The sequence below is a fragment of the Streptomyces sp. MS06 genome, from assembly GCF_047200655.1.
Lineage (GTDB): Bacteria > Actinomycetota > Actinomycetes > Streptomycetales > Streptomycetaceae > Streptomyces.
Genome location: NZ_JBJZOJ010000019.1, coordinates 1 through 57671, shown reverse-complemented (window position 1 = coordinate 57671; position 57671 = coordinate 1). Strand labels below are relative to the sequence as shown.

The window sequence follows — 57671 nt, the reverse complement described above, 5'->3', positions numbered from 1 at the left end:
CGCGCCGCGGCCCGGATCGAGGGCTCCGTCCACATCCCGATCCACACCCTGCGCCGCCGGCTCGGCGAGGTTCCCGGCGGGCAGGTGTGGGTGTACTGCGCGACCGGCATGCGTGCCGCCGTCGCCGCCTCCCTGCTGGACGCCGCGGGCCGGGGCGTCGTCGCCGTCGACGACACCTTCGACGCCGCCGGGAGGGCGGGCCTGGACGTGCGCGCCGCCTGAGGGCGACCGCGGTCGGAGCGGACCTCCGTCGCACCCCGTCCGGGCAGGGCGCCCGGTCCGGTGCCGGCACGGGAACCGGCACCGGACCGGCACCGGAACCGGCACCGGAGCCGGGAACGGTCCGGCGCGGGACCTCGAGGCGCCCGGAGGGGGCCCTCGGCCCTGGTGAGCGGAACGGCGGGCGATCTGTGATGGTGAGGGGGTGGCAACCTGGCCCCGTAACCAGCAGGGCGGTGAGCGCCGTGGCAGCGTACGACGGAACCCCCCGCCGCCGTTCCGGCCCGTCCGTCGACCCCCTGGGCGACCCGTTCCTGCGGACCCGGTTCGCCCCGCCCGCGCGGCCCGCCACGTTCCTGCGGCGCGACCGGCTGCTCGCGGACCTCGACCGATCGGCGCGGACACCGCTGACCATGGTCAACGGCGGCGCCGGCGCGGGCAAGACCCTGCTGGTCGCCGACTGGGCCGCGGGACTGGACCGCCCGGTCGCCTGGCTCACCCTCGACCCGGTGCTCCGCAGGCCCGGCATGTTCTGGGCCCACCTGATCCAGGCGCTGCGCGAGCGCGGTGTGCCGGGCACCGGGGCGATCGACCTTCCCGGTGACGCGAACCGCGTGGGCCGGACGCTGACCACCCGGCTCGCCGCGGTGCTCGGCGACAGCGAGGAACCCGTGACGGTGGTGCTCGACGAGTACGAGCGGATGACCGCGCCCGAGGTCTCCGAACAACTGGCGTTCGTCCTGCAGCACGCGGGACCCGGCCTGCACCTGGTCCTCGTCACCCGCAGCGAGCCCCTGCTGCCGCTGCACCGCTACCGCGCGGCCGGCGCCCTGACCGAGATCCGGGCCGCGGACCTGGCCTTCACCCCCGTGGAGGCGGTCGCCCTGCTGGAACTGCACGGGCTGCACCTCACCGTCCCGGCCGCGACCGCTCTGGTCGACCGGACCCGGGGCTGGGCGGCGGGCCTGCGGCTGTGCGCCCTGGCCGCGCGGGAACGACCGGAGCCGGACGTGTACCTGAAGGAGTTCGAGGCCGGGCACAGCGCGGTCGCCGACTTCCTGCTGGCAGAGGTCCTCGAGCGGCAGCCGCTCCCGGTCCAGGACCTGCTGCTGCGCGTCAGCGTCCTGGACCGCTTCTGCGGCGGACTCGCCGACGCCCTGACCGGACGGGCCGACGCCGAACGGATCCTCGCCGGACTGCACCGCGAGAACGCCTTCGTGGAGGACCTGGGGCACGCCTGGTACCGCCTGCATCCGCTGTTCCGCGAGATACTCCACGCCCACCTGCGGGAACGCAGTCCGGCGCTGGAACCGGAACTGCACCTGAGGGCCGCACGCTGGCTGCGCCGATCCGGCGCCCTCCCGGACATGCTGGCCCACACTGCCGCCGCGGGGGACTGGGACCTCACCGCCCGCGCCCTCGTCGAGGACCTGGCCATCGGGCAGCTCTTCAGCGGACTGCACACCGGCGGCCTCGCCGAACTGTTCACGGGTATGGGCCCAGATCCGGCGAGTGCCGCGACCGACCTGGTCCGCGCGGCACGCGAGCTGTCCCACCACGACCTCGAGCACGGCCTGGCCCACCTCCGGCGGGCCGAGCGGCAGCTCGCCGCCGACCGGCCCGCCGCCGACCGGCCCGCCGCCGACGGGCCCGCCGCCCCGGCCCGGCTGAGCTGCGCCCTGCTGGAGGCGGTGGCGGCCCGGCTGACCGGCTCCCCCGACCGTGCTGAGCGGGCCGCGCGGTCGGCGCGTGCCCTGCAGCGGGAAGTACCCGCCGAGCTGCTGGACAGGCACCCCGAAGTGCCCGCCCTGCTGATGACCCACCTGGGTTCGGCAGAGCTGTGGGCGGGCCGCTTCGAGGAGGCCCGGGCCGCCCTGACCACCGTGGCCGCCGCCACCGGCGCCGCCACGGCGCTCTGGCGCGAGGAGTCCCTGGAGCACCTGGCCCTCCTCGACTACCTCGACGGCCGGCCCACCAGAGCCGAGCGCCGGGCCCACGCGGCACTGGCCGAGGCGGAACGGCACGGCCGGGCCGAGCAGCCCGGCGGAGGCGCGCTCGCCAGGCTGGTCCTGGCCGCCGTCGCCGTCGACCGCAACGAACTCGCCGAGGCCGGCACACTGCTCGACCGGGCTCCGCCGGAGGCGGTGCACGATCCGGTGACGGCCGCGGGGCGCTCCCTCGCGGCGGCCCACCTGCTGCTCGCCCGCGGCAGGGTGCGGGCCGCGCTGAGGGCGGCGGCACCGGTCGTCGGTGCCGAGGCGGACTCCCCCTGGGCCCGCAGCCAGGCCGCGCTGGTCGCCTCGGCCGCCCACCTGGCCGAGGGGCGCCCCCGGGCGGCGGCGGAGCTGCTGGAGCCGGCGGCCTCCGGGCAGCCGGGTCTCGCGCTGGCCGCGGCGCGCGCCCGGCTGGCCGCCGGGGATCCGGGCGCCGCCCTGGAACTGCTGGATGCCGCCGGAATCGACGGCACCAGGGGGCCGGCGGTGCTGGTGCACGCCGCGCTGCTGCGGGCACAGGCCGCCGACGCGGCCGGAGACGTCCCGAGCACCCGCCGGCTGCTCGCCCGGTCGCTCGCCGAGGCCCGGCGGGAGATGCTCCGGCGTCCCTTCGTGGAGGCGGGGGCGTGGCTCGCGCCCCACTTGGCCCGGCCGCCGCTGAGGCAACTGGCCGAGGGCTGGCTGCTGCCGGCGGCGGCCGCGTCCCCCGAGCCCCCGCCGCTGCTGGTGGAGCCGTTGAGCGGCCGGGAGCGCGATGTGCTGCGCCGGCTCGCCCAGACGATGTCCACCGAGGACATCGCCGCCGACCTGTACCTGTCGGTCAACACGGTGAAGACCCACCTGAAGAGCGTCTACCGGAAGCTGGCGGTCAACCGGCGGCACGACGCCGTGCGGCGGGCCCGCGAGTTGGACCTGCTCTGAACGCCCGCGGGCGGGGGTGCCGCCCGGCCAGGGGCGGCAGGGGGTGCGCCGGGACGGGCGCGGGGTCACCTGTGCAGGGTGAGGCGGGGCCCCTGCCGAGGGGGGCACGATGGTGGGCGACCCCAGCAGGTGTGCCATCGGCCGTCGGCGGGAGCACAGCACATGCGGTACGAGATCCGCGTCGAGGGACATGTGTCGGAAACGCTGGCCAAGGTGTTCCCGGAACTGGAACACGTGGTGATGTCCGGCCAGACGGTGCTGTACGGTCCCGTCGTCGACGAGGCGCACCTGTACGGACTGCTGGCCCGCTGCCAGTCGCTGGGGCTGCGCGTGGTGGAGATGCGGCAGCTGCCCGACTGACCCGCCTGCTGCCCCCGCCGCTGTCCGGACCGGCCCGCCGAAGCCCAGCGTCCGGACCGGCCCGCCGGAGCCGCTCATGGTCCGGACCGGTCCCGCGGGTGCCGCTTTCTCACCGTCCGGGCCGGTTCGCCGGCGCCTTCCTCACAGTCCGGTCGCCACCCGTATCCGGCCCGAGCGGGCGGCCGCGCCCAGCGCCTCGAAGTCCCGCTCGTTGCGGTCGGCGTACACCTGGGCGAACTCGACCAGCGCCCGGTCGAAGCCGTCGCCGCCGCCGAGGTAGGCCGCGATGGCGATCGGGTCGCCGGACCGGGCGTGCGCCCGCGCCAGACCCGCCCCGCAGAGCTGCCCGAACAGGCGCAGCAGGTCCGGGTCCATGGTGTCCGGCCGCACGACGCCCTTCCAGTCCCACAACTGGCGCACGTAGAAGTCCCGTTCGTGTCCGTCGAGGCCCAGCACGTGCGTCCAGCCCAGGAAGATGTCGCTGCTGGTCTGGATCAGCCGCTGCCCGGTCACCACCCGCCGCCCCTGGTTCCCGTGGCGCTCGCCGCCCAGATGCGCGGCCAGCACCGACTCCTGGGCCTCCTTGGCCTGGAGCAGCAGGGGATCGTCGTCGTCCCTGCCGAGCAGCAGCATGATCCAGCAGCGGGTACCGACGCTGCCGACGCCCACGACCTTGCGCGCCATGTCCACCAGGCGGTAGTGGCGCAGCAGGTGCCGCCGCTCGGACGACAGGGTCCTGGCGTACCCCTCCAGGAGGGCGCCCAGTTCCTTCGCCTGCTCCTCGGCGGACAGGTCCTGGGCGAGGTCCCGCAGCGGGGTGACCAGCGGCGGGTCCGGAGTGATCCGCCGGCCGTCCGCGGTGACCCGGGTCAGCTTGGCGAAGGCCCGCATCTGGGTGCGGGTCCGCGCGCGGGCCGTCGCCTCCCCGGCGCGGCGCCTGGCCTTCCGGCTCATCGACGAGGCCAGTACCTCGCGCATCCGGTCGACATCGTCCTGCGCGTACCAGACGTCCAGGGTGCGCATGCCCGCCAACTCCCGCATCCGCTTCCGGTACGCCCGCACACAGGCCCGTACCGCGTCGCTCTGCTCGCCGGTGGAGAACCCGCTCGCCCGGCCCGTGATCGCGAAGCTGGCCGCCAGCCGCTTGACGTCCCACTCGAACGGTCCGGCCAGCGTCTCGTCGAAGTCGTTGATGTCGAAGACCAGGTGACGTTCCGGGGAGGCCAGCAGCCGGAAGTTCATCAGATGCGCGTCTCCGCACAGCTGCACCGTCAGCCCGGTGTTCGGCAGTTCCCCGAGGTCGGCCGCCATAACGGCCGCCGCGCCGCGGTAGAAGCGGAACGGGGACTCCAGCATGCGGCCGTAGCGGATCGGGACCAGTTCCGGCAGCCGGGTCGCCGACTGGCGTTCGACCACCTCCACCGCGTCGGGCCGTCCCGCCCCGGTCTCGAACCAGCCGTGACCGGAACGCGGCAGGCGCCTTCGGGCCCGCCGGCCGTATGCCGCCCGCTCGGCCGGCGTGAGCGCCGCCGTGAAATCACCGGGTGCCGTCATGGCCCGCCCTCCGTCTCCGCCTCCGGTGTCCGCCTCCCGGTCTGCGCCCCCGGGTCTCCGTTCCGGCGTCGCCGGACGGCCGGGTCTCCTGCCGGTGCAGGCCCGCCTGCACCGCCCCGGCGAGGATCCGCGCCGCGAGGCCGAACACCGCCAGCCCGCCGGCCATCTGCAGCATGACCACCACGCGGGCCGTCTCCGATCGGGCCACGATGTCGCCGTACCCGACGGTGGTGAACGTCGTCATCGTGAAGTACAGGGCGTCCGTCCTGGTCAGGGGCTCGTTGAAGGCCTCCGGAGCGGACTGCTCCAACTGGTGGTAGGTCGTCGCGAACAGCACCAGGAACAGGGCCAGCGTGGTCAGCAGCGCCTCGACCGCCCTGAGACGGGGGTGGGGCGAGCGCACGATGGTCCGCACCTCCCAGGCGAAGACCGCGGCCACCACCAGCAGCCCGCCGAACAGCACCGCCGTCGTCCAGTCCGCGCCGGGCGGCCGGTCCAGCGGCAGCAGGTAGTAGGCGGCGACGAGCCCGCCCGACATCGCCAGCGCCCGCCCCAGCGCCACCAGCGCGCCCCGCCGGTCCGGACGCGCGGGCCACGATGCGGCGTCCTGCGACCTGCCGGACTCCGCCCCGGGAGCGACGGGATCAGTCATCTGGCTCCTCCGTGAACGCTCCGCCCCGCACGGCACCGCCCCTGACGGCCCCGGTCCGCCAGGCCCCGGTCCGCCATGATCCGGTTCTCCGGATTCCGGTCCTCCAGGTCCGGTCCTCCAGGTCCGGTCCTCAGGACGGTGGGGCTCCTCGAAGAGGTGCACCGCCCGCCCACTCGTGACGGCGCACCGTGCACGGTCCGCTCCGCCGTCCCGGCGAGCCGCACGGACCGGCCGGCCGTCGCCTCGCCGACAGGTCCACCCCACCCCCGCCGGGCCGCCGGCGGATCACCCGCCAGGGGTGACCCCGCCGGCACCCGCCCCGTCCGCGGCCCGGCAGTGGGGCGGGCGCCGGCCGCACCCGCCTCGCGGCTCCCGGGCACGCCCCGCGCGCCGCCGCCATGCCCTGCGGCGGACAGCTCCGGGGCGGCGCCGTCCCGGGTGCCGTGGACTTCACCCGCGCCGGGTGAGGCCGTCCGCGGTGGCCGTGCACACGCTGAAGGCAGCGGGCACGGCAGGCGAGCCCCCCGCCCGAGACGGAGGAATGCGATGAGCGCTCACGTGTACCTTGCCTACGACTATCCGCTGCTGAGCATGTTCTGGACGCTCCTGTGGTTCTTCCTGTGGATCATCTGGTTCGTCCTGCTCTTCCGGGTGGTCATCGACATCTTCCGGGACGACACCATGAGCGGCTGGGCCAAGACCGGCTGGCTGATCTTCGTCATCGTGCTGCCCTTCATCGGGGTGTTCGTCTACCTCGTCGCCCGTGGCAGGGACATGGGCGGGCGTGAGATCGCGCACGCCCAGGCGCAGCAGCAGGCGTTCGACACCTACGTCCGCGAGCGGGCCTCCGAAAGCCGCCCCGGCAACATCGACGACCTCGCGAAACTGTCCGAGATGCGCAGCCGCGGCGACATCACGGACGAGGAGTTCGCCCGCGCCAAGGACCTGGTGCTGAGCGGGGCCGCGCCCGCCCCGGGCACCGACTCGGGCACGTCCCGGCCGACGAGCACGCCCTAGCGCCAGGGCCCGATTCGCCGGACGGCCGGACGGGCCGCCGCGGATGCTCCGTCCCGGGATGCCGCCGAGGAGGCGGCCTCCCGCACGGCGCCGGGAACGCGGACCCAGGCTGTCCGCGAGTCTCGCTAGCGTCCCGTGCATGCGGACGACGACGACCTCCACCGCGCCGGTGCTCGGCACCCGCGCACTGAACCGCGCCACGCTGGCCCGCCAACTGCTGCTGAGCCGTTCGCCGCTGGGCGTGCGCCAGGCGGTGGAGCACCTGGTGGGCCTCCAGGCGCAGAGCGTGCAACCCCCCTACCACGCGCTCGCCGCCCGCCTCGGCGGCTTCACCCCGGACCGGCTGTCGGACCTGCTGGCCGATCGGGAGGTCGTCCGGATCGTCACCCTGCGCTCCACCCTCCACGCACACACCGCCGACGACTGCCGGACGCTTCGCCCGCTGGTGCAGCCCGCCCGGGACCGGGAGGTGTCCCTGTTCCGCAAGGGCCTGGCCGGCGTCGACCTGGACCGGCTCGCCGCGCTCGCCCGTGACCTGGTGGAGAGTGAGCCGCGCTCCATGAAGCAGCTCCGCGAGGCGCTGTCCGAGCGGTGGCCGGACGCCGATCCCCAGGCCCTCGGCGTGGCCGCCCGCTGCCGGCTGCCGCTGGTGCAGATCACGCCGCGCGGGCTGTGGGGCCGCAGCGGGGGCGTCGTCGTGACCACCGCCGAGCGCTGGCTGGGCCGGCCCGCCGAGCCGGCCCCCGCCCCGGACACCGCCGTGCTGCGCTATCTCGCAGCCTTCGGCCCGGCGTCCGTGAAGGACGCGCAGACCTGGTGCGGACTCACCCGGCTGCGCCCGGTCTTCGAGCGGCTGCGGCCCCGGCTGCTCACCTTCCGCGGCCCCGGGGGTGTGGAACTGTTCGACCTGCCCGAGGCTCCCCGCCCCGACCCGGACACCCCCGCCCCGCCCCGCTTCCTGCCCGAGTACGACAACCTGATCCTCTCCCACGCCGACCGCACGCGGGTCGTGCCACCGCAGCACCGGGGCCGCACCCGGCGGGGCAACCAGGCCCACCGCACCTTCCTCGTCGACGGCTTCGTGGCCGGTGTGTGGCGGGTGGAAGGCGACGTCCTGGTCGTCGAACCGTTCGGGCGGCTCAGCCGCGCGGAGCGAGCGGAACTGGCCGAGGAGGGCGTGCGCACGCTTGCCGCGCTGCGCCCGCGGACGGCGTACGAGGTGAGTTTCGGGAGCCCGGCCCGGTAGGGGCGGCCTCGGCCGGGGCACGGATCGGGCCCGCCGGGCGCCCTTCTACGGCAGGGGCGGGGCCGGGGACACGCCGCTGCCGGCCGCGGATGTGGAGAGAGGGGCGTTGCGGGCTGCTCGTGGAAGTCCGCAACGCCCCCCTGGTACTCACCTGAGGGGGGTGCTCAGGAGGTCTTCGGGTCCCGGGCGGTGGTGCCCGCCACGTTCACGGGGCCGCGGCCGGCCGGGTCTGACCACCGGCCGGCCGTCCGTCCGCTGCGGGCCTGCCGCCGCGGGAGGTGATTCCTGCCAGGGCGCCCCCGCGGAACGGGGGGCCGCCGCTGTCGCCCTGGCAGGTGTCCGTGTCGCCGGAGGTGAGTCCGGCACCGGCCGTCCGGCCGGGTTCGCGGTCGGTGCCGCGGGAGGCCCGCCGACCCGGGCACGGCGCGTGCGCGTCGGCCTTCGGCGGGTGCGGGTGGTGGAAGTGGTCGCGGAGCCGCGGTCGGCTGCCGGCCGCGGTCCCCGTGCGGCGCACGGAGGTCCGTCTGGCGCGGGTGGACCCGGACATGGGGCTCCTCGGTGGGGGGCTGCCGGTGGGGGATCGCACGGGGGTGGTGCACGGAGGCGGAAGGTTGTGCACGGGGGTCGCGGGACCGACCCCCGTATGCCCGGGCGAGCGGCACGGCTTCACGCTAGTTCCCCGCCGGGGTCCCCCCAATGAGGGAACCCCCTAGGTGTGGCCGGGCAGGGAAAACCCTCGGTGGGCGGCGCAGGGTCGATCGGCGGGTCCGAGTGCGGGTGCCGCGGACCGGCGGCGGGGGGCGGACGGGAAGACGGGCAGAGGGGGCGACGGGAAGACCGGCAGTGGGGGTGCGGGCGGGCAGGCCGAGGAGCGGGCGGGCGCGGAGCGAGGGCGTGCGGGAGCGGGGAGCCGGGGCGCCTCAGTCCCCGTGGCGGCCCGCGGCCAGCCGCACGATGTCCACCCGGGAGCGGATGCCCAGCTTGCGGTAGACCCGGGTGAGGGTGGCCTCCACCGTCTTCACGCTGATGAAGAGGCGTCCGGCGATCTCCCGGTTGGTGGCGCCCTCCATGACGAGCGAGGCCACCTGGCGCTCCATCGAGGCCAGGCCCTCCAGCGCGGACCGGCCCGCGGGCGTGTCCCGTTCGGGTACCGGCTGCGCGGCGGCCGCCTCGACCTGCCGCAGCCACGGCACGGCCCGGCACCGCCGGAACAGCCGGGTCGGCTCGTCGTAGGGGGAGGCGGCGCGGCCGCCCCTGCCGCCGGTGCCCGGCCCGGCCGTCGCGGCCCGCAGCCGGGCCAGCGCGAACGCGGTCCGCGCCTCCTCCAGCCCGTACCCGAGCTTGGCGAGGCGGTCCTGGACGGACGTCAGCCGGCCCGCGGCGCCCTCGTGGTCGCCGCGGGCGGCGCACACCAGCGCCTCCGCGCGGTCCAGTACCGCCAGCACGCTCTCCCGGCGCAGCCGCAGCGCGTGTTCCCGGGCGACGTCCACGACCTCCTGCGCCTCGCGCACCTCCCCGGTCCGCACCAGCGCCTCGGCCAGATCGCCCTGCCAGCGCCCCCGCGCCGGGTCGGTGATGCCGAGGCCCGCCTCCAGCTCCCGCACCCGGCGCAGCGACTCCGCCGCCGCCGGGGCGTCCCCGGCGACCAGTCGGGCGTAGCCGAGCGCGGCCAGCGCACGGGACAGGTACATCTGGTCGCCGTCCTCCTCGGCGTGCTCGACGGCCTCCCGGGCCAGGTCGAGCGCCCGGTCCACGTCGCCGCCGGAGGCCTCCGCCAGGGAGGTGAGCATGGCCGAGGCGCTCAGCCCGATTCCGGAGTCCCGGGCCAGCCGCAGGCTCTCCCGGGCCAGGTCGAGCGCCCGGCCGCAGTGCCCGGTGCGCAGCTCGATGTCGGCGAGCAGCCGCTGGAAGTGGACCTCGCTCTCGACCATGCCGCGCCGCCGCACCTCCCGCAGCAGCGAGGTGATCGTGGTGCGGGCCTCCGGGAGCTGGTCGCTCATCAGCAGCCAGCGGAACCGGGCGGTGCCGGCGCCGTTGTGGTGGCAGGTCACGTAGGGGTCCTGCGGTTCGCGCAGTGCGCGCTTGATGGTGGCGGGCGCTTCCGGGTGGCCCATCAGGGTCTCGGTGGAGGCCTGCAGGGCGAGCGCCATCAGCTCCGTGCGGCGGTCCGCGCCGCGCGCGGCGAGTTCCGCGGCGTGCGCGGCCTCCTGCCGGGCCTCCGCGAAGTCGCCCTCCACCACCAGTCCGCGCCAGGCGAGCTGGTAGTGGACGAGGGCGAGCAGCCGCGGGTCGTCGCCGGCGTCGGCCAGTGCCTGCGGGAAGACGGCGTCGACGTCGCCGAGCGCCTGCCCGGCCGCCTCGATCACCGCCATCCACGCGCGTACCCGCTGGACGGGTGCGGTGGCGCTGCCGAGCACCTCGCGGGCGATGTCCCGGGCGAGGTCGGCCTCGCCCGCGGTGATCGCGTCCTCCGCGGCCTCCAGCCGCCGCTCGTCGGCGCCGGGCACGCAGCCCGCGGGGGTGTGCCGGGCGGCGAGCAGCCCCAGCGAGGCGGCCACCGAGGGCGCGCCGCGGTCCCGGGCCAGCGTGGCGGCCTCGGCGAGGCGGGTCGCCACGGTCCGGTCGGTGCCGGTGGTGGCCAGCGCGAGGTGCCGGGCCCGTTCGATCGGGTCCGAGGCCGCGGTGGACAGTGCGGCGTGTGCGGCGCGCCGCTCCTGCGCGGGTGCCTCCGCGTACAGCGCGGCGGAGACCAGGGGGTGCGCGAAACGCACGGTGGGGCCCTCCGGCTCGTTCGCGAGCAGGCCCAGCGCGGCGGCCCGGGCGCACTCCGCCTCGGCGTTCCGGCGGCCGGCCGCGCGCAGCAGTGCCGGGGTGGGGCGGGCGCCGGCGCTGGCCACCAGCAGGGTGCGGCGGGCCTCGTCGGACAGCAGGTCCAGCCGGCTGAGCACCAGCGCCCGCAGCGAGGTGGGCACCGGCAGCGGTTCGCCGGGCCGGGGCGGGACCGGGTTCTCGGCGAGAGCGCGGCCCAGCTCCAGGGCGAACAGCGGGTTGCCGCCGCTGGTGCGGTGGATGTCGCGGACCGTGGAGCGGGGGAGTCCCGGGTAGCCGCGGTGGTCGAGCAGGGTGGAGACCTGGGGGCGGCTGAGCGGGCCGAGGCGGACGGCGAGGGTGTCGGGCGGGCAGGCGCCGAGGTACCGGTCGTACTCCTGGCCGTCGGTGCGCGCCGCGCACAGCATTCGCACGGGTATGTCGCTCAGTCGCCGGGCGGCGAAGCCGAGCAGTTCGGCGCTGGCCGCATCCAGCCACTGCAGGTCGTCGGCGACGATCAGGACGGGCCCGTCGGCGGCGAGGGCACGCATCGCGGACAGCACGGCCAGGCGCAGGGCGAGTCCGTCACGGCGCAGGTTGGACTCGCCGCGGCCGGTGAGCGCCGATTCCAGCGCGGTGCGCTGGGCGTCGGCCAGCCGGTCGGCCACGGAGTCGAATGCCAGTCCGAGAAGGTCGGCCAGGGCGAGGAACGGCAGATGGGATTCGGACTCGGTGGCCGAGCAGCGCAGCACGGTCCGTGCCGAGGCGCCGTATTCCGCGGCCAAAGCCCGCAGCAGGGTCGACTTTCCTATTCCGGCGGGCCCGTGCAGCAGGACACTGCCTGCCGAGGCGAGCTGCTCCCGGGCCGCGGAGTACGGTTCCTCCCGCCCGATGACCAGCTCGGGGCGGTGCCTGGGAGGCTCCTCGAAGTCCCGTCGCACGGTCACCGCTCCCCTCCGTGTGGCGTGTTCTGGCCAAATTCTAGGCAACGACGGCGGGAATTCGGGCGGGCAGCGCGGTGAGGGAGGCAACACCTGCCGGTATACGGAAATTCATCCGACCCGCAACTGAATGGCGCCGGGTCATGGCAGCAGCCCGGCGCGTCGGGCCGCCGCCACCGCCTCGCCCCGCGTGTGCGCCCCCAGCTTGCGCATGGCGGAGCGGAGGTAGGCCTTCACCGTCTCCGGACGCAGGTCCAGCCGGTCGGCGGTCACCGCGTTCGTCGCCCCGGCGGCCACGCAGGACAGCACGTCCAGCTCGCGGGGCGCCAGCCCCACCGCCGGCCGCCCCGTACCCGCGGTCAGCAGCCCGCACGCCACGAGCAGCTCCGCCCGCAGCACCGGGTCGGCGATACGCGGAGCCAGCGCGCGCAGCGCCGCGTGCGCCTCCCGGACCTGCTCCCACGCGCCGGGTGGCCCGCCGCGCTCCGCCGCCCGCGGAGCGGCCGCCGCCAGCAGCGCGCCCGCCTCCTCCCGCACCAGCAGCGCCTGCTCCACGTCCCGAGCCGCCGCGACCGCCTCACCGAGTGTGCGGTCACCCAGCGGCTGCGCCGTGCGCAGCGCCCCGTACAGCACCCCGCGCACCCGGCGCCGCACCACCACCGGCACCGCGAGCACGGACCGCAGCCCCTCCGCGGCCACCGGCACGTCGTACTCGTGGCTGATCCGCCGCGACGAGGAGTAGTCCGTCACCGCGCAGGGGCGCGCCAGCGCCACCGCCCGACCGCCCAGACCGGTCCCGGACGTCACCGCGAGCGCCCGCAGCGCCACGGTCGCGTTGCCGCTCAGCTCGCTGATCCGCATCTGCCGGCAGCCCGGATCCACCAGGCCGCCGAAGGCGACCGGCAGTCCGGTCGTGCGGCGCAGCCGCGCCAGCGCAGCGTGGATCTCCACCGTCCCCGTCGCCTCCGCCGTCACCTGTTCGCCCCTTCGCCGCACCCGATCCGCCCGCCCCACCCCCGTTCGGGGGTAGTGAGACCCGCATCACGGATTACACGATGGCACGGAGCCGCCCGGCAATGGCCAGGTACCGAGCGACCGGAAATACGGAGGACGGATGAGCACGGCGAGTGAGGACTTCCGCGGGGCGCGGGACTTCCTGCTGCGGCACCGCGAGGACTACGCCACGGCCTACGAGGGCTTCGACTGGCCCCGGCCCGAGCACTTCAACTGGGCGCTGGACTGGTTCGACACCATCGCGGACGGCAACGACCGCACCGCCCTGCACATCGTGGAGGAGGACGGCACCGAGACGCTGCTGTCCTTCGCCGAGCTGTCCGACCGCTCCGACCGGGTCGCGAACTGGCTGCGCGCCCGAGGGGTGGCCGCCGAGGACCGGGTGCTGGTGATGCTCGGCAACCAGGCCGAGCTGTGGGAGACGGCGCTGGCCGCGATGAAGCTGCGCGCCGTCGTCATCCCCGCCACCCCGCTGCTCGGCCCCGCCGACCTGCGCGACCGGGTCGACCGCGGCCGGGTGCGCCACGTGATCGCCCGGGCCGCGGACACCGCCAAGTTCGACGAGGTGCCGGGTCCCTACACCCGGATCGCCGTCGGTGGCGCGAGCGGGGACTGGCAGCCCTACGAGGAGGCCTACGCCGCCGAGCCAGGCTTCACCCCCGACGGCCCCACCCACGCCGACGACCCGCTGATGCTCTACTTCACCTCCGGCACCACCGCCCGCCCGAAGCTGGTCGAGCACACCCACACCTCGTACCCGGTCGGCCACCTGGCGACGATGTACTGGATCGGCCTGCGCCCCGGTGATGTCCACCTGAACATCTCCTCGCCGGGCTGGGCGAAGCACGCCTGGTCCAACCTGTTCGCGCCGTGGAACGCGGAGGCGACCGTCTTCATCCACAACTACACCCGCTTCGACGCGGCCCGGCTGATGGCGGCGATGGACCGCGCGGGCGTGACCACCTTCTGCGCCCCGCCAACCGTGTGGCGCATGCTCATCCAGGCCGACCTCACGCAGCTGGCCGTCCCGCCCCGCGAGGCGGTCGCGGCGGGCGAACCGCTCAACCCGGAGGTCATCGAGCAGGTGCGGCGCGCCTGGGGCGTCACCATCCGGGACGGCTTCGGCCAGACCGAGACCGCCGTGCAGGTGTCCAACAGCCCCGGCCAGCCGCTGAAGACCGGCTCCATGGGCCGGCCCAGCCCCGGCTACCGGGTGGAACTGCTCGATCCGGTGACCGGGGCGCCCGGCGCCGCCGAGGGCGAGATCGCGCTCGACCTGTCGGACCGGCCGGTCGGCCTGATGACCGGCTACCACGGCGACGCCGACCGCACCGCCGAGGCGATGGCCGGCGGCTACTACCGCACCGGCGACATCGGCTCCCGCGACGCCGACGGCTACCTGACGTACGTCGGCCGGGCCGACGACGTCTTCAAGGCCTCCGACTACAAGATCTCCCCGTTCGAGCTGGAGAGCGCGCTGCTGGAGCACGAGTCGGTCGCCGAGGCCGCCGTCGTGCCCGCGCCGGACGAGCTGCGCCTCGCCGTGCCGAAGGCGTATGTCGTCCTCGCCGAGGGCCACGCTCCCGGGCCGGACGCCGCCAAGGCGATCTTCGAGCACTCCCGGGAGGTCCTGGCGCCGTACAAGCGCATCCGCCGGCTGGAGTTCGGCGAGCTCCCGAAGACCGTCTCCGGCAAGATCCGCCGTATCGAGCTCCGCGAGGCGACGGCCCAGGGCTCCGCCGACGAGTACCGCGAGGAGGACTTCCGGTGAGCGCACCGCTGTCGTACAGCCACGGCACGAGCAGCACGACCCTGCTCGGCGACACCATCGGCGCCGACCTGGACCGGGCGGTGGCGGCCTGGCCGGACCGCGAGGCACTGGTCGACGTGGCCTCCGGGCGCCGCTGGACCTACGCCGCGTTCGCCGCGGACGTGGACCGGCTGGCGTGCGCCCTGCTGGCGAGCGGGGTCGCCAAGGGCGACCGGGTGGGCATCTGGGCGGTGAACTGCCCCGAGTGGGTGCTCGTCCAGTACGCCACCGCCCGCATCGGCGCCGTCATGGTGAACATCAACCCGGCCTACCGGACCCACGAGGTCGAGTACGTCCTCAACCAGTCCGGCGTCTCGGTGCTGTTCGCCTCGCTCAGCCACAAGACCAGCGACTACCGGGAGATGGTCGAGCAGGTCCGCGGCCGCTGCCCGCGGCTGCGCGAGACCGTCTACTTCGGCGACCCGGGCTGGGAGGCGCTGCTCGCCCGCGCGGCACCGGACGGGGCGCGGGACCTCGCCGCCCGGGCGAGTGAGCTGTCCTGCGACGACCCGATCAACATCCAGTACACCTCGGGCACGACGGGTTTCCCCAAGGGTGCCACCCTCTCCCACCACAACATCCTCAACAACGGCTACTTCGTGGGCGAGCTGGTCGCGTACACCGAGCAGGACCGGATCTGCATCCCGGTGCCCTTCTACCACTGCTTCGGCATGGTCATGGGCAACCTCGCGGCGACCTCGCACGGCGCCTGCATGGTCATCCCCGCGCCCTCGTTCGAGCCGGCGGCCACGCTGGCGGCGGTGCAGCAGGAGCGCTGCACCTCGCTGTACGGCGTGCCGACGATGTTCATCGCGGAGCTGAACCTGCCCGGGTTCGCGGAGTACGACCTGACGTCGCTGCGCACCGGCATCATGGCCGGCTCGCCGTGCCCGGTCGAGGTGATGAAGCGGGTGGTGGCCGAGATGCACATGGAGCAGGTCTCCATCTGCTACGGCATGACGGAGACCTCGCCGGTGTCGCTGCAGACCCGCACGGACGACGACCTGGAGCACCGCACCGGGACGGTCGGCCGGGTGCTGCCCCACATCGAGGTGAAGGTCGTCGACCCGGTGACCGGCACCACCTGCCCGCGCGGCACGGCGGGAGAGCTGTGCACCCGCGGCTACAGCGTGATGCTCGGCTACTGGGACGAGCCGGAGAAGACCGCGCAGGCCGTCGACGCCGGGCGCTGGATGCACACCGGGGACCTGGCGGTGATGCGCGAGGACGGGTACGTCGAGATCGTCGGCCGGATCAAGGACATGATCATCCGTGGCGGTGAGAACATCTACCCGCGTGAGGTCGAGGAGTTCCTCTACGGGCACCCCCGGATCCGGGACGTCCAGGTCGTGGGCGTGGCGCACGAGACGTACGGCGAGGAGGTCCTCGCCTGCGTCATCCCGCAGGACCCCGCCGATCCGCCCACGCTGGACGACGTGCGCGCCTTCTGCGAGGGCCGGCTGGCCCACTACAAGATCCCCAGCCGGCTGCAGGTCCTGGAGTCCTTCCCGATGACGGTGTCGGGCAAGGTCCGCAAGGTGGAACTGCGCGAGCGGTACGCGGACTGAACCCGCCGCACTCCACGGCGCCGGGCCCCGCAACGCGGGCCCGGCGCCACCTCACTCGCCCCGGCGGGGGGCCGGTGCGCGCCGCCGCGCGGCCGCTCAGCCGTTCCCCGGCGCCGCGAGTTCCCGTGCCGCGGCGTTGACCGGCCGCGGGACGCCCGACGGGGGCAGTACGAACAGGGGGACTCCCAGGAGGTCGGCGCGGGCCCGGGCGTCGCCCGCGTACCCGGACCGGGAGAAGTAGACGCAGTCCGCGGACTCCGTCATCGCGGTCAGCCACAGGCACTCCACGTCCCGCAGGGCGGCCGGGGGAGCCGCCGGATCCACCTGCGCCAGCACGCCCCGGGCCGCCAGACCGATGCCGCGCGGCGGTCGCCGGTGCGCGCGGCGGACGTCCCGGTACCCCAGCCAGCGCAGGTACAGCACGGTGGTGGTGACGGCGTCCCGTGCCGTGCGGATGGCCACCGGCCGGAACGCGGCACGCGGGACGGGCCCCGCCGGTCCCGCGTGTTCTTCCGGTCCTGGCGGTGCTCCGGGTTGCGACCGTCCCGCCCGTGCGTCCGGTCCCGCCGGTGTTGCGGGTTCCGACTCGCCCGCCGGCCTCCGCGGACCGGCGCGCCCCGTCCGTCCCGCCGGTGGCGCCGTTCCCGATCGGTCCACGGCCGCCGCCGGGCTCGCCGGTCCGGCCGCCGGGCCTGAGGGAGGCCGCCGCCGAGGGGTGGCCGTCGCCGTCCCGGCACCTTCGCGCGCCACCGGAATCCGCAGCAGCGTCCCGCAGGGGCATCCCAGTTCGGGCTGCGGCCACTGCTCCAGGCGTCCGCAGGCCCCGCACGGCACGGCCACCCACTGCTCCTCCCAGACCCGGTGCCGGACCGCCGAGGGCACCGCCCGCCGGTCCGGGGCCATCGCGACCCGGGCCCCGCAGGCGCACGGATAGGAGGGCGGGGTGTAGAGGCGCTCGCGCCGGCAGTCCGGGCAGCGCACCGGCACGCTCTCGGGCATGGTCCGCTCCCCACCGTGTGTCGCGTCGGGCCGCCGTCCTCATCGTCCTCCACGTGGGCGCCCCCTGTCCGTGTCTTGACGACCTTCGCACCGCCGCCTACATTGCTTCCAGATAGTAGAAACTTAATTCCGTATCGCGGAATGAGCGAACGGAAGCAGGACGAGGACCAGAGCTCACCGCGGGGCGCGACGGGGGAGCCGATCCGACAGCCGAAGCAGGAGAACTCCATGGCTCGTATGACCGCTGCCCGCGCGGCAGTCGAGATCCTCAGGCGCGAGGGCGTCACCCAGGCGTTCGGCGTCCCGGGGGCGGCGATCAACCCCTTCTACAAGGCGCTGAAGGAAGGGGGCGGAATCGACCACACCCTCGCCCGGCACGTGGAGGGCGCCTCGCACATGGCGGAGGGGTACACCCGCACCCACCCGGGCAACATCGGCCTGTGCATCGGCACCTCGGGCCCGGCCGGCACCGACATGATCACCGGCCTGTACTCGGCCATCGGGGACTCCGTCCCGATCCTCTGCATCACCGGCCAGGCCCCGACCGGCGTGATCCACAAGGAGGACTTCCAGGCCGTCGACATCGCCACGATCGCCAAGCCGGTGACCAAGATGGCCGTCACCGTCCTGGAGGCCGCGCAGGTCCCCGGCGTCTTCCAGCAGGCGTTCCACCTGATGCGGTCCGGCCGCCCCGGCCCGGTCCTGATCGACCTGCCCATCGACGTCCAGCAGACCGAGATCGAGTTCGACCCGGACACGTACCAGCCGCTGCCGGTCTACCGGCCGGCCGCCACCCGCGCCCAGATCGAGAAGGCCCTCTCCTACCTGCTCGCCGCCGAGCGGCCGGTCCTCGTCGCCGGCGGCGGCGTCATCAGCGCCGACGCCTGCGCCCTGCTGACCGAGTTCGCCGAGCTGACCCGCACCCCGGTCATCCCGACCCTGATGGGCTGGGGCGCCCTGCCCGACGACCACGAGCTGAACGCCGGCATGGTCGGCGTGCAGACCTCGCACCGCTACGGCAACGCCACCTTCCTGGAGTCCGACTTCGTCCTCGGTATCGGCAACCGCTGGGCCAACCGCCACACCGGCTACAAGCTGGACGTCTACCGGCGGGGCCGGAAGTTCGTCCACGTCGACATCGAGCCGACCCAGATCGGCAGGATCTTCCCGCCCGACTACGGCGTCGTCTCCGACGCCAGGGCCGCGCTGGAGCTGTTCGTGGAGGTCGCCGGGGAACTGAAGGCCGCCGGCCGGCTGCCCGACCGCGACGCCTGGGTCGCCTCGACGCAGGAGCGCAGGGCCACTCTGCAGCGCCGTACGCACTTCGACGACGTCCCGATGAAGCCGCAGCGCGTGTACGAGGAGATGAACCGGGCCTTCGGGCCCGAGACGCGGTACGTCAGCACCATCGGCCTCTCCCAGATCGCCGGCGCGCAGATGCTCCACGTCTACCGGCCGCGCCACTGGATCAACTGCGGTCAGGCCGGACCCCTCGGCTGGACCGTCCCGGCCGCCATCGGTGTCGCCAAGGCCGACCCGGACGCCCAGGTGGTCGCCCTGTCCGGGGACTACGACTTCCAGTTCCTGATCGAGGAGCTGGCGGCCGCCGCGCAGCACCGCATCCCCTACGTCCACGTCCTGGTGAACAATTCCTACCTCGGGCTGATCCGCCAGGCGCAGATCGGCCTGGACATCAACTTCCAGGTCAACCTGGAGTTCGAGAACGTCAACTCGCCGGAGATCGGCGTGTACGGCGTCGACCACGTCAAGGTCGCCGAGGGGCTCGGCTGCAAGGCGATCCGGGTCACCGAGCCGGACCGGCTCGGCGCCGCCTTCGAGGAGGCGAAGAAGCTCGCCGCCGAGTACCGGGTGCCGGTCGTCGTCGAGGCGATGCTGGAGCGGATCACCAACATCGCGATGAGCCGCACGATGGACATCAGCGATATCTCCGAGTTCGAGGAGCTGGCCACCGAGCCCGGCCACGCACCGACCGCGATCAGGCCACTGAAGGTCTGAGCCCCGCCCCGCACGGCCCCGCCACCGGCCCCCGCACCGGCGGCGGGGCCACGCGCGTTCACCCTGCTGGTGCTGGTGCTGGTGCGGAACACGGCGCAGGATCCGGCGCGCGGCGGAACTCCTCGCGGTGCGGTCCCGCCACCCCTGGGGGTGTGCGTTCGGAGAAGTGCGACAGTTCTCCGGAAACTGTCGCACTTCTCCGAACCCGTCGGCACCCGCGGTGCCTTCCCGCCGTGCCACTTCCCGCCGTGCCACCGCGGAGGCCGGTCGTGGTGGTGGCGCGCCGGGCGCGAGGCCCGGGCCGCCACGCCGACAGCGGTCCGGCCGCGGCCCCGCCCGCGCGGTCCGACCCGGCGACGGCGTGGCGGAGGTGGCCGGGGCGGCCGGGCGGGCCCTTGGGCGCACCGGGTCACGTGGCCGTCCGCCCGGCTTTTCAGCCCGCTCCGCCGCCGTGCTCGTGGTGTTCGGACAGCCCGGGCCAGTCGTCCGGGCCGCCGCCCTGCCAGTCGATGAGGGAGCTCGCCGCCACGTCCGTCACATAGTGGTCGGCCAGTCGCAGGATCTCGCTGACGTCGTCCACGTGCGTGGCGATCCCCAGAGTGCGGTCGCCCTCGGTGACCCGCCGGGAGCCGTCCAGGGCGGGTGGGTGCACCACGACGTGCGGGTGCTCCGTTGGATGTGCCATGCCTTCAGGTTCCTGCGGAGGAGGTGCCCGCGCACCCCGGAAGGGACCGCCGAGCCGACGCCCTCGCGGAGGCGGGGCGGGCGGGCCGCCGCGAGCGCCCCGGTGCGGGCCGACCTGTCGGGCTGCAGCACGAGCCCCGGCCGCCGGGACCCGACCCGAAAGCCGTCCGGACGGCAGTCCGGACGGTGTCAGCGCCGCTCCCGGCCATGGGGCAGGCCGTCCGGAAGACCCGCCTCGGGCGGTCGGCGGTGCGGGTCCGGCACTTCGAGGCGGTGGACCCACGGGTGATCCCCGTACGTTGCGAGGATGGCTTCGGCGAGCCAGATCCTCTGTGCCGGCCCGAGCATCGGCAGGACTGCGGTCAGGTCTGTCTCATCCTTGGACCGGGGGTTCTTGGCTTTGTAGTAGAGCTGGACCTCAGGGCGCAGATAGGGGATGCCGGCCGTGCCGATCGCGCCCAACTCCGCCACGGGGCGGTGCACGGCGGCGTCGCGGCGGGACACCCACAAGCCGTCCTGTGCTTCGTCCAGCATGATCTGGATGCGCCAGGGCCTGCCGGGCCCAGGGCGGCACCAGATGTCGTGGACGCCCGTGGGCAGGTACTCGCCGGGTAGCCAGGGGCGAAGTGTGCCGGGCGGATCAGCCGCCCACCACTCCCATCCGGCGAGCACGTGCTGGGCGGCGTGCTGGTCTTCGCGCAACAGCAGGACATCGATGTCGCCGTGCTCGCGGATCGCCTGTCCGACGGCGAGCTCGATGGCGTGGCCGCCCGCGATCCACCAGGTGCAGCGCGCACGTGAGAAGAGGCCGGCGACTTCAGGCAGTGGGGCGGGCTCCCACGCGGACGAGTCGGTCGTCATCCCGGGAGCGTAGCCGTTCGGCGGCAGGTCGGGTTCACCGAGAATCAATGCCGCGCCGGCTCGCCGGCGAATTCCGCTCTTCGGCCGGAGCCGTCGCGGCCCGGTGGCGGCCGTCCGACTCGCCCAACCGCGCCGGGCACCGGTCGAACAGGTGGAGACGATCAACGCGTTGCGGCGGTTCAGGGGCGCATGCCGGTGGCCGCGACTCAACCTTGGGTCGGTTCCGGTGAAGGGCTGGAGCGCCGGATGCGGAACCGTCCGCGTCCGGCGCTCGCCGGTGTCTGGCCGTCCGACGGCGCGAGGCTGGGCGCGACAGGACGTTCGCGCCGCCGGACGGAGTCCGTGTGCGGCTGGGACCGCGGCGGGGTGCGACGGCTCCGGAACGGTCCTCCCCTCAGGTCGAAGGAGGAGAGCCCGGGCCTTCACCACCGCACTGGCTCGCACGCCGCCGCGGTCCTCGTCCTGCCCGCCGGGCCGGCCGACCACCCCTCATCCGGGTCGGCCGACGACGGCGGGCGAAGCGTCCGTGACGTACTGACCTCCCGTCAGGTCACGGACGCGGCTCGGGGTCTCAGTCCTCGCGCAGGGCGCGAACCGCCTCCTCCACCCGCTTGCCGTACTCCGGGTCGGCGGCGTGGAAGTGGGCCAGGTTCTTCTCGATCACGTCGTCGCGGGAGACCTGGGACAGGCCCCCGGCGATGTTCGCGACCAGCCGGGACCGCTCCTCCGCCGACATCAGCCGGTAGAGCTCGCCCGCCTGGAAGAAGTCGTCGTCCTTGAGGTGCTGCGGGGCCTCGTGGGTGCCGGTCCAGCCGGTCACCGCGAGGGGTGCCGACAGCGGGCGGCCGGTCTCGGCCGGGCCGTCGTACGAGTTCGGCTCGTAGTTCCTGGCCTGGCGTCCCTGGGAGTTGCTCGCCATGAGGCCGTCGCGGCCGTAGTTCTCCGCGCCGCCGGGCACCGCCTTCGGGGCGTTGACGGCGAGCCGGGTGTGGTTGACGCCCAGACGGTAGCGGTGCGCGTCCGCGTAGGCGAACAGGCGGCCCTGGAGCATCTTGTCGGGGGAGGGGCCGATGCCGGGGACGAAGTTGTTCGGGGAGAACGCGGCCTGCTCGACCTCGGCGAAGACGTTGTCCGGGTTGCGGTCCAGCACCAGGCGGCCGACGCGCTTCAGCGGGTAGTCGCGGTGCGGCCAGACCTTGGTCAGGTCGAACGGGTTGAAGCGGTACTCCGCCGCCTCGGCGGCCGGCATGATCTGGACGTAGAGGGTCCAGGACGGGTGGACGCCGCGCTCGATGGCTTGGAGCAGGTCCGTCTGGTGCGAGTCGGCGTCCTTGCCTGCGGTCTCGGCGGCCTGCTCGCTGCTCAGGCTGCGGACACCCTGGTTCGTCTTGAAGTGGTACTTGACGAAGAAGGTCTCGCCCTCGCCGTTCGTCCACTGGTAGGTGTGCGAGCCGTAGCCGTTCATGTGGCGGTAGGAGGCCGGGATGCCGCGGTCGCCCATCAGCCAGGTCACCTGGTGGGTGGCCTCGGGGGCATGGGCCCAGAAGTCCCAGACGTTGTCCGGCTCCTGCTTGCCGGTGAACGGGTCGCGCTTCTGCGAGTGGATGAAGTCGGGGAACTTGATGGGGTCCTTGATGAAGAACACCGGGGTGTTGTTGCCGACGAGGTCGTAGTTGCCCTCCTCGGTGTAGAACTTCACCGCGAAGCCGCGCGGGTCGCGCACCGCGTCCGCACCGCCGAGGGAGTCCGCCACCGTGGAGAAGCGCAGGAACACCTCCGTGCGCTTGCCGACGGTGTTCAGGAAGTCGGCGTGCGTGAAGCCGGTGACGTCGTCGGTCACCTCGAAGTGGCCGTAGGCGCCGGAACCGCGGGCGTGCACGACGCGCTCCGGGATGCGCTCGCGGTTGAACCGGGCGAGCTTCTCCAGGAGGTGCTGGTCCTGGATCAGGAGCGGGCCGCCGACGCCGGCGGAGGCGGAATTCTGGTTGTCGGCGACCGGGGCGCCGGACTCGGTCGTGAGCACGCGCTTCGACATCGGGGACCTTCCGTACGAGGGGCAGCGGAAAACCATTTCCGCTTTGTGGAGCCTAGGGATGCGGCGATCTGGACGTCAACAGTTTGTTGAAGTGGATTCCGGGCGGCGCCGCCGCTTGGGCGCGACGGGACAGGTGTCGACGGAGGCGCCGCCCGGAGTGCGGGGGGCCGGGTCAGGCCTGGGCGCCGGAGAGGCGCTCCACGGCCCGCAGCAGGGCCGAGTGGTCCAGGCCGCCGTCGCCCTGGGCGCGCAGGGAGGCGACCAGTTGGGCGACCACGGCGCCGACCGGAAGGGCGGCGCCGACGTTGCGCGCGGCGTCGGTGACGATGCCCATGTCCTTGTGGTGCAGGTCGATGCGGAAGCCCGGCTTGAAGTCGCGGGCCAGGAAGTTGTCCTTCTTGCGGGTGAGGACGGTCGAGCCCGCCAGTCCGCCGTTGAGGACGTCCAGCGCGGCCCCGAGGTCCACGCCGGACTTCTCCAGGAAGACCACCGCCTCGGCGCAGGCCTGGATGTTCACCGCCACGATCAGCTGGTTGGCCGCCTTCACGGTCTGGCCCGAACCGTGCGGACCGCACAGCACGATGGTCTTCCCCAGCGCCTCGAAGAGCGGCTTCGCCTGCTCGAAGTCGTCCTGCCCGCCGCCGACCATGATGGACAGCACGGCCTCGACGGCGCCGGCCTCGCCGCCGGAGACCGGGGCGTCCAGCACGCGGATGCCCTTGCCCGCGGCGGCCGCGGCCAGGTCCACGGAGGTCTGGGGGGTGATCGAGGACATGTCGATCAGCAGGGCGCCGGACCGGGCGTTCTCCAGGATGCCGTCCGGGCCGTAGCAGACCGCCTCGACCTGCGGGGACGCCGGAACCATGGTGACGATCACATCGGCGTCGCGCACGGCGTCGGCTATCGAGGCCGCCGCGGTGCCGCCGGCGGCGGCCAGCCGGTCCAGCTTGTCCTGCTCCAGGGTGAAGCCGGTGACCTGGTAGCCCGCCTTGATCAGGTTCTCGGACATGGGGGAGCCCATGATGCCGAGGCCGATCCAGGCGACCGTCGGGAGTGCGGAAGCCGCGGGGGTGTTGCTCATGTCGGGGTGCCTCTCTGCGTACGGGGGCGTGCGGGTGGTCAGCGGGCGGCGCGGGCCTCGCGCGGCAGCCAGTCGAAGGCCTCGGCGCCGGTGCGGTCCCCGGGCTTGTACTCCAGGCCGACCCAGCCCTCGTAGCCGGCCTTCCGGAGCTGGTCGAGGAGGTCCTCCAGGGGGAGGGAGCCCGTCCCCGGCGCGCCGCGGCCGGGGTTGTCGGCGATCTGCACATGGCCGGTCCGCGCGGCGTACCGTTCGATGACCGCCGGCAGGTCCTCGCCGTTCATGGACAGGTGGTACAGGTCCATCAGGAACCGGGCGTTGCCGAGGCCGGTCGCCTCGTTGACCCTGTCGACGACGGCGATCCCGGCGGGAGCGGTCACCAGGGGGTAGCGCGGCGACTCCGGCTGGTTCAGGGTCTCGATCAGCAGGACCGCCCCGATCCGGTCCGCGGCGCGGGCCGCCAGGACCAGGTTCTCCAGGGCGAGCGCGTCCTGTTCGGCCGGGTCGGCCCCGTCGACCCGGTTGCCGTACAGGGCGTTGAGTGCCGTGCAGCCCAGCGACCGGGCGAACTCCGCCGCCACGTCGATGTTGGCGCGGAACCGCTCCGACTCCTCGCCGGGGACCGACAGGGCGCCGCGGTCCGGGCCCGGCAGTCGGCCGGCGTAGAAGTTCAGGCCCGTGAGCTGTACGCCCGCGTCCTCGATCGCGTGCCTCAGCGCGTCCAGTTCGGACTGCTCGGGGGTGGGCGAGTCGACCCAGGGCCACCACAGCTCGACCGCGGTGAAGCCGGCCGCGGCGGCGGCCGCGGGACGCTCCAGGAGCGGGAGTTCCGTGAAGAGGATCGACAGGTTGACGTTGAAGCGCTGGTCTGCGAATCCCATCGGGGCCGCGCTCCCTTCCCTGCTGGCGATTGGTCCGCCTCGGATGTTATTTCCGTATGACGGAATTTAGTTTCTGCTTAACGGAAGACTGCCTGCGGTGGGGGAGGGCTGTCAAGGCCGGACGGCAAAAAGCGCCGCCGGCCGGCCCGGCCCCCTCCGGACCCCGTGCCGCTCCACCACGGCGCCTGCCGCGGCGCCCGGCCCTGCGCCGAGCTGTGCGGGCGGTGTCCGGGGAGGCGTCCGTGCCCGTCGGTTAAGGTCTCCTGCAAGCGGCCGGGACGGTCCGGCCCCCGTCCGCGGGCCTGACGGAACGCGCGGGCGGAGCGGATGCCATGGGGGCACAGTGCGACTGAAAGTGGAGTTCACCACCGAGCCCTTCGACCTCGAGGAGGCGCCCGCCCACGCGGTCGTCGCCCGCGAGGTCATCGAGGCGGCCGAACTGGACACGGTGGACGTGGGCCCGTTCGGCAACAGCGCCGAGGGCGGTGCGGACGCCGTGCTGGCGGCCGTGGACGCGCTGCTGCGCAGCACCCTTCGGGCCGGTGCCACCCGGATCTCGCTCCAGGTCAGCGTGGCGGGGGAGGGACGGTGACCGCCCACGCCGACGAGCCCTTCGTCACGGCCGTGAAACCGCTGGTCGACGCCATGGGCGCGGAGCTGGTCCCACCCGACGAGGCCGGCCCCGACGACGTCGTGCTCGCCTGGGAGGGTGCCGACGTGGTCGCCGTACGCCTGCCCCAGCTCGCCGACTCCCTGGACCACATCCTGGCCGCGATGGAGCGCAGGAAGGGCAGGCCCCTGGCCGACCTCGACCGCAAGTCCAAGCAGGAGGTCGTACGCACCCTGGAGGCGCGCGGCGCCTTCTCCGTGCGGCACGGCGTGGAGACCGTGGCGAGCGCGCTCGGCGTGAGCCGCTTCACCGTCTACAACTACCTCAACCGCGAGAAGAGCACCTGAACCGCCGGGCGTCCGCTCCGGTGGGGACACTCCCGCGCCGGGTTCCGCGGGCGCCTGTTCCGGCAGGTCCACGGGATCCCGCCCCGGGATGCGGGCCCGCGGGGCACCCCCGGTGCACGGCCGCCGTCCGGCATCCGGGTGGCGTGATTCGGCATCCGGGGTTTTGTTACCCCGAATTTTCAACAAACTGTTGACCGTCGCTCGTGGAGAGCGTTAGCTATCGGCAGCCCGTTCAGCACGACGGCCGTTCGCGGCCACGGAGGCTCCCGTGACGTCGACTTCCACGCCCCCGGGCCTGGCCCGCTTCAACAACCTCCCGGCGGACGCGGCACGGTCCGCGCTGCTGGAGGCCTGCGCGGCCACGGCGTGGGCCGACCGGCTCCTCGCCGCTCGCCCCTACGCCGGCCCGGACGATCTCTACGCCGCGGGCGACGCCGCCATGGCCGAGCTGACCGCCGCGGACCTGGCGGAGGCGATGGCCGGACACCCGCCGATCGGCCGCCCCAAGCCGGGAGACCCGGCGTCCGCGAGGGAGCAGCGCGGCATGGCCGGCGCCTCCGAGGAGCTGAAGGCGGAGATGCTCGAACTCAACCTGGCCTACCAGGAGAAGTTCGGCCACGTCTTCCTCATCTGCGCCACCGGCCGGACCGGCGAGCAGATGCGCGACGCGGTCAGGGAGCGGATCGGGAACTCGCCGGAGCAGGAGCGGGAGATCGTCCGCGCCGAGCTGGGCAGGATCAACCGAATCCGACTCGCACGACTCGTCGAAGAGGACGCCTGATGAGCACGAGCACCACCGCCTCCGTGTCCACGCACATCCTGGACACGTCCGTCGGCCGCCCCGCCGGGGGCGTCGCCGTCCACCTGGCCGCCCGCACCGGGCGCGAGGCGGACTGGCAGGCGCTCGGCGGGTCCGCGACCGACGCGGACGGGCGGTGCAAGGACCTCCCGGCGCTGCCGGAGGGGACCACCCACGTACGGCTCGACTTCGCGGTGGAGCCGTACTTCGACAAGAAGCAAGCCGATGCGCAGCAGGACGCCCCCGCGAACCGGGACAGCGGCGCGCAGTCCGTGTTCTTCCCGGAGGTGGCGATCACGTTCGCCGTCGTCCCCGGGGAGCACTACCACGTGCCGCTGCTGCTCAACCCGTTCGGCTACTCCGTTTACCGAGGGAGCTAGCAGACACATGGCAGACAATTCCCGCCCCGCCCGCCCGACGATCCTGGGCCAGAACCAGTACGGCAAGGCCGAGAACCGGGTCGTGAAGATCACGCGGGACGGCGCCACCCACCACATCAAGGACCTGAACGTCTCGGTCGCCCTGTCCGGCGACATGGACGACGTCCACTACTCCGGTTCCAACGCGCACGTCCTGCCCACCGACACCACCAAGAACACGGTGTTCGCCAAGGCCCGGGAACACGGCATCGAGTCGGCCGAGCAGTTCGGCATCCATCTCGCCCGCCACTTCGTGACCTCGCAGGAGGTGATCCACCGGGCCCGGATCCGCATCGAGGAGTACGCCTGGGACCGGATCGAGACCTCCGACGCCAACTCCCGGTTCATCGGGGCCGACGAGGTCAAGCACTCCTTCGTCCGCACCGGGCAGGAGACCCGCCTGACGCAGGTCACCTACGACGGCGAGAAGTGGGAGGTCGTCTCCGGCCTCAAGGACCTGACGGTCATGAACTCGACCAACTCGGAGTTCTGGGGCTACATCAAGGACAGGTACACCACGCTCCAGGAGGCCCACGACCGCATCCTGGCCACCTCGGTGGCCGCCTGGTGGCGGTTCAACTGGACCGACGACGAGCAGAAGACGCCCCACTGGGACAAGTCCTACGCCCAGGTGAAGAAGCACATGCTGCAGGCCTTCGCGGAGACCTACTCCCTGTCGCTGCAGCAGACGCTGTACCAGATGGGCTCGCGCATCATCAACAACCGCAGCGAGATCGACGAGGTGCGGTTCTCCCTCCCGAACAAGCACCACTTCCTGGTGGACCTGGAGCCGTTCGGGCTGAAGAACGACAACGAGGTGTACTACGCCGCCGACCGCCCCTACGGCCTGATCGAGGGCACCGTCCTGCGGGAGGGCTGCGAGCCGCGGATCCCCGTGGACCTCACCAACCTCTGATCCACCTCCTTCTCGGCACCCGTGGCCGGGGTACGCGCGTCCCCGGCCACGGCACTCAAAACTCCCGGGTCCTGCCGTGCCCTCCCCCCTTCAGTCCACTGAGCGAAAAGGACGAACCATGGCAGCAGCGCAGCGCATCGTCATCGAGAACTGCGCCATCGCGACGGTCGACGCCGACGACACCGAGTACGCCCGCGGGCACGTCGTCATCGCCGGCAACCGCATCGAGTCGCTCGGCGCGGGCGAGGCCCCGAAGGACCTGGAGAACGTCGCCCGGCGCATCGACGCCTCCGGCCACCTGGCGACCCCGGGCCTGGTCAACACCCACCACCACTTCTACCAGTGGATCACCCGGGGCCTGGCCACGGACCACAACCTGTTCGACTGGCTCGTCGCGCTCTACCCCACCTGGGCGCGCATCGACGAGCCCATGGTGTACGCGGCGGCCCAGGGCTCCCTGGCGATGATGGCCCGCGGCGGCGTGACCACCGCCATGGACCACCACTACGTCTACCCGCACGGCGCCGGCGACCTGTCCGGCGCGATCATCCGCGCCGCCCGCGAGACGGGGGTCCGCTTCACGCTGGCCCGCGGCTCCATGGACCGCAGCGAGAAGGACGGCGGCCTGCCGCCGGACTTCGCCGTGGAGACCCTCGAGGACGCGCTGGCCGCCACCGAGGCCACCGTCCGCGAGCACCACGACGCCTCCTCCGACGCCATGACGCAGGTCGCCGTCGCCCCCTGCTCGCCGTTCTCGGTCTCCACCGAACTCCTCAGGCAGGGAGCAGAACTCGCCCGCCGGCTGGGAGTGCGTCTGCACACCCACGGCTCGGAAACGGTGGAGGAGGAGAAGTTCTGCCACGAGCTGTTCGGCATGGGCCCGACCGACTACTTCGAGTCCACCGGCTGGCTCGGTGAGGACGTCTGGATGGCGCACTGCGTCCACATGACCGACTCCGACATCGCCGCCTTCGCCCGCACCCGGACCGGCGTCGCCCACTGCCCCTCCTCCAACGCCCGCCTCGCGGCCGGCATCGCCCGGGTCCCCGACATGCTGAAAGCGGGCGTACCCGTCGGCCTCGGAGTCGACGGCACCGCCTCGAACGAGTCCGGCGAACTCCACACCGAGCTGCGCAACGCGCTGCTCATCAACCGCCTCGGCCCGCACCGCGAGGCGGCACTGACCGCCCGCCAGGCCCTCCGCCTGGGCACCCACGGGGGCGCGCAGGTCCTGGGCCGGGCCGCCGACACCGGCTCCCTGGAGCCCGGCAAGCTGGCCGACCTGGTCCTGTGGAGGCTCGACACCCTCGCCCACGCCTCCATCGCCGACCCGGTGGCCGCGCTGGTCCTCGGCGCGGCCGCCCCGGTCACCGCCTCGTTCGTGAACGGCCGCCAGATCGTGGAGGACGGCCGGCTGCTCACCGTCGACGAGGACGCCGTCGCCCGGTCCACCCGGGCGGAGGCCCAGCGCCTGGCGCGGATCGCCGCCCAGGGCTGACACCACCGCAGGACCCCGGCCGGGAGGGACGGCTCCCGGCCGGCAGCCGTGGACCCGAGCGGGGTCCATGGCGGCCGTCTCCGGGGTGCGCGCACGCGCGCGCCCCGGAACGGTCCCGTCAACCCGGCGGGCCCTCCGCACCCCTCGACCGGTTCGAGCGGGAGGCACCCCTCATGCCCGCGTGCACCACCTCCCTGAACCCGTGTCAGAGCCGATGCGTCAACCGACCGGAGGAGCTGCCGTGTCCGCCCACCCCACAGACGAGCCGAACCCAGCCGGCACGTCCCGCCCCGCCGACGGGTCCCCGTCCGTCGACGCCGCCCCGTCCGTCGACGCGATCCACCCCGTCGACCGGAAACTCCCGGCCGGCAGGATGGCCACGACCGGCCTGCAGCACGTGGCCGCCATGTACGCCGGGGTCGTCGCCCCGCCGCTGATCGTCGGCGCCGCCATCGGCCTGTCCGCCGCGGACCTCACCTTCCTCACCGGCGCCTGCCTGTTCACCGCCGGTCTCGCCACCTTCCTGCAGACGCTCGGCATCTGGAAGATCGGCGCCCGGCTCCCCTTCGTCAACGGCGTCACCTTCGCCGGGGTCGCCCCCATGACCGCGGTCGTCGCCTCCACCGGGGACAAGCACGACGCGCTGCCGATCATCTACGGCGCGGTGATCGTCGCCGGCCTGCTCGGTTTCGTCGCGGCACCCTTCTTCAGCAAGGCGGTCCGCTACTTCCCGCCCGTCGTCACCGGCTCGGTCATCACCCTGATCGGTGTCTCCCTGCTCCCCGTGGCCTTCGGCTGGGCGCAGGGCCCGGACCCGTCGGCCGGCGACTACGGATCGTCGACGTATCTCACGCTGGCCGCCGTCACGCTCGTCATCGTGCTGCTCCTGCGCCGTTTCACCAGCGGGTTCGTCAAGCAGATCGCGGTGCTGCTCGGGCTGGTCGCGGGCACGCTCATCGCGATACCGCTCGGCGTGACCGACTTCGGCCCGGTCGCGGACGCCGCCCCGGTCGGCTTCCCCACCCCGTTCCACTTCGGTGCCCCCCAGTTCCACATCGCCGCGGTCCTCTCGATGTGCGTGGTGATGGTGGTGTCGATGACCGAGTCGACCGCGGACATGCTGGCCCTCGGCGAGATCGTCGGCCGTCCGTCGGACGAGAAGGTCATCGCCGCCGGTCTGCGCGCCGACACCCTCGGCTCGGCACTCAGCCCGCTGTTCAACGGCTTCATGTGCAGTGCCTTCGCTCAGAACATCGGCCTGGTCGCGATGACCCGGATCCGCAGCCGGTACGTGGTCGCCACCGGCGGTGCCTTCCTGCTGCTGATGGGGCTGTGCCCGATGGCGGCCGCACTGATCGCCGTCGTCCCGCGTCCGGTGCTCGGCGGCGCCGGCGTGGTGCTCTTCGGCTCGGTGGCGGCGAGCGGCATCCAGACCCTGGTCCGCGCCGGGCTGGACCGCGACAACAACGTGCTGATCGTCGCGGTCTCCCTCGCCGTCGGGATCATTCCCGTCTCGGCACCGGGCTTCTACCACTCCTTCCCGGAGACCGCGAGGATCGTCCTGGACTCGGGTATCTCCATGGGCTGCTTGACCGCGGTCGTCCTCAACCTGGTCTTCAACCACCTCGGCCGCAGCCGCGGCGAGGCGCAGGACGTCACCCATCCGATGGAGTCCGGCGAGGAGATCGCCGCCGTGCACTGAGCATCCGGCGGAACGGCCGCACCGCACGACGGGCCGGACCGCACGACGGGCGGAACGGAGCGTACGACCGGCGGGCACCGCGGAAGGCACGGTGTCCGCCGGTCCTGTGCGCCCGCCCGGTCCTGTGCGCCCGCCCGGTCCCGTGTGCCCGCCGGTCCCGTCTGCCGGGCTCCGGCGTGCCCGCCGGTGGCGCGGCTAGGGCGGCGGGGCCTGGAGCGGCGCGGGGTCCGCGGACGTCCGGGCACCGTGCGCGCCGCCCGCCGCGCTCCGCGGGCCCACCGTGAGGACCAGCTTGCCCTGTACGCGGCCGGTCTCCAGGGCAATGTGCGCCTCGGCCGCGTCGGCGAGCGGGTAGGAGGCCTCCACGTACGGGCGGACGGCCCCGGTGTCCGCGAGTTCCGCGATGCGTTCCAGGGAGGCGTAGTCGGGCTCGACGGAGATCACGGCGAAGCGCACCCCGCGCTTCTCGGCGGCCGCCCGGAGCGCGTCGCCGTCCTCCAGGATGCTGATCAGGACGCCTCCGGGACGCAGCACGCCGAGCGAGCGCTCGCCCTGCTCGGTCGAGTCGAACACGATGTCCATGTCCCGGACGGCGTCCGTGAAGTCGACGGTGCGGTAGTCGATCAGCTCGTCGGCGCCCAGACCGCGCAGGAAGGCGTGGCGCGAGGGGCTCGCCAGCGCGGTGACCCGGGCGCCGTGCGCCTTGGCGATCTGGACGGCGAGGTGCCCCACGCCGCCCGCCGCGCGGTGGATCAGCACGCGGTCGCCGGCCTTGACCCGCGCGATGTCCACCAGACCCTGCCAGGCGGTCAGCGAGGCGAGCGGCAGGGCGGCCGCGTGCACGTGGTCCAGGGAGGCCGGCTTGCGCGCGAGCTGCCGGGAGGGCGCGGCCACGTACTCGGCGTAGGCGGTCGCCGCGCGCGGGAAGAACGGCATGCCGTACACCTCCTCGCCGACCGCGTAACGTGCGCCGGGCCCGGCCTCCTCGACGACGCCGGACAGGTCCCAGCCCACTCCGAACGGCGGCTCGCCCAGCAACGGGTACTCGCCCGACCTGACCGCCGCGTCCACCGGGTTCACCCCGCAGGCGTGCACCCGCACCAGGACCTCCCCGGGCAGCGGCCGCGGCCGGTCGGTCCAGGCGACCTCCAGCACCTCCGGTCCGCCGAACCTGTTCTGCACGATCGCCTGCATCAGCACGAGCCGCCTCCCCGCCGGGCACTGCCGCATCCGTCCGCGCTGATCATCGCAGCCCGTTCACAGCCCGAAGAGGGCGGGGTCGTCCGCCAGCGCCCGGAAGCGCTCACCCGGGTCCGCCACCAGACGGCGTTCCGCGAGGTCCATCAGGCCGCCGAGGCCGGTGATCTCGGCCGCCAGTGTGCCGTCCGTCTTGCGGACCTCCTGCTCGATCCGGAAGGTCTTTCCGGCGCCCCACACGAAGACGCAGGTCACGTCCACCTCCTCGCCGGCGAGGAGTTCGCGCCGGTAGCGGACCGTGGTCTCCAGGGCGACCGGCCCGACGCCCGTGGAGACCAGACCGGCCTGGCTGATGCCGGCGGCCTGCAGCAGCGACCAGCGGGCGTGCTCCGCGTAGTTGAGGTACACGCTCTGGTTGAGGTGGCCCTGCACGTCGGTCTCGTATCCGCGGACGGTGATCCGAACGGAGAACGGCTCGCTCACGGCTTTCCCTTACCTGTCGACGCGGCAGATCGGTGTCTGGTCAACCGATCTTGTCATGCCCCTCATGCGCGGCGCGGGGAAGCCAGCAGATAGCGGCTTCGGCTGCGGGGGTCGGTGTGCGCGCCGACCTGCCAGCCCGCCGCGGTGAGCACGGCCGCGCAGGCCTCGAGGGCGGCGCCGTCCGGCGCGTGCACGGCCACCGCTTCCGGCTGCGGGGTCGCGCGCACCCGGTAGCCCTCGCCTCCGTCGCCTGCCGGTCGTTGCCCGGCGGCCTCCAGGGCGAGCGCGGCGGCCGGTACCAGATGGGCGCGTTCCCAGTCGCAGGGCCGCTCGGTGGCGCCGTCCCGGTTGGTCATCCGGCGCAGCTCCAGCAGCCCCTGCCAGGCGCTGTGCACCTCGCGGGCCCGGACCGCGGGGGGCGGCCCGGGGCCGTCCTCACCGCCGGCGCGCGCGCTGAACACGGCGCCGGCCGGCTGCGGCGGCGGGGCCTCCGCCGACCCGTCCGCTGGCGCCTCCGCCGGCCCGTCCGGCGCCGCCTCCCGTATCCGGTGCCCGGCCGGCGTCAGGAAGTGCGCGTGCGGCGGGCGCGGATGACGGAACGCCAGCCCGCGCCCGACCAGGGCCGCGAGCTGGGCCTCGGTGCCCCGCAGCCGCCCGGTGACCGGGTCGGCCGCGTCGATCACCCGCCGCTGCGCGGCGGTCGGAGGTCGTGCCACGGTGTGCTCCCCTCCCCGCGCCGGGGCCCTGTGCCCCCATCGCCTCGCAGGCTACGCGGGGGGTCTGACATTCCACGCGGCGACCACCGGCCGTCCGTGCTCGGTGCCCAGCCGGCACAGCGTTCCGGTGGCGAGCTGGAAGTGGGCGCCGCCGGAGGGCGGCAGTCCCAGCCAGCGCGAGGTCAGCACCCGCAGGAAGTGCCCGTGGGCGACGAGCACCACGCACCCCTCGGTGTTGGCGAGCGCCGCGTCCGCCTTCGCCAGCATCCGGTCGGCCCGCAGCCCGACCTGCTCAGGGCTCTCGCCGGGATGCTCGGGCGGCCCCGGGGCCACCCCGTCGGTGAACAGGAACCAGCCGGGCTGCTCCCGCTGGATCTCGACGGTCGTCACCCCCTCGTAGCCGCCGTAGTCCCACTCCCGCAGATCGCTGTCCACCCGGACGTCGTGCAGTCCGATCAGCTCGGCGGTCTCCCGCGCCCGCTGCAGCGGGCTGACGAAGGCGGCGCCGATCCGGTGGGACCGGATGAGGGGGACGAGCTGCCGCGCCTCGTCCCGCCCGCGCTCGGTCAGCGGCACGTCCGTCGAACCGGTGTGCCGCCCCGACCGCGACCACTCGGTCTCGCCGTGCCGCACCAGAAAGAGATCACTCACGCCCCCAGGCTACGGCGGGGTGGGGCGGTTCGGCCGGTCGGGCCGCGGCGCGCGGGCGGAGCGTGCCGGGCGGCGTCCGCGCCGCAGCCCGGCACGCTCCGTGCGGCGTCCCGCCGTCGCACGGGCGCCGCGGGCTTCCCTGCCGGGGCGGGCTGCTCGCCGCGGGCCCTACTGGCGGTACCCGGCGAGGAACCGCCCGATCCGCCCGATGGCGGCCTCCAGGTCGTCCGCGTGCGGCAGGGTGAGGATCCGGAAGTGGTCGGGCGTCGGCCAGTTGAAGCCGGTGCCCTGGACGACCTGGATCTTCTCCCGCAGCAGCAGGTCGAGGACGAACTTCTCGTCGTCGTGAATCGGGTACACCCGCGGGTCCAGGCGCGGGAAGGCGTACAGCGCGCCCTGCGGCCGTACGCAGGACACCCCGGGGATCTCGTTGAGCTTCTCCCAGGCCACGTCCCGCTGCCGGCGGAGCCGCCCGCCCGGCGCGGTCAGTTCGTGCACGGACTGGCGGCCGCCGAGGGCGGCCTGGATGGCGTACTGGGCGGGCGCGTTGGGGCACAGGCGCATGGAGGCCAGAATGGTCAGGCCCTCCAGGTAGTCGCGCGCGTGCTGCGTCGGGCCGGTCACCACCAGCCAGCCGGAGCGGAAGCCCGCCACCCGGTAGGTCTTCGACAGGCCGCAGAAGGTGAGGACCACCAGGTCGGGGGCGAGGGCGGCGGCCGAGTGGTGCTCCGCGCCGTCGTAGAGGATCCGGTCGTAGATCTCGTCGGCGAGGACCATCAGCCCGTGCCGGCGGGCCAGGGCGAGGATGCCTTCGAGGACCTCTCGCGGATAGACGGCGCCGGTGGGGTTGTTGGGGTTGATGATCACCACGGCCTTGGTCCGGTCGGTGATCTTCGACGCCATGTCGGCGAGGTCGGGGTACCAGTCCGCCTGCTCGTCGCACAGGTAGTGGACCGCCCTGCCGCCCGCGAGGGTGGTGGCCGCCGTCCAGAGGGGGAAGTCCGGTGCGGGAACGAGGATCTCGTCGCCGTCCTCCACCAGCGCCTGGACGGCCATCGAGACGAGTTCGCTCACGCCGTTGCCGAGGAAGACGTCCTCCACGCCGACCTCCAGGCCCAGGTCCTGGTAGCGCTGCGCGACCGCGCGGCGGGCGGAGAGGACGCCGCGCGAGTCGGTGTAGCCGTGCGCCTGCGGCAGCATGCGGATCATGTCCTGGACGATCTCCTCCGGCGCCTCGAAGCCGAAGAGGGCCGGGTTGCCCGTGTTGAGCCGCAGGACGCTGTGTCCCGCCTCCTCCAGGGCGTCGGCGTGCTCGATGACCGGGCCGCGGATCTCGTAGCAGACCTCGCTGAGCTTGTTCGACTGCCGGAACTCCATGCGCCGCTTCCCCTCCGCTGTCGGGTGTTGCTTGGTTTTACCAAGTTCCAGCTTGGAAAGTCCAACGACTTGCATAGACTGCGGTTCATGCCACCTCGCCGAAGCTACGACCAGTACTGCTCCGCCGCCCGCGCCCTCGACGTGGTCGGCGACCGCTGGACCCTGCTGATCGTCCGGGAGCTGCTCGCCGGGCCGCGCCGCTACACCGACCTGCACGCCGACCTGCCGGGCGTGAGCACCGACGTACTGGCCTCCCGGCTGAGGGACATGGAGCGCGACGGGCTGGCCGCGCGGCGCCGGCTGCCCCCGCCCGGCGCCGCATACGTGTACGAACCGACCGACCGGGGGCGGGAGCTGCTGCCCGTGCTGCAGGCGCTGGGCGCCTGGGGGCAGCCCGAGCTGGGGGAGCGCCGGCCCACCGACGCGGTGCGCGCGCACTGGTACGCGCTGCCGCTGCTGCGCGGGCTCGAGGGCCGGGGCGGGGGACTGGTCGAGGTCCGGGTGGACGAGGGCCGGTTCCACCTGCACGTCGACGCCGACGGCGGTCCGGTGTACGGGGACGGGCCCGCACCGGAGGAGCCGGACGCCCGGCTGACCCTGGACGCCGCCACCTGCGCGGCGGTGGGCCGGGGAGAGGTGAGCGTGGCCCGCGCCGTCCGGGACGGGCGCATCACCGTCACCGGCGACGGCGCCCTCGCCGGCGCACTGCGGCAGGCATGAGAAGGGCCCGCCGCCCGAAGGGGGCGGCGGGCCCGGAACGGCTTCGGGTCAGACGCCCGGCGGGACCCGCCGCGGCCGGCCGTCCCCGCGGGTCAGCGCGTACCCGCCGATGCCGGCCAGCGCGGCCAGCACGGCGCCGATGCCCGTCCACACCCAGCGGTCGGACCACCAGCCCGACGACCAGCCGCCGTCCGGCTCGATACCCGACAGGACGGCCGGCCCCGCCGAGTCGTCCTTCCCGTCCTCCTGCGCCTGCGCCTTGACGGCGACGCCCGGTACCAGCGGCTCGGCCAGCGACCCGTCCACCGCCGCCGCGCCCCCGATGTGCTTGGACTCCACCCGCACCTCGGCGGCGACCGGCTGCCCCAGGTCGGCCGTCTGCATCCGCAGCGCCGTGAGCCGCACGTAGTAGGTGCCCGGCAGCGGATCGTCGGCCCACGGCTCCGACCAGGAGCGCACGGTCCGCAGGACGCAGGCCAGCTCCACCGAGCCGGTGCCCGGTCCGGCGGTCCGGGTCTGCGCCCCGTACTGGCAGGCCTGACGGCGCCGCAGACCGTCGTACACGTCGACCTGCCAGGTCTGCGCCGCGTGCGGCTGCGGCAGCTTCACCGTCGCCCGCACCGTGGGCCGCTGCCCCGAGTCGGCCGCGAACGACCAGTACAGGTAGTCGCCGGTGGAGGCGTCGGCCGTGGCCGTCCGCCCCTGGTCGATCTCCGTCGCCGTACGGAACGACGTGCCCGCCGAGGTCGGCGCCGAGCCGCTGCCGGAGGGGCTGCCGGAGGGGCTCGGGGAAGGTGTCGTGTCCGCCGCGGCGGGACCCGCCGCCAGCCCGAGCAGCAGCAGGGCCGCGCCCCACACCCGTGTGATCCGCATCAGTTCGTCCTCCAGACCGCGACCCGCCAGCGCGACAGCCAGCCCCACACCAGACCCGCGAGGAAGCCGACCAGCACCAGCACCCCCAGCAGCCACCAGCCCCGGCCGAGACCGAACGCGGCCACGTCGTGGGCCTGCGACGGGGCGTCCACGACGTCCACGGTCAGCTCCACCGGCATGCCCGGCGTGGTCTTCACCCCGTCGGCCGCCGCGAAGGAGTTCGTCAGCTGCAGGCACACCGTCTCGGCCGGTGCACCGTCATCGCCGCGGTCCGCCTTCGGGTAGCGCAGACCGGTCGAGATGACGTCGGTGCGCCCGCGGCCGGCCGCCTCGCCGCGCACTATCTCCCGGCCGTGCGTGGTGACCGCCCGCAGCAGGACGCCGTAGTCCGGACGCATCGTGCGGTCCGCCGCCACGCTCACCGAGGCGCGGAGCTCCTGCCCGGGCTCCACGTCCACCCGGTACCAGCGCTGCGTGCCGAACCCCTCGTGGTCCGTGTACAGCCCCGACTTCAGTGTCGGTGCCTTCGTGCACGACGCGCCGCCCTCGGTGGCCACCGGGGTCACCACCGGATCGGCCGCCCGGTCCACCAACTGGTTCACCTTGTCGGTGAGTTCGTCGGTGTGCTGCACCGAGGTGTAGGTGCCGCCGGTCGCCTCGGCGATGCAGCTGAGCTGCGCCCGCATCTTGGTGTTCGGGACGAGCCCGAGGGTGTCGATGGTCATGCCGATGCCCTGGGCGGCGATCTCCCGGGCCACCTCGCAGGGGTCGAGCGGCGGGCAGGTGTCCTCGCCGTCGCTGATCAGCACGATCCGCTTGGACCCCTCGCCGCCGGCCAGGTCCTCGGCAGCCTTCCGCAGGGCCGGGCCGATCGGCGTCCAGCCGGTCGGGGTCAGTGTGGCCACCGCCGTCTTCGCCTCGGTGCGGTCCAGTGGACCGACCGGGTAGAGCTGGGCGGTGTCCTTGCAGCCCTTCGCACGGTCGTCGCCGGGGTACTCGGCGCCCAGGGTGCGGATGCCCAGCCGGACCTCGTCGGGGGTGGCGTCCAGTACCTCGTTGAACGCCTGCTTCGCCGCGGCCATGCGCGACTTGCCGTCGATGTCGCTGGTCCGCATGGATCCGCTGACGTCGATCACGAGATCGACCTTCGGCGCGTTGGCGGTGGTCTCGTCGGCGGCCGCGGCGCCCGGGAACGCGAGTCCCGCCGCGAGCACGGCGAGCAAGGCGCACAGCCCTGCCGCCAGCCGTTGTCTTCTGATCATCGGCGGATCCTATTGATCAGACGGCCTCCGCTTCAAAACGGCGACCGGCGGCCACCTCTGAGGCACGCTCAGTTTCCGGGCACGGCACATGGCCGACCGTCAACCGGCGCGGCGCGGGGCGGGAGGAACGGCGAGGGCAACGCCGTCCACAGGTCCCCCCGGCGTCCCGGCGACAACCGCATCAGCGTCAGCGCCTTCACTGGCAGCGGCTCCCCGCGCAGCGACGCCAGGTCCGGTCCGGGCGGCAGATCCCCGGCGACCTCCGCCAGCGCCGCACGCAGCACGGGACCCGAACCGGCCGCCGCCGCCAGCGCACCCCCCACCAGTGAGCCGAACAACTTCCGACGCAGCGCGGCCACATCGTCCGTGAGGATCCGCAGGGACAGCTCCGGCAGTGCGATGCCGTGCCGGGCGAGCCGCGACGGGCTGACCCGGATGTCTCCCAGGTCCCGGTAGACCAACCGCCGCGGGGTACCCGAAGGCCCCAGCACCACCAGCAGGTTCTGCCCGTGCGCCTCCAGCGCCACGCCCAGCTCCAGCAGCCGCAGCCCGACGGTGAGCGCCAGGCGGGCGAAGCCGCCCAGCCAGCCCGGCGAACCGGGCAGTCCCGTGGCGGCCAGCGCGGCCACCGGGACGACGTGCTCGCCGCGGCCCGCGTACCGCTGCGGGGGCTCCCGCACCAGCGCCGCGAGATCGGGGGAGTGCGCGGTGACCGCACCCAGGGTGCGCGTCACCTGCAGCAGCCCCCCGGTGCGTTCCGAGACGACCTGCCCGAACGCCGACAGCGCGGCCGACATCCGCACCGAACCCGTCGAGATGTCCCGCACCGACGACGTCAGCCTCGCACTGAGCGCGGTCTTCACATGCGGTCCGCCGGGCACGGCGAGAGTGCGCAGCGACATCAGCGGATGCGCGGACAGCCGGTCGCCGCCCGCCCGCCCGAGCACGTGCTCCGCCTGCCAGGGATGCACCGGCACCAGCAGGCGGCCGGTCTCGCGCAGCTCGTCCGGCCAGCCGCCCGAGACCAGGCACTCACGTTCCTCCACCGGCAGCAGCACCAGCTCCACCACCGGCCGGTGCTCGGGCCCGTACGCCAGCTGCTCCGCCACCGAGAAGCCCGGACGGGCCCGACAGGCCGGGTGGTACGGGTGCCCGTCCACCACCCGCTGCTCCCACTCCCAGCCGTTCTCCGGCCAGGACTGCGCGGGGTCCGGCGGGCCGGCCCCTGCCGAATCCGAGACGCGGGTCCCTGCCGGGTCCCAGAGGCCGGTGCCCGCCTGGTTCGAGAGGCCGGTGCCCGCCCGGTCCGGCAACGGTGCCGTCGCCCGGTCCGGCGGCGGTGCCCCCGCCCCGTCCGGCCGACCGGCGCGCGACAGCGCCATCGAGGCCGCGCTGTGCCCGAGTTCGGCGGCGAAACCCGCCCCCTGCGGCACTCCGAGGCCCGCCATCAGCCGCTCCGGCCGATCGTGGCGGACCCCGTCCAACCGGATCTGCGTCACATACGCTCCGGTCGCGTACGGGTCCGGGGCCGGCCCGTGCAGCCGGCGGCCGTCGGCGAGCCGCAGGGTCACGCCGTCCGGGCCGCCCGAGCGGCCGGCGACCCACGGCAGCGGTTCGTGGGTGAGCGCGCGCCACAGCCGGGTCAGCACCGCGGCGCGGGCCCCGGGCAGCGCGGCCTCGTACCGCGGCACCAGGTCGGGACGCAAGACGGCCAGTTCGGCCGCTACCTCGGCCTCGGCGGTGGGGGGTCGGTGCACGGCGGGACTCCTCGGGTACGGATAGGGACACAGCGGACGGTCATGGCGGGGATACTGATCGTCCCCGCCCGAGTGGACCCGTAGGGAACGAGTGGAACGCGTGGACCTCATGCCCCAGACCGCCGCCGCCGACGCGGCCCCCGCCGACGCGGCCCCCGTCGACGCGGCCCCCGTCGAAGCGCCACCGGAGCCCGGGCCGGCGCTCGACTGCGCCGCCGGGTCGACCGCCGTTCCCGGCGCCACCCGCGCGGACACCGCCACCCGCGCCGACGCCTACGCCACGACCTCCCTGCTGAACTGCCTGCTGCGCGAGATCGCGGAACCGGTCCGGCGGGAACAGGGGCGCCACGTGCACCGGTTGCCCGCCACCGGCCACCTGCTCCGCGTCACCGCCACCAGGCGCCCGGCCGACCCCCAACTGCACGTCCGCGGGGCCTGGAAGCGGCTCGGCCACACCGAACTCGTCGAACTCGCCGCCGAGGAACTGCGCCGCCACACCGGTCTGCCCAACCACGAACTCCCCGCGGAGATGATCGACAGCCGGGACGCGGTGGCCGCCCTGCTCACCGCCCGCGCCCGCGCCGACCCGCCCGACGACCCCTACGTGCGCTCCGAGCAGTCCCTGCTCCTCGGCCACCCGCACCATCCGGCGCCCAAGGCGCGCGGCGGCGGGCCCGTCGCCGGCTGGCTGCCCTACGCGCCCGAGGCGCACGCCCGCTTCCGGCTCGAACTGCTCGGCGTGCGCGCCGACTCGGTCGTCGAGGAGGGCGACACCTCCGCGCTGGACACGCTCGGTGCCGCACCGCCCGGATACCGGCTGCTGCCCGCCCACCCCTGGCAGTTGGAGCTGGCCGCGGCCGCGCTCGCCGCGCCCTTCGCCGACGGGCGGCTGATCCGGCTCGGCCGCACCGCCCACCCGGCATGGCCCACCGCCGCGATCCGCACCCTTTACCTGCCCCGGCACGACCTGTTCGCGAAGTTCAGCCTCGACGTGCGCATCACCAACGACGTCCGCCGGCTCTGGCGGCACGACCTGCGCCGGCTCCACCGCACCGACACCGCGGCCCGGCACGCCGTGGCGGCCTCCCGCGGTCCCGCCGCCTGGCTGAGCGACCGCGGCTACCGCACCGCCCGCTTCGCCCACGAGGAGCTCGCCGTCCTCGTCCGCGAGGGCCTGCGCGACCGCCTGCTGCCCGGGGCGACCCCGCTGCTCGCGGCGGCCCTCGCGGAAGGCTTCCCCGGCAGCCCGCTGGCGGCCGCCGCCGACCCGGCGCGCTGGTGGGAGGCCTACCTGGCGGCCGTCGTCCCGCCGGCGCTGGAGGCCTTCGCCGACCACGGCGTCGTCCTGGAGGCGCACCTGCAGAACACGCTGGTCGCGGTGGACCCCGAAGGCCTGCCCGTGCAGGCGCTGTTCCGCGACGCCGAAGGGGTGAAACTGCTGCCCGAGGTCACCCGGGAGGCCGGCTGGGAGCGTCTGGTGTACTGCCTGGTCGTCAACCACCTCACGGAGATCGCCGGCGCGCTCGTCGAGCACCGTCCCGGTTTCGACCCGTGGCCCGCCGCCCGCCGCGCCCTCGACCATCCCGCCCTGCCGGAGGCCACCGACCTGCTGACCGCGCCGACCCTGCCCGGCAAGACCAACCTGCTGCTGCGCTGGAGCGGCGCCGACGGCGCCACCGCCCGCTACCGGCCGGTGCCCAACCCCCTGGCCCGCCGCGGCGCCGGCGCCCGCCCCGAGCGGCCCCGACCGCCGTCGCACCGACCGCCGTCGCACCGACCGCCGCCGCTCTGACCGCCGTCGCCCCAGGGGCCTGCCACCGGTCGGCCGCGGGGCGCCCGGCGGTCCGGGGGCACACCCGCGGCCTCATGACGTCAAGTCCCCGCAGGCGGGAAAGGACGTCAGGTCGAACCGGCACCGTCAGGTCACACGTGCACGTCCCACTTCTGGTTCCCGGCACCGTTGCAGTCGTAGAGCTGGGGACGGGTGCCCCGCTCGGGGTGCGTGTTCGGCACGTCCAGGCAGCGGCCGGAGTGCGGGTTGTAGATCGAGCCGTCCGCACGATAGCGCCACGGCTTCGAACGCCATTCGGTGTGGCAGTCGTTGGACTCCACCTTGGTGCCGTTGGCGGTGCCGGCCCACTCCAGGTTGAGGCACTTGCCGACGCCGTTGCGCAGGGTGCCGTCCGAGGCGAAGTGCCAGTCCTGGGCGTTGGTGTTGTCGCAGTCCCACATAACAGGAGGTTCAAGTGATGGCCGTCCGGGGCGGTACGGGCTCACCTGTCCGTCCGGGGGCGGAAGACGCCGGTGTCGACGACCCGCCGGACCAGCGCGTCCAGATCGCCGGCCACCGCCGTCTCGCCCTCGGCGGGCCCCCGCAGGGTGTACGTGCCGTCCTCGTGGGAGTCGATGAGTACCTCTCGCGCCGAACGGTCGAAGAAGTCCACGGTCAGCCGCAGGGTCTCGTGCGAGAAGTACGGGTACGCCTCACAGACCCCCGCCGTGGCCCGCAGGCGGGCGAGGAGGGCGTGATGCCCGGCATGTCTGCCGTCCGACAGCAGCGCCTCCCACTGGGAGTCCGTCAGCCGTTCGTCCTCGAGGGCAAGGGCGGCCCGCTTGGGACGCAGGTAGGGGAACTCCCTGGCGAGGTCCCGCAGTCCGGCCCCCTCCCGCCAGGCGGCGGCTGACCGTGCCACGACGTCGAGTTCGCCGGTCGAGCCGGACGCCCACACCAGGTGCCGCCGCCGGTCGTCGAGGGTGACCGAGAACCGCCGCTCGCCCAGTCCCAGGCGGACCTCCACCACGGCCCGCTCGGCGGCGACCCGCGCCGTCTTGTAGCGGGCCTCAGCGGACTCCGCCGAGGGCGTGACCTCACCGAGGTCCAGACCGCCCTCGGCAGCCGCGGCGCGCAGCGCCCCGGCCAGTGAGCCGGCGCGGATCAGATCCGGGTAGAGGCGGGAATCCGGAACGGCGGCAGCGCCACCGGACGGGTTTCCGGGTGATTCGCCGTTCATGGATTCCGAGCCTCTTCCGTTCTCGCCGGTGGACGACGAACGCGGGTCGTCCGGTGCGGGTCCCCTCGCTCAGGGCTCCAGGTCCTCCAGCGCCCAGGCCCTGGCGAACTTCGGGTCCTTCCAGTCCGGCTGGGGCACGTCGATGGGCCCGGTGTGGTCATAGAACTTGATCTTACTCCAGGCCTTCCTCTTGGAGATGATCGCCCGCGCGATCCAGCCCATCTCCTGCTCGGTCGCCTTCGCCCCCGGCTGCAGTCCACGAGCGGCCGACTCCTCGAACCCGCCGCTGAACCCTTCGGTGTACACGTGGATCACGGTGTCGGGGTTGTCGTCGATGGCCGCGCGCACGTAGCCGATCCAGCTGTCCCGGTAGGCGTCGCCCATGTAGTGCGTGATGTTCTTGGCCTCCGCCCACTTGTCCGCGCGTTCGTCCCGCAGCCCGAGCGCCACGTCCGTCGGGCACTGCAGCACGTTGTGGACGAGGACCGGAGCGGTGCCCGCCATCACGTAGTAGGTGTGGACGCCCTCGATGGTGAGGTCGTAGGTCACCATCCGGTCGACGCGGTTGCGGACGCCTACCACGGTGACGAGACCGAGGCCGACGGTCTGCAGCCGGTCGCCCGGTGCGAGCCGGGACGCGTCGACGAAGGTGTGGCGGGTCAGGTCGTAGTAGGGATGGTTCTGCGTGCTCGTCAGCGTGCTCTCGCCGGTGAGCGTCCGGACGCTGAGGTCGGTGAACTCCGTGTCGTCCGTGGTGACATAGGTCCGCTCGACCCGGTGCAGCTCGGTGGCTCCGCCCGGCCGGGCGTTCCGCACGGTGTCGCCGACCCGTACGTCCTGGACCGCCTCGACGCTTCCGTCCGCCATCAGGACGCCCGTACCCGCGGGGAAGCTGTGCCTGATGCACTCGTTCGCTATCTTCGGCAGGTTCTTGAACCGGGCCAACTCGGCCATGTTGCGCAGGCGCTTGAAGGTCGCCGAGCTGATGACGGCGTCCTTGGACAGCTGGGTCAGCACGTTCAGGCCCGCGTCGATCCCGGCGATGTCACCGATGACCATGGCGGCCCGGAGCGCGTAGACGCCCTTGGCGACCGCCTTCAGCGCGGCCGGAAGGACCAGGGACCCGATCGCCCACAGGCAGTCGCTGCTGGTGAGGTCGAAGTGCTTGGCGCAGCCGATGAAGTCGCTGACCAGGGAGTAGCCGATGGCCTTGGCCAGGTTGACGTCGAACTCCCAGACGTTGATGTCCAGGACCTGGTGGGTGGTGAAGTCGACCGGTGTGGAGGTGAGGAAGTCCTTCTTGTAGTCGCCGGTCGCGATGCACGCCTCCGCCGAACCGTTCGGAATGGCGCAGGTACGGAAATTTTTGACAGGCAACGGTCAATTTGCGGAACGCTGGTTGCCAGTTGACGTGGTGTTGACTCCCGTCTTGCGGTGTGATCAACTCCGTCGGCCGGAACACCACGACGAGGGGGGACGACCGCGATGGCGGACAGTGGGGCACGGCGGTGGGCGGCTCTCGGGCTGACGGCTGCGGCGCTGCTCGCCGCGGCCGGATGCTCCGGCGGTGACTCCGGGGCGTCCCGCGCCGGCGCGAGCACGCCCCCGAGCGTCTACGCCACCGACCCGGGCAAGGGGGGGCCCTGCCGGGCGACGATGAACGACATCACCGCCGTCGGCAAGAAGCTGTCCGCCGACGCCAAGGACCGGGACAAGGCCGCCGCCGATCTCCAGGACGCCGCCGACCGGTTCCAGGCCGACGCCGAGAAGATCGAGAACCCGAAGGCCAAGAAGGCCGCGCAGCAACTGGGCACCGTCTACGACGGTCTCGCCGACGGTGCCAGGAACAACCGCAGCCCCGACCTGAAGACCCTGCCGGGCAAGGTGCAGAGCGCGGTCACGGCACTGGGCGACTGCGCGGCCGGCGAGTAGCCGCCGGAGTCGGCGGCGGGACGCACAATCGTCCCGCCGCCCCCGGTCAGGGAAGGATCTCGACGTACCCGTCGGTTCCGTGGACGCGGATGCGCTGCCCGTCCCGGATCAGCCGGGTGGCCTGCTCCACGCCCACCACCGCCGGCAGACCGTACTCCCGGGCGATCACCGCGCCGTGGGTCATCAGACCGCCCACCTCCGTCACCAGGCCCGCGATTCCGACGAACACCGGCGTCCAACTGGGGTCGGTGAAGGGCGTGACCAGGATGTCGCCCGCTTCGAGATCGGCCTCCGCCATGTCGAGGACGACGCGGGCCCTGCCCTCGACGGTCCCGGCGGAGACCGGCAGGCCGGTCAGGGCACCGGCCGGCACGTCGTCGCGCCGGTACGCCCCGGAGACGGCCTCGCCGTCCGAGGTGAGCACCCGGGGCGGGGTGAGCGCGTGGTACGAGCGGAACGCCTCCCGGCGCTGCCGGATCAGCCGGTCGTCCGCGCGGTGGGAGTGCACGACGCGGCGGAGTTCTTCGAACGTCAGGTAGAAGACGTCCTCCACCTCGCCGACCACGCCTTCCCGCACGAGGCGTTCGGCCTCCCCCAGCAGGGCCCGCTTGTAGAGGAAGTAGCGGCTGACGATGTCGTACTTCGGGTACTCCCGGTACCCGATGAAGGCCCTGACCCGGTCGATCATCCGCTTGGCCTCGTCGGCCCTCCGTTCGCCGTCCGGCAGCGCCCGCAGGCGCGACAGCACATCCTGCTCCTTCTCCCGCGCCGTGCGCCGTCCCTGCTCGAAGCGCCGCGCGGCGGCGCCGGGCGCGAAGTTCCGGACGTGGTCGAGGATCACCGGCAGGAGTGCGCCGGGGCGCTCGCGCCAACGCGGCCTGGTGATGTCGATCTCGCCGGCGCACCGCATGCCGTACCGGTCGAGGTAGGCCTCGATGGCCTCGCGCGCCTCGGTTCCACCCGGGAGCTCAGCCAGCCCGTCCAGGAACCCGTCGTCCTCGACTCCCTGCAGGAACGCCACGACCTCCGGCCGCGGGCGGATCACGTCCGCGACGTCGAGCAGTGCCAGGCCCATCTCCGAGGTGACGTTCCCGGGGGCGGACAGCGTGAGCGTGTCGGCCGCGTTCTTCTCGCCCAGCCACTCGTGGAGCCTGTCGTTGAGCCACCACGTGGCCTCCATCCCCGCCATGACGGCCTGGATGTTCAGCGGGTCACCGAGGATCCGCCGGTGCTCCTCGAAGGCCTCGTCCAGCAGGAAGTCGAAGAGCGCCGGTCCGGTCCTCGTCCGGATGCCGCGCTCCAGGGCGGCGAGCGACGCCCGGCTGCGCTCGATCAGCTCGCCGACGACGGCCGGATCGAGCTCGACCGGTGCGCGCGCGCCACCGGCCGCGGGCCCGCCGGGCTTCGGCCCGCCCGCCTCCCGAGTGCCTGGCGTTGCGTCCGGGACCGGGAGGGCGAAATCGTCGCGGTCGAGGACGCTCTGCAGGGCATCCCTGATCAGCGGATCGCCTCTCCCGATGACGTCCAGGAGGGCGGCGCGGCTCGCCGGTGCCGCCAGGCGCCGGGTGACGTCGACGAACAGTCGCCCACCGGCCTCGTGCATCGGCACCATGGCCGTCAGCCGCCACATGGAGAGCCCCAGCGGCCTCATCGGGTCGGTCATCATCTGCTGGTGACCGACGGAGACGTAGACGCGGTTCTCCCGGTCGCCGGTCTCGGGGACGGTCGCGGGGACGGGGAACAGCGTCGTGATCGGCCGGCTCTGGAGGATCCGGAATCCGTCGTCGACGAGGCACCACTCGATGTCCTGCGGGCGGCCGAAGTGCGCTTCGATCCGCCGCCCGAGCCGCACGAGCCGCAGAATCTGGGCATCCGTCAGCGCCGGCTGCTCCCGCCGCCGCGAGTCGAGCGCCACCAGCCGCGTACCGCCGGCCGGCAGGGCGGCGACGGCACGCTGTTTGGCGGCGACGTCCCTGGTGACGACCTCGCCGTGCCGCACCTTGAAGACGTCCGGGTCCACCAGGCCGGAGACCAGGGCCTCGCCGAGGCCGAAGCCGGCGTCGACGGTGGCGACCGTCCGGTTGCCCGTGACGGGGTCGGCCGTGAACAGTACGCCGGACGCGTCCGGGAGGACCATCTGCTGCACGACCACCGCCATGTGGACCGTGCGGTGGTCGACGCCGTTCCGCCGGCGGTAGGCCACGCCCCGCTCGGTGAACAGCGAGGCCCAGCAGCGGCGGACGTGCTGGAGGACGGCCGCCTTCCCCACGACGTTCAGGTACGTGTCCTGCTGGCCGGCGAAGGAGGCCGTCGGCAGGTCCTCCGCCGTCGCGCTGGATCGGACGGCGTAGGCGGACTGCTCGCCGAACCGGGCGAGCGCCGAGGTGATCGCCGCCGCGACGTCGCCCGGGACGGCGACGCCCTCGATGGTCCGACGGATCCGCGCGCTGAGGGTGCGGACGCCCTCCCGGTCGTCCGGGCTCAGGCGCGACAACCGCTCGAGCCGGTCGCCGAGCGACGGCGCCTCCGCCACGATCCGGCGGAAGGCGTCCGTCGTCACACAGATGCCGCCCGGTACGCGGACGCCCTCCATCCGCGACAGCTCGCCCAGGTGGGCGGCCTTGCCGCCGACGAGCGCGACCTGAGTCCCGTCGACGTCCTGCAGATCCACCACGTACCGGTCCACTGCGTACTGATCCGTCATCGCGGCACCTCCGGGCCTGCCGTGCTCCGCTGCACCGCGTCGGCCGGTCGTGTCACCGGCACCCTCGACTCCGCCGAACTTCTTGTCGAGCACGTCCTCATCCCAGGTCGCCCATCCTTCTCCCGAGCCGGTCGGCCGCGCCGCCCGTACGCCTGCCCCTGCGACGGCTCCCGCACGTCGTGCCGGCATCGGCCGACGATTCTGCGCCATCTCCCGGGCCTTGCGGCAAGCCCCCCGTCGCGCTATAAGTTGAGAGTGGCGAGGAGAGTGTTCTCCTCGCCTTCGTCCGTGGCCGCCCAGGTGCTGTCGAGCCGCACCTCTCGTGTCCGGATCGCGGGCGGCGCTTCGTGGGCCTCCGGCGGGAGCGGGCCGTACAGCCGGGTGACGGTGACCGGGTGACGGTGACCGGGTGACGGCGACCGCTGTGTCGTGCCCCTGCGCGAAGGGGCTCCGTTCCCCGCGAGCGTCGAGGCCGACGACCTCGGGATCCATGTCGTGCATGTCCTCCCGGGCCGCCGACCGGCTGTGGGGCCTCCGATCGGCGGCCCCACAGCAAGATCTTCACCAGTCCTCTAGCCGAGGCTCCAGCGCTGGAGTGCGGATCCGGTGTCCGCCTGCTGCGTGACCAGGGCACCGTCGCTGGTGGACGCCGTGGTGAGCGCCAGGCCGCTCTTGGCGGAGGTGACGGTGTAGGTGCCGTCGGAGTGGTGGACGGGGTTCCAGTGCTGGTTGCTGTTGCCGGTGCAGGTCCACTGGATGACCCGGGCGCCCGCGGAGGTGGAGCCGCCCTCGACGTCGGCGCACAGACCCGACTCGGCGTTGACGAGCTGGTACGAGCCGTCCGCCTGCCGGGTGAACTGCCAGGTCTGGTTGGTGCCGCCGTTGGCCGTCCAGGTGATGAGCTGGGTTCCGGCTGTCGTGCTGTGGCCGGGGTCGTCGAGCGCTTTGCCCGAGGCCGTGAGGGTGTGGGAGCCGTCGAGCGAGCCCGAGGACGTGCCGACCGCGGTGACGGTCAGGGTCTGCTCGCCCGCGGAGCGGGACCCGCCGACGCCGCTGCCGCCGGTGTCGGTCCAGGACCGGGTGGGCGTGGTCTCGGCGAGGCGTCCGGAGGTGGCGGACAGTCCGATCACCAGGCCGCTGTAGCGGTTGACCAGGCGGTAGGTGCCGGTCGCGCCGCCGTCGGAGGATGCCGTGCCGGGGATGACGAACCACTGCTGGCCGACGGTGGGTCCGCCGCCTCCGGCCGCGGTCGCGGTCGGCCGGGTCCCCCAGGTGCGGCCCGAGGAGGGGGTGGTGGCCACGCCGAGCAGGGCGCCGGTCTCCGAGTTGGCGATGCGGTACGAGCCGTCGCCGTCGGCGGCGAACGTCCAGGCGTCCAGGCCCGATCCGGTGGCGGACGCGAGAGAGGTGGTGGCGGAGCTGCCCGAGACCTGCGCGAGGACGCGGCCGCCGGCGCTGCTGATCCGGTAGGTCTTGGCGGGGTCGAAGGGCGCGGGGGCCGGGGCCGAGGAGCCGATGGTGACGTCGACGTACTCCGAGGAGGAGCCGCCGGAGCAGCCGAAGGAGCAGTACGAGCGGAAGCTCTTGCCCACGACGGTGGAACTGGTCTTGTTGGCGCTGTCGAGGAACCAGCGGTACCAGGAGGCGGTGGTGTAGCTACCGGTGTCGCCGATCAGCGTCCACTTCTGGGTGGCGAGGTTGTCGGTGGCGTAGTACTGCTGCGGCGCGTTGCCGGACTGGTCGACGGCCTGCGGTTCGCCGATGTAGAGCCCGAGGTAGGCGTCGTAGGTGATGTCCATGACGAACAGGGGCGAGGTCGGCGGGGCGGTGCCCGCGGCGATCTGCTGGTCGGTGGTGCCGGTGGTGGCCGGGCTGTACTCCTGCGAGACGGGCGTGTAGCCGGTGGTGTCGGCGGCGGTCACCGGGACCAGGTTGCTCTCCCTGCCGCCGGTGCCGGGCTGGGACCAGGAGCCGTCGTACCACTTCTGCCATGAGCCGGGCGCCATCTTCGAGGCCATCGGTGCGCGCGCCACATGCTCGTAGAACGCCTTCCAGCCACCGTTCTTGTCCACCACGCGCGAGCCGTAGTACACGTAGAAGTAGCCCGAGGCCGTGTCGGCGAACAGCCGCTGGTCGCCGTCGCCGTAGTAGTACGTCTGGTGCGGGAATGCCGCGGTGTCGTCGCGCTCGGTGCTGTACGGGGACGTGATGGCGTGCCCCTCGATGGTCCAGTTGCGGCCCTGGTCGGTGGAGACGGCGTAGTCGATCGCGTCGTAGTGGACGCCGTCGCCGAAGGGCTGCGGGGTGAACTCGTTGTGCACCAGCCCGTACCAGGTTCCGGTGTCCGGGTCGACCCAGACACCGGCCAGGTCGCAGTAGTTGCGCTGTGCGTAGCCCGAACCGGACGGCGCGTAGGTGGCGTCGACGCCGGTCGGGCTGTTGTTGCAGAACGCCGTGGTGTCCGCGTTCGTACCCGAGTCGCTGATCGCGGACGACCGGCCGGCGGAGTCGAGGTCGGTCCCGGTGTAGAAGTTCCACTGGCGGCTGTCGTTCGCGCCGTACAGCGAATGCGCTTCCTGGTAGTAGAAGGTGCCGTCCTTGTCGATGTACGGGTAGGCCGGGGTGTCGTCGGGATGGCTCCACGAGCCCTTCGCGCCGACCGTGACGGTGTAGGTGGGAGCGGCGGCGGCCGACCGCTGCGGGGTGGAGAGCACGGCACTGCCGGCCGCGACGAGGGTCGCCGCGACGAGCGCGCCGCTGATCCTTCTTCTGCGGGTGGTGGACATGAGTGGTTCCTTCCGGTCTTCCGGCCTCACGTGGGGCGTGAGGCCGGCGGTCTGGGGGGTCCGACGGGAGATCGGGCCGCGTGGCGGGCTGACCGGTGAGGTCAGCTGCCGGCAAGGACGTCCAGCAGTCGTGTCACCTCGGCCGAGACCGCACCCCGGGCCGGGCCGAAGTAGTGGCGGGGGTCCGTCGCCAGGGGGGTGGCGGCGAGGCCGCTGCGGACGGACGAAGTGAAGATCTTGTTGAGATGGGTCGAAATGTTGATCTTGGTCATGCCGGCGGCGACGGCTTTGGCCAGGTCGCCGTCGGACACGCCTGACGAGCCGTGCAGCACCAAGGGGATGTCGAGCGTGGCGCGCAGGCGGGCGATGAGGTCGAAGTCCAGGCGGGCGGTGCGGGTGCGCATCGCGTGGGAGCTGCCCACCGCGACGGCCAGGGCGTCGACGGCCGTCTCGGCGGCGAACCGCCGGGCTTCGTCGGGGTCGGTGCGTACGCCCGGAGCATGGGCGCCGTCCTTGCCGCCGATCGCGCCCAGTTCGGCCTCCAGGAAGACCTCCGCGCGGTGGCAGGTGTCGGTGACGGCGCGGGTACGGGCGAGGTTCTGCCGGTAGGGCAGCCGGGAGGCGTCGAACATGACCGAGGTGAAGCCGAGTTCGACGGCCTGCTCGACGAGTCGGGCCGATTCGGCGTGGTCGAGGTGGACTGCGACCGGTGTCTCGGCGGCGCGGGCCAGGGCCAGCGAGGCGAGTCCGATCGGCCTGAGGGATCCGTGGTAGCGGGCGGTGTTCTCGCTGATCTGCAGGATGACGGGCTGTCCGGCGCGCCCGGCGCCGGCGACGATGGCTTCGGCGTGCTCCAGTTGGACGACGTTGAATGCGCCGACGCCCCGGCCGTCCGCGTAGGCGGCGTTGACGATGTCGTCGGTGGCGACGAGAGGCATCAGGTTTCTCCACGGTGGTGAGCGGACGGAAGCGCCGGCAGGTCGCAGGGGCGACGTCGCCTGCCGTGGGGTGGGGCGCCGCGGCGGCGGACCGGGCTGAAGCGGGCCGCGTCGGTCTCCCCGCCGCCGGCGCGCCGGTCCGCCCGCAGCACGCGGTGAGAGGCGTCCCGGGTCGGCGGCGCGACGCTGCGGGTGGCGTCAAGAACGGCGTCAAGAACGGCGTCCGGAGCGGCGTCAAGAACGGCGTCCGGAGCGGCGTCCGGAGCGGCGTCCGGAGCGGCGTCCGGAGCGGCGTCCGGAGCGGCGTCCGGAGCGGCGCTGAGGGCGACGGTGAGGATCACTGCGCACCCCCGCAGGCGACCGTGCACGCGGCGGGCTCGGATGCCCCCTCCTCGGTCTCCCAGGCCAGCAGCCCCGCCCCCAGGCAGCCTGCCTGGTCGCCCAGGGCGGCCCGCACCACCGTGGGGCGCCGGTGGAAGGTGAGGCGCTGCTCCAGTTGCTGCCGCAGCGGACCCAGGAGCAGTTCACCGGCCTCGCACAGCCCGCCCCCCATGACGATGACCTGCGGTGAGAGCAACGAGACGGATGAGGTCAGGGCCATCGCCAGTGCCGTTACAGCGCGGTTCCAGACCTCTTCGGCCCCCCGGTCGCCCGCTGCCTTCAGTTCGGCCACCTGCGCGGCGCCGGTGACGGCGCGGCCCGAGCGGGCACCGTAGGCGGCGGCGATGGCGGCGGCCGAGGCGACGGCCTCCAGGCAGCCGCACCCTCCGCACGCACAGGCCGTGCCCGCGGGGTCGGTGAGGACATGACCGAGCTCACCGGCATACCCCTGGCCCGAGACCGGCCGGCCGTCGAGCAGCAGGGCGGCGGAGATGCCGGTGCCGACGGCGCAGAACAGCACGTCGTCGGCGCCGCGGGCGGCACCGAGCCGTGCCTCCGCCATGCCGCCGGCCCGCACGTCGTGCCCCAGCGTGACGGACAGGCCGGTGACCTCGCTGAGCAGCGCGGCCAGCGGCAGGTCCCGCCAGCCGAGGGCGGCCGAGTAGAGCGCATGCTGGGACGGCTCGTCCACGATTCCGGGCACCACCACGCCGGCAGCAGCCCCGGGAGCGTGCTCGGCCAGTCGGCGCAGCACCTCGGCCACCGCGTCCACCACCGCTCGGGGGCCCTCGCCGCGCGGGGTCGGCAGTCGCAGGCGGGCGACCTGCCGCATGGCCCGGTTCACCACCGCGCCCTTGATCGACGTCCCGCCGACGTCGACGGCGATGACGTACTCGGACGGCCCGTCGTACTCGGACGGCCCGGGGTGTTTGGACGGTCCGGGGTGCTCAGTCATCGCACTGGTCCAGGATGACCGAGCGGGTGAGGTTGCGGGGCAGGTCGGGGTCGAGACCGCGCGCCCGGGCGGTGCGGACGGCCAGTTGCTGGGCGCGGACCAGGGAGGCCATCGGGTCGATCGCCTCCTCGCCCTTCCCGGAGTCGGCCAGGTACACGCCGCCGATCCGCAGGACGTCCCTCAGCAGGCCCCGTGGCGCGGGGCCGAAAACCCAGGCCGCACGGTTGGAGCGGGTGACGCTGATGGGGCCGTGCCGGTATTCCATCGCGGGGTATGCCTCGGTCCAGGCCCCGGCCGCCTCGCGCATCTTCAGTGCGGCCTCCAGGGCGAGGCCGTAGGTCCATCCGGTGCCGAGGAAGGACACCTGCTCCACTGCGAGGAACGCCTCCGGCAGGGGTTCGCCGATGACCAGCTCGGCGTGGGCGGCGGCCTCCGCCAGCGGGCGTACCCCCGCCGGCAGCGCCCCCTGCTCCTCCAGATGGGCGCGGAGCAGGGCCAGCGCGGTGGTGGCGAAGCGGCTCTGGACCACGGACCTCTCATCCGCGTGGTCGAGGACGACCGGGTTGTCCGCGACCCCCACGACGGGGGAGCGGGGGTCCGCGGTGATCACCGACGTGGACACCCCGCCGCGCAGCCGGCCGAGCAGGTCGAGGACCTCGGTGGTGGTTCCGGAACGGGTGATGGCGACGACGCGGTCGTAGCGGCGGCCGGCGGGGAACTCCGAGGCGGCGAAGGCGTCGGTCTCCCCGTGGCCGCCGTCCTCGCGGAGCGCGGCGTAGGCGAGAGCCATGAACCAGGAGGTGCCGCAGCCCACGACCGCGACCCGCTCGCCCGCGCGGGGCAGGGCCGCACGGTGGTCGGCGACGGATGCGGCGGCCCGCCGCCAGCAGTCGGGTTGCGAGGCGATCTCGCGGGCAGTGTGGCACTCGGCCTCGGAGTCCGAGGCGGAGGCGGAGGAGAGGGGCATGACAGGAGGCTCCTTGTGCAGCGCGGTGCGGAATTCCTAGGCGGGCGACGGTCGGGGACGGCTCTCGTCCGTCGGGTCGGCTGTCTGGTCGAAGGTCTCGACGTACTCCTCCGTGGGCCCGAGGGCGGGGCCGTCACGCAGCTCGATGCGGTCGGCGAGGCGCTCCAGTTCCAGCACGGTGATGGTGTTCTCACCGCTGCGCAGGAAGGGGCGGGGCAGGTAGAGAGTCGTCTGCGGGCCGATCTCCCAGTAGCGGCCGAGCAGTTCGCCGTTGACCCAGCAGAAGCCCTTGGCGAAGCCGGGCAGGGCGAGGAAGGTGTCCGCGGGCCGGTCCAGAGGGAGGCGGGCGGTGGCGAAGCCCGTTGTCCCACCGGGCGGTGCGGCGGAGGCGACGCGGGCGAGGTCTGCGGGCGTCCAAGTGTCCAGCGGGAGCCGGTGCATGCTCCAGCCGTGGACCAGCCGCCGTTCGACGCGCACCGCGCCCAGGACGCCCTTGCCCTGGCCGAGCAGCGGACCGTAGTTGATCCGCCCCTGGTTCTCCACCAGCAGCTCCAACCGCACCTGGCGACCGGTGCCGTTCAGCGGGCAGGAGGACGTCTCCTGGTCGAGTACGGCGACGAGGGCGCCGTCCACGAACACGTGCGCCCGGTCGTGCAGGCCGGTCACGGTCAGCTCGTGCTCGCCGGCGGGGATGCGCGGCCTGGCGGCGTAGAGCACCAGCCCGGACGCCTGGCCGAGCTCCTCGAAGCTGAGCGGCAGCGGGGCCTCGACCGGCTCCGCGGTCGCGCGCAGCGCGTCCAGCAGGGCGGCGCCGCGGGTGACGGGCAGGGTCCGGGGTGTCAGCAGGGCGGGATCCGCGGGGAGCGGGCGGGGCGGCGCGCCCGGATCGACAAGCCGCTCGCGCAGGGCGTGGAACTTGGCGGTGAGGGAACCGTGTTCACTGATGGGTGCGTCGGAGTCGTAGCTGGTGACGGTCGACCGGAGGCGTTCGCCGTCGTGGTTGGCGCCCGCCCACAGGCCGAAATTGGTGCCGCCGTGCGCCATGTAGAGGCTGAGGGATCCGCCCTCGTCCAGGATGCGGCCCACGGTCCCGGCGGCGTCCGAGGCGTCCCGCACGTGGTGCTTCTCGCCCCAGTAGTCGAACCAGCCGTTCCAGAACTCCGCGCAGAAGAAGGGCTCGTCGGGCCGGCGCGCGCGCAGCAGAGCTGCCGCCTGCTCGGGGCGTGAGCCGAAGGTGACGGCAGCCAGTTCGCCGGGAAGGGTGCCGCCGTCGAGCATCAGCTCGGTGGGCCCGTCCGCGGTGTAGAGCAGCTCGGTGATCCCACGAGCGGTCAGGGCTTCGCGGATCCAGCGCAGGTAACCGGCGTCGTCGCCGTAACTGCCGTACTCGTTCTCGATCTGCACCGCCACCACCGGGCCGCCGCGGCCGGCCTGGAGCGCGGCGACGCGCGGGATCAGCTCGTCGAACCAGCGGCCCACGGCGTCCAGGAACGGCGGGTGCGAGGTGCGCAGCCGCATGCCGGGAGTGCCGGTCAGCCAGGCGGGCAGCCCGCCGTTGTCCCACTCGGCGCAGATGTACGGACCCGGGCGGACGATCACGTCGAGGCCCTGGTCCTGCGCGAGCCGGACGAACCGCTCCAGGTCGCGCCAGCCGTCGAAGCGGACGTCGCCCGGTGCGCGCTCGTGGAAGTTCCACGGCACGTAGGTGTCGACGGTGTTGAGTCCCAGCGCGGCCAGCCGCTCCAGCCGGTCGGCCCACTGCTCGGGATGGACGCGGAAGTAGTGCAGCGAACCGGACAGGACGCGGTGGGGCCGGCCCCTGCGCAGCAGGACGGAGTCCGTGCGGGTGAGAGCGGCGCCGGTGGTGGGGGCGGCGAGCCGGGCGGGTGACGGTTCGGGGCGCAGGGTCACTTGACGGCTCCGGCGGTCATGCCCGCGCGCCAGAAGCGCTGGAGGGCGAGGAAGGCGAGCAGCAGGGGAAGGACGGACACGAGCGATCCGATGACGACCAGCGGTGGAGGCACCGCGACATGGCTGGCGTTCCAGCCCACCAGGCCGACGGTGACCGGCTGGAGCCGGTCGTCGCCGAGAACCATGGCGGGCAGCAGGTAGTTGTTCCAGATCTCCACGAACTGGAACAGGAAGATGGTGACCAGGGCGGGCAGGAGCATGCGCACGGCGACGCTGCGGAAGATGCGCAGCTCGCTCGCGCCGTCCAGCCGGCCCGCTTCCAGGACCTCGTCCGGGACGGTCTGCACGGCGAAGACCCGGGCGAGATACACACCGAACGGGCTGACGACGCTCGGCAGCAGGACGGCCAGCGGGTTGTCGATGAGTCCGGCGCCGGAGAACATCAGGTACAGCGGCAGGGTGAACAGCACCTTGGGCACCAGGACCGCAGCCAGTACCAGGGTGAAGACGGCGCCCCGGCCGGGGAAGTCGAACTTGGCCAGCGCGTATCCGGCGAGCGCGGAGAACAGCGTTCCCAGCAGCGCCCCGACACCGCAGTAGAAGAGGCTGTTGAGCATCCAGCGCCAGAAGATCCCGCCGTCCTGCGAGCCGAGCCGGACGAGATTGCCCCAGGGGTCGAATCCGTCGAACCACAGCCCGCTGCCGCTGAACTGCGCACCGAACGGCTTGGTCGCCGAGACCAGCAGCCACCACAGCGGGAAGAGGAAGTAGACGGCGGACAGACCGAGCAGTGCGGTGACCGTGGCCCGGCCGGCGAAGGTCGCCTCGCGGCCCGGTGCGGAGCCCCGGCGTCCGGCCCGTGTACCCCCGCGCGGCTGCCGCGGCCGGCCGCCGGCCGCAGGCGGGCGCTGCACGCGCGGCGCCGGCGGAGGGCTGCCGGCCGCGCGGGCCGCGGCTTGCTCGGTCGTACCGGGGGCGCTCATGCGGACTCTCCTCGGCTGGTGACCTTGAAGAAGGTGAACGAGACGGCGCCGACGAGCACCGCGAGGACTACCGACTGGGCCGCCGCGTAGGGGTAGTTGCCGGCTGCAACGGCATTCTGTGCGGCCATGATGGGCGTGTACGTCGAGGTGATGGCTCCGCTGGAGACGGGTTGCAGGACGGCAGGCTCGTTGAACAGCTGCGCCGAGCCGATGACCGAGAAGACCGTGGTGAGCACCAGGGCTCCGCGTACCGCGGGAACCTTGATGCTCCAGGCGATCCGCAGCCCGGATGCGCCGTCCATCCGGGCTGCCTCGAGCACCTCGCCGGGAATGGCCTGGAGAGCCGCGTAGATGATGATCATGTTGTAGCCGGCCCAGCTCCAGGTGACGATGTTGGCCACCGACCACAGCGCCAGACCGTCGTCGAAGAACGGGACGGTCACACCGAGCGGTTCGAGCAGTCGGTTCACGGGGCTGGAGTCGGTGGAGTACATGAAGGACCAGATCAGTGCCGCGCTCACACCGGGAACGGCGTACGGGACGAAGCCGGCGAGGCGGAAGAAGCCCTTCCCGCGGGCCGACCTGGCGTCGATGAGCAACGCGAGCCCGAGGGCCAGGCCGAGCATGACCGGCACCTGCACCAGACCGAACAGGGCCACCCGCTCCAGCGATCCGGTGAACGCGCCGTCCCGGAAGGCCCTTGCGTAGTTGGCCAGCGGTTCGAACCGCCGGGTCGGGGCGGTGAGCCCGAGCCCGGAGCGGTGCAGGGTGTACAGGCTGCTGACGGCGGCGTACACGATCGGTGCCAGGTACATGCCCGCGAACAGGAGCAGGAACGGGGCGCAGAACAGCAGGGGTGTCCGTGCGCGCCGGGGCGCTCTGCCCCGTCGGGCGCGCCGTGGCGTCGGCGCCGGCGGCCGGTCCGCCGGAGACCGGGTGCCGGTGGGCGTGGGGGCGCTGGCGTGGGACACGTGCGGCTTCCTTCGTGGGGTGCGGAAGAGCTGCGTCGGCGGAGAACGCCGGTGCTCTGGGGCGGTGGTGGGAGCGCGCTGCCGGGCGGTGGACCGGGTCGGCGTACGGCGGGGGGCCGCCGGGGAGCCACCACGGAGTGGTGCTCA

48 protein-coding genes (1 of these 48 running past the window's edge) are annotated in these 57671 nt (G+C 73.5%); 18 read left to right on the top strand and 30 right to left on the bottom strand.

Going from position 1 to position 57671, the window contains the following annotated elements; all coding sequences use genetic code 11:
• From ACL02U_RS12950 to ACL02U_RS12940, 3 genes are all read left to right on the top strand, one after another.
• Positions 1-222 carry the final stretch of a rhodanese-like domain-containing protein gene (locus tag ACL02U_RS12950; protein WP_412790909.1) on the top strand. Its footprint begins 1143 nt before the window's first position, so only the last 222 of its 1365 coding nucleotides appear in the window; its start codon lies beyond the left edge, outside the window; it ends in the stop codon at positions 220-222.
• Between the two features lie 233 nt (positions 223-455).
• Complete coding sequence (locus ACL02U_RS12945) at positions 456-3134, top strand: LuxR C-terminal-related transcriptional regulator (RefSeq protein ID WP_412790908.1); 2679 nt, start codon at positions 456-458, stop codon at positions 3132-3134.
• A gap of 162 nt (positions 3135-3296) precedes the next feature.
• Positions 3297-3494 (top strand): hypothetical protein, encoded by a 198-nt coding sequence (locus tag ACL02U_RS12940; protein WP_412790907.1) that lies wholly within the window; start codon positions 3297-3299, stop codon positions 3492-3494.
• Positions 3495-3635: 141 nt separating this feature from the next.
• Here the strand turns inward: ACL02U_RS12940 and ACL02U_RS12935 are convergent, their stop codons facing one another.
• Entirely contained in the window at positions 3636-5048 is a 1413-nt protein-coding gene (locus ACL02U_RS12935; protein ID WP_412790906.1) for a DUF2252 domain-containing protein, read from the bottom strand.
• Positions 5032-5700, bottom strand: a complete 669-nt coding sequence (locus ACL02U_RS12930) for a potassium channel family protein (RefSeq protein ID WP_412790905.1) — start codon at positions 5698-5700, stop codon at positions 5032-5034. The genes ACL02U_RS12935 and ACL02U_RS12930 overlap by 17 nt, the downstream gene beginning before the upstream one ends.
• A gap of 546 nt (positions 5701-6246) precedes the next feature.
• On the opposite strand from ACL02U_RS12930, the gene ACL02U_RS12925 reads away from it, so the two are divergent.
• Positions 6247-6717, top strand: a complete 471-nt coding sequence (locus ACL02U_RS12925; protein WP_412790904.1) for an SHOCT domain-containing protein — start codon at positions 6247-6249, stop codon at positions 6715-6717.
• A gap of 139 nt (positions 6718-6856) precedes the next feature.
• Positions 6857-7963, top strand: a complete 1107-nt coding sequence (locus ACL02U_RS12920) for a winged helix DNA-binding domain-containing protein (RefSeq protein ID WP_412790903.1) — start codon at positions 6857-6859, stop codon at positions 7961-7963.
• Between the two features lie 205 nt (positions 7964-8168).
• On the opposite strand, the gene ACL02U_RS12915 is transcribed toward ACL02U_RS12920, so the two are convergent.
• From ACL02U_RS12915 to ACL02U_RS12905, 3 genes are all read right to left on the bottom strand, one after another.
• A complete protein-coding gene (locus tag ACL02U_RS12915; protein WP_412790902.1) occupies positions 8169-8510 on the bottom strand; it encodes a trypsin-like serine protease in 342 nt (113 codons plus the stop codon).
• 373 nt (positions 8511-8883) lie between these two features.
• Entirely contained in the window at positions 8884-11718 is a 2835-nt protein-coding gene (locus ACL02U_RS12910) for an AAA family ATPase (protein WP_412790901.1), read from the bottom strand.
• Between the two features lie 135 nt (positions 11719-11853).
• Positions 11854-12687 carry a response regulator transcription factor gene (locus tag ACL02U_RS12905; RefSeq protein WP_412790900.1) on the bottom strand — a complete coding sequence of 278 codons (834 nt, stop codon included), beginning with the start codon at positions 12685-12687 and terminating at the stop codon, positions 11854-11856.
• Between the two features lie 139 nt (positions 12688-12826).
• Between ACL02U_RS12905 and ACL02U_RS12900 the strand changes: the two genes are divergently transcribed.
• Positions 12827-14497: an AMP-binding protein gene (locus ACL02U_RS12900; protein ID WP_412790899.1), complete on the top strand. Its 1671-nt coding sequence runs from the start codon at positions 12827-12829 to the stop codon at positions 14495-14497.
• Complete coding sequence (locus tag ACL02U_RS12895) at positions 14494-16104, top strand: AMP-binding protein (protein WP_412790898.1); 1611 nt, start codon at positions 14494-14496, stop codon at positions 16102-16104. Before ACL02U_RS12900 ends, ACL02U_RS12895 begins: the two co-directional genes overlap by 4 nt.
• A gap of 96 nt (positions 16105-16200) precedes the next feature.
• Here the strand turns inward: ACL02U_RS12895 and ACL02U_RS12890 are convergent, their stop codons facing one another.
• Positions 16201-17103, bottom strand: coding sequence for a hypothetical protein (locus ACL02U_RS12890; protein ID WP_412790897.1), 903 nt, complete (start codon positions 17101-17103; stop codon positions 16201-16203).
• A gap of 228 nt (positions 17104-17331) precedes the next feature.
• On the opposite strand from ACL02U_RS12890, the gene gcl reads away from it, so the two are divergent.
• Complete coding sequence (gcl, locus tag ACL02U_RS12885; RefSeq protein WP_412790896.1) at positions 17332-19119, top strand: glyoxylate carboligase; 1788 nt, start codon at positions 17332-17334, stop codon at positions 19117-19119.
• Positions 19120-19552: 433 nt separating this feature from the next.
• On the opposite strand, the gene ACL02U_RS12880 is transcribed toward gcl, so the two are convergent.
• The 5 genes from ACL02U_RS12880 to ACL02U_RS12860 form a co-directional block, all read right to left on the bottom strand.
• On the bottom strand, positions 19553-19804 hold the full coding sequence (locus tag ACL02U_RS12880; protein ID WP_412790895.1) for a hypothetical protein: 252 nt from the start codon (positions 19802-19804) through the stop codon (positions 19553-19555).
• A 188-nt stretch (positions 19805-19992) separates the two neighbouring features.
• Entirely contained in the window at positions 19993-20664 is a 672-nt protein-coding gene (locus tag ACL02U_RS12875) for a nucleotidyltransferase domain-containing protein (protein WP_412790894.1), read from the bottom strand.
• Between the two features lie 571 nt (positions 20665-21235).
• Positions 21236-22699 (bottom strand): catalase, encoded by a 1464-nt coding sequence (locus tag ACL02U_RS12870; RefSeq protein ID WP_412790893.1) that lies wholly within the window; start codon positions 22697-22699, stop codon positions 21236-21238.
• A 172-nt stretch (positions 22700-22871) separates the two neighbouring features.
• Positions 22872-23780 (bottom strand): 2-hydroxy-3-oxopropionate reductase, encoded by a 909-nt coding sequence (locus ACL02U_RS12865; protein ID WP_412790892.1) that lies wholly within the window; start codon positions 23778-23780, stop codon positions 22872-22874.
• 38 nt (positions 23781-23818) lie between these two features.
• Positions 23819-24658: a TIM barrel protein gene (locus ACL02U_RS12860; protein WP_412790891.1), complete on the bottom strand. Its 840-nt coding sequence runs from the start codon at positions 24656-24658 to the stop codon at positions 23819-23821.
• Positions 24659-25001: 343 nt separating this feature from the next.
• Here ACL02U_RS12860 and ACL02U_RS12855 point away from each other — a divergent pair, with 343 nt between their 5' ends.
• The 7 genes from ACL02U_RS12855 to ACL02U_RS12825 all read left to right on the top strand — a co-directional run bounded on the left by ACL02U_RS12855 (position 25002) and on the right by ACL02U_RS12825 (position 30949).
• On the top strand, positions 25002-25250 hold the full coding sequence (locus ACL02U_RS12855; protein ID WP_412790890.1) for a hypothetical protein: 249 nt from the start codon (positions 25002-25004) through the stop codon (positions 25248-25250).
• Positions 25247-25615 carry a helix-turn-helix domain-containing protein gene (locus ACL02U_RS12850; protein WP_412790889.1) on the top strand — a complete coding sequence of 123 codons (369 nt, stop codon included), beginning with the start codon at positions 25247-25249 and terminating at the stop codon, positions 25613-25615. Before ACL02U_RS12855 ends, ACL02U_RS12850 begins: the two co-directional genes overlap by 4 nt.
• Positions 25616-25883: 268 nt before the next feature.
• Positions 25884-26396 carry a 2-oxo-4-hydroxy-4-carboxy-5-ureidoimidazoline decarboxylase gene (gene uraD, locus ACL02U_RS12845; protein ID WP_412790888.1) on the top strand — a complete coding sequence of 171 codons (513 nt, stop codon included), beginning with the start codon at positions 25884-25886 and terminating at the stop codon, positions 26394-26396.
• Complete coding sequence (gene uraH / locus ACL02U_RS12840; RefSeq protein ID WP_412790887.1) at positions 26396-26794, top strand: hydroxyisourate hydrolase; 399 nt, start codon at positions 26396-26398, stop codon at positions 26792-26794. Before uraD ends, uraH begins: the two co-directional genes overlap by 1 nt.
• Positions 26795-26801: 7 nt before the next feature.
• Entirely contained in the window at positions 26802-27749 is a 948-nt protein-coding gene (gene pucL / locus ACL02U_RS12835; RefSeq protein ID WP_412790886.1) for a factor-independent urate hydroxylase, read from the top strand.
• A gap of 118 nt (positions 27750-27867) precedes the next feature.
• Positions 27868-29247: an 8-oxoguanine deaminase gene (locus tag ACL02U_RS12830; RefSeq protein WP_412790885.1), complete on the top strand. Its 1380-nt coding sequence runs from the start codon at positions 27868-27870 to the stop codon at positions 29245-29247.
• A gap of 373 nt (positions 29248-29620) precedes the next feature.
• The gene (locus tag ACL02U_RS12825) at positions 29621-30949 is read left to right on the top strand and encodes a nucleobase:cation symporter-2 family protein (protein WP_412790956.1); all 1329 of its coding nucleotides are present in this window, start codon (positions 29621-29623) and stop codon (positions 30947-30949) included.
• Between the two features lie 195 nt (positions 30950-31144).
• On the opposite strand, the gene ACL02U_RS12820 is transcribed toward ACL02U_RS12825, so the two are convergent.
• From ACL02U_RS12820 to ACL02U_RS12800, 5 genes are all read right to left on the bottom strand, one after another.
• On the bottom strand, positions 31145-32143 hold the full coding sequence (locus ACL02U_RS12820; protein ID WP_412790955.1) for an NADP-dependent oxidoreductase: 999 nt from the start codon (positions 32141-32143) through the stop codon (positions 31145-31147).
• 63 nt (positions 32144-32206) lie between these two features.
• On the bottom strand, positions 32207-32629 hold the full coding sequence (locus tag ACL02U_RS12815; RefSeq protein WP_412790884.1) for an acyl-CoA thioesterase: 423 nt from the start codon (positions 32627-32629) through the stop codon (positions 32207-32209).
• Between the two features lie 62 nt (positions 32630-32691).
• The gene (locus ACL02U_RS12810) at positions 32692-33345 is read right to left on the bottom strand and encodes a hypothetical protein (protein WP_412790883.1); all 654 of its coding nucleotides are present in this window, start codon (positions 33343-33345) and stop codon (positions 32692-32694) included.
• A 51-nt stretch (positions 33346-33396) separates the two neighbouring features.
• Complete coding sequence (locus tag ACL02U_RS12805) at positions 33397-33996, bottom strand: histidine phosphatase family protein (RefSeq protein WP_412790882.1); 600 nt, start codon at positions 33994-33996, stop codon at positions 33397-33399.
• Between the two features lie 168 nt (positions 33997-34164).
• A complete protein-coding gene (locus ACL02U_RS12800; protein WP_412790881.1) occupies positions 34165-35373 on the bottom strand; it encodes a pyridoxal phosphate-dependent aminotransferase in 1209 nt (402 codons plus the stop codon).
• 87 nt (positions 35374-35460) lie between these two features.
• Between ACL02U_RS12800 and ACL02U_RS12795 the strand changes: the two genes are divergently transcribed.
• Entirely contained in the window at positions 35461-36093 is a 633-nt protein-coding gene (locus tag ACL02U_RS12795) for a winged helix-turn-helix transcriptional regulator (protein ID WP_412790880.1), read from the top strand.
• 48 nt (positions 36094-36141) lie between these two features.
• Here ACL02U_RS12795 and ACL02U_RS12790 read toward each other — a convergent pair whose 3' ends face one another.
• The 3 genes from ACL02U_RS12790 to ACL02U_RS12780 form a co-directional block, all read right to left on the bottom strand.
• Entirely contained in the window at positions 36142-36966 is an 825-nt protein-coding gene (locus ACL02U_RS12790) for a hypothetical protein (protein WP_412790879.1), read from the bottom strand.
• Positions 36966-38228 (bottom strand): VWA domain-containing protein, encoded by a 1263-nt coding sequence (locus tag ACL02U_RS12785; protein WP_412790878.1) that lies wholly within the window; start codon positions 38226-38228, stop codon positions 36966-36968. Before ACL02U_RS12785 ends, ACL02U_RS12790 begins: the two co-directional genes overlap by 1 nt.
• A gap of 68 nt (positions 38229-38296) precedes the next feature.
• Positions 38297-39985, bottom strand: coding sequence for an IucA/IucC family protein (locus ACL02U_RS12780; RefSeq protein WP_412790877.1), 1689 nt, complete (start codon positions 39983-39985; stop codon positions 38297-38299).
• Between the two features lie 91 nt (positions 39986-40076).
• Between ACL02U_RS12780 and ACL02U_RS12775 the strand changes: the two genes are divergently transcribed.
• Entirely contained in the window at positions 40077-41777 is a 1701-nt protein-coding gene (locus tag ACL02U_RS12775; protein WP_412790876.1) for an IucA/IucC family protein, read from the top strand.
• 131 nt (positions 41778-41908) lie between these two features.
• On the opposite strand, the gene ACL02U_RS12770 is transcribed toward ACL02U_RS12775, so the two are convergent.
• The 3 genes from ACL02U_RS12770 to ACL02U_RS12760 all read right to left on the bottom strand — a co-directional run bounded on the left by ACL02U_RS12770 (position 41909) and on the right by ACL02U_RS12760 (position 44373).
• On the bottom strand, positions 41909-42262 hold the full coding sequence (locus tag ACL02U_RS12770; protein ID WP_412790875.1) for a ricin-type beta-trefoil lectin domain protein: 354 nt from the start codon (positions 42260-42262) through the stop codon (positions 41909-41911).
• Positions 42259-42996 (bottom strand): hypothetical protein, encoded by a 738-nt coding sequence (locus ACL02U_RS12765; protein WP_412790874.1) that lies wholly within the window; start codon positions 42994-42996, stop codon positions 42259-42261. The genes ACL02U_RS12770 and ACL02U_RS12765 overlap by 4 nt, the downstream gene beginning before the upstream one ends.
• A 69-nt stretch (positions 42997-43065) precedes the next feature.
• Complete coding sequence (locus ACL02U_RS12760; RefSeq protein ID WP_412790873.1) at positions 43066-44373, bottom strand: Hint domain-containing protein; 1308 nt, start codon at positions 44371-44373, stop codon at positions 43066-43068.
• A gap of 108 nt (positions 44374-44481) precedes the next feature.
• Here ACL02U_RS12760 and ACL02U_RS12755 point away from each other — a divergent pair, with 108 nt between their 5' ends.
• Positions 44482-44928, top strand: coding sequence for a hypothetical protein (locus ACL02U_RS12755; RefSeq protein ID WP_412790872.1), 447 nt, complete (start codon positions 44482-44484; stop codon positions 44926-44928).
• A gap of 46 nt (positions 44929-44974) precedes the next feature.
• Here the strand turns inward: ACL02U_RS12755 and rph are convergent, their stop codons facing one another.
• The 8 genes from rph to ACL02U_RS12715 form a co-directional block, all read right to left on the bottom strand.
• Complete coding sequence (gene rph, locus ACL02U_RS12750; RefSeq protein ID WP_412790871.1) at positions 44975-47632, bottom strand: rifamycin-inactivating phosphotransferase; 2658 nt, start codon at positions 47630-47632, stop codon at positions 44975-44977.
• A 572-nt stretch (positions 47633-48204) separates the two neighbouring features.
• Positions 48205-50418 (bottom strand): RICIN domain-containing protein, encoded by a 2214-nt coding sequence (locus ACL02U_RS12745; RefSeq protein WP_412790870.1) that lies wholly within the window; start codon positions 50416-50418, stop codon positions 48205-48207.
• 101 nt (positions 50419-50519) lie between these two features.
• On the bottom strand, positions 50520-51356 hold the full coding sequence (locus tag ACL02U_RS12740; protein ID WP_412790869.1) for a class II fructose-bisphosphate aldolase: 837 nt from the start codon (positions 51354-51356) through the stop codon (positions 50520-50522).
• A 337-nt stretch (positions 51357-51693) separates the two neighbouring features.
• Entirely contained in the window at positions 51694-52692 is a 999-nt protein-coding gene (locus ACL02U_RS12735; RefSeq protein ID WP_412790868.1) for an ROK family protein, read from the bottom strand.
• A complete protein-coding gene (locus ACL02U_RS12730; protein ID WP_412790867.1) occupies positions 52685-53659 on the bottom strand; it encodes an SIS domain-containing protein in 975 nt (324 codons plus the stop codon). Before ACL02U_RS12730 ends, ACL02U_RS12735 begins: the two co-directional genes overlap by 8 nt.
• Positions 53660-53695: 36 nt before the next feature.
• A complete protein-coding gene (locus ACL02U_RS12725; protein ID WP_412790866.1) occupies positions 53696-55570 on the bottom strand; it encodes a glycoside hydrolase family 35 protein in 1875 nt (624 codons plus the stop codon).
• On the bottom strand, positions 55567-56553 hold the full coding sequence (locus tag ACL02U_RS12720; protein WP_412790865.1) for a carbohydrate ABC transporter permease: 987 nt from the start codon (positions 56551-56553) through the stop codon (positions 55567-55569). Before ACL02U_RS12720 ends, ACL02U_RS12725 begins: the two co-directional genes overlap by 4 nt.
• Positions 56550-57524: a carbohydrate ABC transporter permease gene (locus ACL02U_RS12715; protein WP_412790864.1), complete on the bottom strand. Its 975-nt coding sequence runs from the start codon at positions 57522-57524 to the stop codon at positions 56550-56552. The genes ACL02U_RS12720 and ACL02U_RS12715 overlap by 4 nt, the downstream gene beginning before the upstream one ends.
• Positions 57525-57671: the final 147 nt, after the last annotated feature.

What these genes read in the sequence shown, in the direction of transcription:
- ACL02U_RS12940 (WP_412790907.1), top strand. Translation starts at nt 3,297, where the DNA reads ATGCGGTACGAGATCCGCGTCGAGGGACATGTGTCGGAAACGCTGGCC.
- ACL02U_RS12935 (WP_412790906.1), bottom strand. Translation starts at nt 5,048, where the DNA reads ATGACGGCACCCGGTGATTTCACGGCGGCGCTCACGCCGGCCGAGCGG.
- ACL02U_RS12930 (WP_412790905.1), bottom strand. Translation starts at nt 5,700, where the DNA reads ATGACTGATCCCGTCGCTCCCGGGGCGGAGTCCGGCAGGTCGCAGGAC.
- ACL02U_RS12925 (WP_412790904.1), top strand. Translation starts at nt 6,247, where the DNA reads ATGAGCGCTCACGTGTACCTTGCCTACGACTATCCGCTGCTGAGCATG.
- ACL02U_RS12920 (WP_412790903.1), top strand. Translation starts at nt 6,857, where the DNA reads ATGCGGACGACGACGACCTCCACCGCGCCGGTGCTCGGCACCCGCGCA.
- ACL02U_RS12915 (WP_412790902.1), bottom strand. Translation starts at nt 8,510, where the DNA reads ATGTCCGGGTCCACCCGCGCCAGACGGACCTCCGTGCGCCGCACGGGG.
- ACL02U_RS12900 (WP_412790899.1), top strand. Translation starts at nt 12,827, where the DNA reads ATGAGCACGGCGAGTGAGGACTTCCGCGGGGCGCGGGACTTCCTGCTG.
- ACL02U_RS12890 (WP_412790897.1), bottom strand. Translation starts at nt 17,103, where the DNA reads ATGCCCGAGAGCGTGCCGGTGCGCTGCCCGGACTGCCGGCGCGAGCGC.
- gcl (WP_412790896.1), top strand. Translation starts at nt 17,332, where the DNA reads ATGGCTCGTATGACCGCTGCCCGCGCGGCAGTCGAGATCCTCAGGCGC.
- ACL02U_RS12880 (WP_412790895.1), bottom strand. Translation starts at nt 19,804, where the DNA reads ATGGCACATCCAACGGAGCACCCGCACGTCGTGGTGCACCCACCCGCC.
- ACL02U_RS12875 (WP_412790894.1), bottom strand. Translation starts at nt 20,664, where the DNA reads ATGACGACCGACTCGTCCGCGTGGGAGCCCGCCCCACTGCCTGAAGTC.
- ACL02U_RS12870 (WP_412790893.1), bottom strand. Translation starts at nt 22,699, where the DNA reads ATGTCGAAGCGCGTGCTCACGACCGAGTCCGGCGCCCCGGTCGCCGAC.
- ACL02U_RS12865 (WP_412790892.1), bottom strand. Translation starts at nt 23,780, where the DNA reads ATGAGCAACACCCCCGCGGCTTCCGCACTCCCGACGGTCGCCTGGATC.
- ACL02U_RS12860 (WP_412790891.1), bottom strand. Translation starts at nt 24,658, where the DNA reads ATGGGATTCGCAGACCAGCGCTTCAACGTCAACCTGTCGATCCTCTTC.
- uraH (WP_412790887.1), top strand. Translation starts at nt 26,396, where the DNA reads ATGAGCACGAGCACCACCGCCTCCGTGTCCACGCACATCCTGGACACG.
- pucL (WP_412790886.1), top strand. Translation starts at nt 26,802, where the DNA reads ATGGCAGACAATTCCCGCCCCGCCCGCCCGACGATCCTGGGCCAGAAC.
- ACL02U_RS12830 (WP_412790885.1), top strand. Translation starts at nt 27,868, where the DNA reads ATGGCAGCAGCGCAGCGCATCGTCATCGAGAACTGCGCCATCGCGACG.
- ACL02U_RS12825 (WP_412790956.1), top strand. Translation starts at nt 29,621, where the DNA reads ATGGCCACGACCGGCCTGCAGCACGTGGCCGCCATGTACGCCGGGGTC.
- ACL02U_RS12820 (WP_412790955.1), bottom strand. Translation starts at nt 32,143, where the DNA reads ATGCAGGCGATCGTGCAGAACAGGTTCGGCGGACCGGAGGTGCTGGAG.
- ACL02U_RS12800 (WP_412790881.1), bottom strand. Translation starts at nt 35,373, where the DNA reads ATGGAGTTCCGGCAGTCGAACAAGCTCAGCGAGGTCTGCTACGAGATC.
- ACL02U_RS12795 (WP_412790880.1), top strand. Translation starts at nt 35,461, where the DNA reads ATGCCACCTCGCCGAAGCTACGACCAGTACTGCTCCGCCGCCCGCGCC.
- ACL02U_RS12790 (WP_412790879.1), bottom strand. Translation starts at nt 36,966, where the DNA reads ATGCGGATCACACGGGTGTGGGGCGCGGCCCTGCTGCTGCTCGGGCTG.
- ACL02U_RS12785 (WP_412790878.1), bottom strand. Translation starts at nt 38,228, where the DNA reads ATGATCAGAAGACAACGGCTGGCGGCAGGGCTGTGCGCCTTGCTCGCC.
- ACL02U_RS12765 (WP_412790874.1), bottom strand. Translation starts at nt 42,996, where the DNA reads ATGAACGGCGAATCACCCGGAAACCCGTCCGGTGGCGCTGCCGCCGTT.
- ACL02U_RS12755 (WP_412790872.1), top strand. Translation starts at nt 44,482, where the DNA reads ATGGCGGACAGTGGGGCACGGCGGTGGGCGGCTCTCGGGCTGACGGCT.
- rph (WP_412790871.1), bottom strand. Translation starts at nt 47,632, where the DNA reads ATGACGGATCAGTACGCAGTGGACCGGTACGTGGTGGATCTGCAGGAC.
- ACL02U_RS12745 (WP_412790870.1), bottom strand. Translation starts at nt 50,418, where the DNA reads ATGTCCACCACCCGCAGAAGAAGGATCAGCGGCGCGCTCGTCGCGGCG.
- ACL02U_RS12740 (WP_412790869.1), bottom strand. Translation starts at nt 51,356, where the DNA reads ATGCCTCTCGTCGCCACCGACGACATCGTCAACGCCGCCTACGCGGAC.
- ACL02U_RS12735 (WP_412790868.1), bottom strand. Translation starts at nt 52,692, where the DNA reads ATGACTGAGCACCCCGGACCGTCCAAACACCCCGGGCCGTCCGAGTAC.
- ACL02U_RS12730 (WP_412790867.1), bottom strand. Translation starts at nt 53,659, where the DNA reads ATGCCCCTCTCCTCCGCCTCCGCCTCGGACTCCGAGGCCGAGTGCCAC.
- ACL02U_RS12720 (WP_412790865.1), bottom strand. Translation starts at nt 56,553, where the DNA reads ATGAGCGCCCCCGGTACGACCGAGCAAGCCGCGGCCCGCGCGGCCGGC.